Annotated in this window: 56 protein-coding genes and 1 tRNA gene (2 of these 57 running past the window's edge); 35 read left to right on the top strand and 22 right to left on the bottom strand. The window is 58.0% G+C overall.

Annotation, left to right across the window (positions count from 1 at the left end; translation table 11 throughout):
- Both AUC45_RS08430 and AUC45_RS08425 read right to left on the bottom strand, forming a co-directional pair.
- On the bottom strand, window positions 1–1,917 hold the 5' portion of the coding sequence (locus AUC45_RS08430; RefSeq protein ID WP_067601022.1) for a TonB-dependent receptor. 621 nt of this gene lie to the left of the window's left edge; 1,917 of the gene's 2,538 nt are visible here — the first part of the coding sequence; its start codon is at window positions 1,915–1,917; its stop codon lies off the left edge, out of view.
- A 228-nt stretch (window positions 1,918–2,145) separates the two neighbouring features.
- Entirely contained in the window at window positions 2,146–3,459 is a 1,314-nt protein-coding gene (locus AUC45_RS08425) for an SRPBCC family protein (protein WP_067601020.1), read from the bottom strand.
- 157 nt (window positions 3,460–3,616) lie between these two features.
- Here AUC45_RS08425 and AUC45_RS08420 point away from each other — a divergent pair, with 157 nt between their 5' ends.
- A complete protein-coding gene (locus AUC45_RS08420) occupies window positions 3,617–4,372 on the top strand; it encodes an SDR family oxidoreductase (RefSeq protein ID WP_255356293.1) in 756 nt (251 codons plus the stop codon).
- Window positions 4,344–5,663: an MFS transporter gene (locus tag AUC45_RS08415; protein ID WP_067601018.1), complete on the top strand. Its 1,320-nt coding sequence runs from the start codon at window positions 4,344–4,346 to the stop codon at window positions 5,661–5,663. Before AUC45_RS08420 ends, AUC45_RS08415 begins: the two co-directional genes overlap by 29 nt.
- A 9-nt stretch (window positions 5,664–5,672) precedes the next feature.
- Here AUC45_RS08415 and AUC45_RS08410 read toward each other — a convergent pair whose 3' ends face one another.
- Both AUC45_RS08410 and AUC45_RS08405 read right to left on the bottom strand, forming a co-directional pair.
- On the bottom strand, window positions 5,673–6,437 hold the full coding sequence (locus AUC45_RS08410; protein ID WP_067601016.1) for an SDR family NAD(P)-dependent oxidoreductase: 765 nt from the start codon (window positions 6,435–6,437) through the stop codon (window positions 5,673–5,675).
- On the bottom strand, window positions 6,437–7,084 hold the full coding sequence (locus AUC45_RS08405) for a glutathione S-transferase family protein (RefSeq protein WP_233998613.1): 648 nt from the start codon (window positions 7,082–7,084) through the stop codon (window positions 6,437–6,439). The genes AUC45_RS08410 and AUC45_RS08405 overlap by 1 nt, the downstream gene beginning before the upstream one ends.
- Window positions 7,085–7,210: 126 nt before the next feature.
- Here AUC45_RS08405 and AUC45_RS08400 point away from each other — a divergent pair, with 126 nt between their 5' ends.
- From AUC45_RS08400 to AUC45_RS08390, 3 genes are read left to right on the top strand one after another with little or no spacing between them, the layout of a single operon-like run.
- The gene (locus AUC45_RS08400; protein ID WP_067601010.1) at window positions 7,211–8,383 is read left to right on the top strand and encodes an acyl-CoA dehydrogenase family protein; all 1,173 of its coding nucleotides are present in this window, start codon (window positions 7,211–7,213) and stop codon (window positions 8,381–8,383) included.
- Between the two features lie 32 nt (window positions 8,384–8,415).
- Window positions 8,416–8,985 carry a PH domain-containing protein gene (locus AUC45_RS08395; RefSeq protein WP_082701043.1) on the top strand — a complete coding sequence of 190 codons (570 nt, stop codon included), beginning with the start codon at window positions 8,416–8,418 and terminating at the stop codon, window positions 8,983–8,985.
- Window positions 8,982–10,562 (top strand): PH domain-containing protein, encoded by a 1,581-nt coding sequence (locus AUC45_RS08390; protein ID WP_082701042.1) that lies wholly within the window; start codon window positions 8,982–8,984, stop codon window positions 10,560–10,562. The genes AUC45_RS08395 and AUC45_RS08390 overlap by 4 nt, the downstream gene beginning before the upstream one ends.
- A 98-nt stretch (window positions 10,563–10,660) precedes the next feature.
- Here AUC45_RS08390 and AUC45_RS08385 read toward each other — a convergent pair whose 3' ends face one another.
- Window positions 10,661–10,990, bottom strand: a complete 330-nt coding sequence (locus tag AUC45_RS08385; protein ID WP_067601007.1) for a GNAT family N-acetyltransferase — start codon at window positions 10,988–10,990, stop codon at window positions 10,661–10,663.
- A gap of 50 nt (window positions 10,991–11,040) precedes the next feature.
- On the opposite strand from AUC45_RS08385, the gene AUC45_RS08380 reads away from it, so the two are divergent.
- Together AUC45_RS08380 and AUC45_RS08375 are read left to right on the top strand one after the other, a co-directional pair.
- A complete protein-coding gene (locus AUC45_RS08380) occupies window positions 11,041–12,060 on the top strand; it encodes a low specificity L-threonine aldolase (RefSeq protein WP_067601004.1) in 1,020 nt (339 codons plus the stop codon).
- On the top strand, window positions 12,057–12,977 hold the full coding sequence (locus AUC45_RS08375; protein ID WP_067601001.1) for a DMT family transporter: 921 nt from the start codon (window positions 12,057–12,059) through the stop codon (window positions 12,975–12,977). The genes AUC45_RS08380 and AUC45_RS08375 overlap by 4 nt, the downstream gene beginning before the upstream one ends.
- Here AUC45_RS08375 and AUC45_RS08370 read toward each other — a convergent pair.
- Complete coding sequence (locus AUC45_RS08370; RefSeq protein WP_067600998.1) at window positions 12,948–13,766, bottom strand: NAD-dependent epimerase/dehydratase family protein; 819 nt, start codon at window positions 13,764–13,766, stop codon at window positions 12,948–12,950. The genes AUC45_RS08375 and AUC45_RS08370 overlap by 30 nt on opposite strands.
- 53 nt (window positions 13,767–13,819) lie before the next feature.
- Here AUC45_RS08370 and pepN point away from each other — a divergent pair, with 53 nt between their 5' ends.
- The 8 genes from pepN to AUC45_RS08330 all read left to right on the top strand — a co-directional run bounded on the left by pepN (window position 13,820) and on the right by AUC45_RS08330 (window position 23,621).
- Window positions 13,820–16,510 (top strand): aminopeptidase N, encoded by a 2,691-nt coding sequence (gene pepN / locus AUC45_RS08365; protein WP_067600995.1) that lies wholly within the window; start codon window positions 13,820–13,822, stop codon window positions 16,508–16,510.
- Window positions 16,503–17,255, top strand: coding sequence for a peptidoglycan editing factor PgeF (pgeF, locus tag AUC45_RS08360; RefSeq protein ID WP_067600992.1), 753 nt, complete (start codon window positions 16,503–16,505; stop codon window positions 17,253–17,255). The genes pepN and pgeF overlap by 8 nt, the downstream gene beginning before the upstream one ends.
- Before the next feature lie 230 nt (window positions 17,256–17,485).
- Window positions 17,486–18,070, top strand: coding sequence for a ubiquinol-cytochrome c reductase iron-sulfur subunit (petA, locus tag AUC45_RS08355; RefSeq protein WP_082701041.1), 585 nt, complete (start codon window positions 17,486–17,488; stop codon window positions 18,068–18,070).
- 55 nt (window positions 18,071–18,125) lie between these two features.
- Entirely contained in the window at window positions 18,126–19,496 is a 1,371-nt protein-coding gene (locus AUC45_RS08350) for a cytochrome b/b6 (protein ID WP_067600989.1), read from the top strand.
- A gap of 62 nt (window positions 19,497–19,558) precedes the next feature.
- Entirely contained in the window at window positions 19,559–20,413 is an 855-nt protein-coding gene (locus AUC45_RS08345) for a cytochrome c1 (RefSeq protein WP_067600986.1), read from the top strand.
- Between the two features lie 113 nt (window positions 20,414–20,526).
- Entirely contained in the window at window positions 20,527–21,078 is a 552-nt protein-coding gene (locus AUC45_RS08340) for an adenine phosphoribosyltransferase (protein WP_067600983.1), read from the top strand.
- Window positions 21,079–21,110: 32 nt separating this feature from the next.
- Window positions 21,111–22,988 (top strand): sodium:proton antiporter, encoded by a 1,878-nt coding sequence (locus AUC45_RS08335; RefSeq protein WP_067600979.1) that lies wholly within the window; start codon window positions 21,111–21,113, stop codon window positions 22,986–22,988.
- A 33-nt stretch (window positions 22,989–23,021) separates the two neighbouring features.
- Window positions 23,022–23,621, top strand: coding sequence for an OmpA family protein (locus tag AUC45_RS08330; RefSeq protein WP_067600976.1), 600 nt, complete (start codon window positions 23,022–23,024; stop codon window positions 23,619–23,621).
- Here AUC45_RS08330 and AUC45_RS08325 read toward each other — a convergent pair.
- From AUC45_RS08325 to panC, 5 genes are all read right to left on the bottom strand, one after another.
- Window positions 23,601–24,338, bottom strand: a complete 738-nt coding sequence (locus tag AUC45_RS08325; protein WP_067603677.1) for a 3'(2'),5'-bisphosphate nucleotidase CysQ — start codon at window positions 24,336–24,338, stop codon at window positions 23,601–23,603. The genes AUC45_RS08330 and AUC45_RS08325 overlap by 21 nt on opposite strands.
- Before the next feature lie 29 nt (window positions 24,339–24,367).
- Window positions 24,368–26,302: a sulfate adenylyltransferase subunit CysN gene (gene cysN, locus AUC45_RS08320; protein ID WP_067600973.1), complete on the bottom strand. Its 1,935-nt coding sequence runs from the start codon at window positions 26,300–26,302 to the stop codon at window positions 24,368–24,370.
- Complete coding sequence (gene cysD / locus AUC45_RS08315) at window positions 26,302–27,204, bottom strand: sulfate adenylyltransferase subunit CysD (protein WP_067600971.1); 903 nt, start codon at window positions 27,202–27,204, stop codon at window positions 26,302–26,304. The genes cysN and cysD overlap by 1 nt, the downstream gene beginning before the upstream one ends.
- A gap of 115 nt (window positions 27,205–27,319) precedes the next feature.
- A tRNA-Gly gene (locus AUC45_RS08310) sits at window positions 27,320–27,393 on the bottom strand.
- A 105-nt stretch (window positions 27,394–27,498) separates the two neighbouring features.
- Complete coding sequence (panC, locus tag AUC45_RS08305; protein ID WP_067600969.1) at window positions 27,499–28,353, bottom strand: pantoate--beta-alanine ligase; 855 nt, start codon at window positions 28,351–28,353, stop codon at window positions 27,499–27,501.
- A 101-nt stretch (window positions 28,354–28,454) separates the two neighbouring features.
- Here panC and AUC45_RS08300 point away from each other — a divergent pair, with 101 nt between their 5' ends.
- From AUC45_RS08300 to AUC45_RS08270, 7 genes are all read left to right on the top strand, one after another.
- Entirely contained in the window at window positions 28,455–29,285 is an 831-nt protein-coding gene (locus AUC45_RS08300; protein ID WP_067600966.1) for a division plane positioning ATPase MipZ, read from the top strand.
- Window positions 29,286–29,289: 4 nt separating this feature from the next.
- The gene (locus AUC45_RS08295) at window positions 29,290–29,634 is read left to right on the top strand and encodes a J domain-containing protein (protein WP_067600963.1); all 345 of its coding nucleotides are present in this window, start codon (window positions 29,290–29,292) and stop codon (window positions 29,632–29,634) included.
- A gap of 109 nt (window positions 29,635–29,743) precedes the next feature.
- Window positions 29,744–31,159, top strand: a complete 1,416-nt coding sequence (pgmG, locus tag AUC45_RS08290) for a phosphoglucomutase/phosphomannomutase PgmG (protein ID WP_067600960.1) — start codon at window positions 29,744–29,746, stop codon at window positions 31,157–31,159.
- Window positions 31,149–31,793: a hypothetical protein gene (locus tag AUC45_RS15735; protein WP_067600957.1), complete on the top strand. Its 645-nt coding sequence runs from the start codon at window positions 31,149–31,151 to the stop codon at window positions 31,791–31,793. The genes pgmG and AUC45_RS15735 overlap by 11 nt, the downstream gene beginning before the upstream one ends.
- Before the next feature lie 64 nt (window positions 31,794–31,857).
- On the top strand, window positions 31,858–32,724 hold the full coding sequence (locus tag AUC45_RS08280) for a DUF2059 domain-containing protein (RefSeq protein WP_067600954.1): 867 nt from the start codon (window positions 31,858–31,860) through the stop codon (window positions 32,722–32,724).
- A 34-nt stretch (window positions 32,725–32,758) separates the two neighbouring features.
- Window positions 32,759–35,260, top strand: a complete 2,502-nt coding sequence (locus AUC45_RS08275) for a ligase-associated DNA damage response DEXH box helicase (protein WP_067600951.1) — start codon at window positions 32,759–32,761, stop codon at window positions 35,258–35,260.
- A 3-nt stretch (window positions 35,261–35,263) separates the two neighbouring features.
- On the top strand, window positions 35,264–36,046 hold the full coding sequence (locus AUC45_RS08270; protein ID WP_067600948.1) for an aminoglycoside adenylyltransferase domain-containing protein: 783 nt from the start codon (window positions 35,264–35,266) through the stop codon (window positions 36,044–36,046).
- A gap of 6 nt (window positions 36,047–36,052) precedes the next feature.
- Here AUC45_RS08270 and AUC45_RS08265 read toward each other — a convergent pair whose 3' ends face one another.
- From AUC45_RS08265 to AUC45_RS08245, 5 genes are all read right to left on the bottom strand, one after another.
- On the bottom strand, window positions 36,053–36,484 hold the full coding sequence (locus tag AUC45_RS08265; protein WP_067600945.1) for a biopolymer transporter ExbD: 432 nt from the start codon (window positions 36,482–36,484) through the stop codon (window positions 36,053–36,055).
- 410 nt (window positions 36,485–36,894) lie between these two features.
- Complete coding sequence (locus AUC45_RS08260; protein WP_067600943.1) at window positions 36,895–37,332, bottom strand: biopolymer transporter ExbD; 438 nt, start codon at window positions 37,330–37,332, stop codon at window positions 36,895–36,897.
- Between the two features lie 38 nt (window positions 37,333–37,370).
- Window positions 37,371–37,901 (bottom strand): biopolymer transporter ExbD, encoded by a 531-nt coding sequence (locus tag AUC45_RS08255; protein WP_197409531.1) that lies wholly within the window; start codon window positions 37,899–37,901, stop codon window positions 37,371–37,373.
- 120 nt (window positions 37,902–38,021) lie between these two features.
- Entirely contained in the window at window positions 38,022–38,819 is a 798-nt protein-coding gene (locus AUC45_RS08250) for a MotA/TolQ/ExbB proton channel family protein (RefSeq protein ID WP_067600940.1), read from the bottom strand.
- Window positions 38,820–38,891: 72 nt separating this feature from the next.
- Window positions 38,892–39,566 (bottom strand): energy transducer TonB, encoded by a 675-nt coding sequence (locus AUC45_RS08245; RefSeq protein ID WP_067600937.1) that lies wholly within the window; start codon window positions 39,564–39,566, stop codon window positions 38,892–38,894.
- A 418-nt stretch (window positions 39,567–39,984) separates the two neighbouring features.
- On the opposite strand from AUC45_RS08245, the gene AUC45_RS08240 reads away from it, so the two are divergent.
- Both AUC45_RS08240 and AUC45_RS08235 read left to right on the top strand, forming a co-directional pair.
- Window positions 39,985–40,875 (top strand): hypothetical protein, encoded by an 891-nt coding sequence (locus AUC45_RS08240; RefSeq protein ID WP_067603673.1) that lies wholly within the window; start codon window positions 39,985–39,987, stop codon window positions 40,873–40,875.
- A 155-nt stretch (window positions 40,876–41,030) separates the two neighbouring features.
- Entirely contained in the window at window positions 41,031–42,350 is a 1,320-nt protein-coding gene (locus AUC45_RS08235; protein WP_067600934.1) for a homoserine dehydrogenase, read from the top strand.
- A gap of 64 nt (window positions 42,351–42,414) precedes the next feature.
- On the opposite strand, the gene AUC45_RS08230 is transcribed toward AUC45_RS08235, so the two are convergent.
- Together AUC45_RS08230 and AUC45_RS08225 are read right to left on the bottom strand one after the other, a co-directional pair.
- The gene (locus tag AUC45_RS08230; protein ID WP_067600931.1) at window positions 42,415–43,134 is read right to left on the bottom strand and encodes a hypothetical protein; all 720 of its coding nucleotides are present in this window, start codon (window positions 43,132–43,134) and stop codon (window positions 42,415–42,417) included.
- A gap of 208 nt (window positions 43,135–43,342) precedes the next feature.
- Entirely contained in the window at window positions 43,343–44,071 is a 729-nt protein-coding gene (locus AUC45_RS08225) for a hypothetical protein (RefSeq protein ID WP_067600928.1), read from the bottom strand.
- Between AUC45_RS08225 and glpX the strand changes: the two genes are divergently transcribed.
- The 4 genes from glpX (at window position 44,070) to AUC45_RS08205 (ending at window position 46,880) form a co-directional block, all read left to right on the top strand.
- Window positions 44,070–45,098, top strand: coding sequence for a class II fructose-bisphosphatase (glpX, locus tag AUC45_RS08220; RefSeq protein WP_067600925.1), 1,029 nt, complete (start codon window positions 44,070–44,072; stop codon window positions 45,096–45,098). The two genes, AUC45_RS08225 and glpX, sit on opposite strands and share 2 nt — an antisense overlap.
- Before the next feature lie 19 nt (window positions 45,099–45,117).
- Complete coding sequence (locus tag AUC45_RS08215; protein WP_067600923.1) at window positions 45,118–45,642, top strand: hypothetical protein; 525 nt, start codon at window positions 45,118–45,120, stop codon at window positions 45,640–45,642.
- 82 nt (window positions 45,643–45,724) lie between these two features.
- A complete protein-coding gene (locus tag AUC45_RS08210; protein WP_067600921.1) occupies window positions 45,725–46,387 on the top strand; it encodes a hypothetical protein in 663 nt (220 codons plus the stop codon).
- 25 nt (window positions 46,388–46,412) lie between these two features.
- Complete coding sequence (locus AUC45_RS08205) at window positions 46,413–46,880, top strand: hypothetical protein (RefSeq protein ID WP_067600919.1); 468 nt, start codon at window positions 46,413–46,415, stop codon at window positions 46,878–46,880.
- A gap of 1 nt (window position 46,881) precedes the next feature.
- Here the strand turns inward: AUC45_RS08205 and AUC45_RS08200 are convergent, their stop codons facing one another.
- The 4 genes from AUC45_RS08200 to AUC45_RS08185 form a co-directional block, all read right to left on the bottom strand.
- Entirely contained in the window at window positions 46,882–47,268 is a 387-nt protein-coding gene (locus AUC45_RS08200; RefSeq protein ID WP_233998602.1) for a ribose-phosphate pyrophosphokinase, read from the bottom strand.
- Window positions 47,261–48,541, bottom strand: coding sequence for a hypothetical protein (locus tag AUC45_RS08195; RefSeq protein ID WP_067600917.1), 1,281 nt, complete (start codon window positions 48,539–48,541; stop codon window positions 47,261–47,263). Before AUC45_RS08195 ends, AUC45_RS08200 begins: the two co-directional genes overlap by 8 nt.
- A gap of 44 nt (window positions 48,542–48,585) precedes the next feature.
- Entirely contained in the window at window positions 48,586–49,521 is a 936-nt protein-coding gene (locus AUC45_RS08190; protein ID WP_067600915.1) for a ribose-phosphate pyrophosphokinase, read from the bottom strand.
- 145 nt (window positions 49,522–49,666) lie between these two features.
- Window positions 49,667–50,599 (bottom strand): helix-turn-helix domain-containing protein, encoded by a 933-nt coding sequence (locus tag AUC45_RS08185; protein ID WP_082701038.1) that lies wholly within the window; start codon window positions 50,597–50,599, stop codon window positions 49,667–49,669.
- 181 nt (window positions 50,600–50,780) lie between these two features.
- Between AUC45_RS08185 and AUC45_RS08180 the strand changes: the two genes are divergently transcribed.
- From AUC45_RS08180 to pheT, 7 genes are all read left to right on the top strand, one after another.
- Entirely contained in the window at window positions 50,781–51,650 is an 870-nt protein-coding gene (locus tag AUC45_RS08180; protein WP_082701037.1) for an inositol monophosphatase family protein, read from the top strand.
- Between the two features lie 17 nt (window positions 51,651–51,667).
- Window positions 51,668–52,444, top strand: coding sequence for a preprotein translocase subunit SecD (secD, locus tag AUC45_RS08175; RefSeq protein ID WP_067600911.1), 777 nt, complete (start codon window positions 51,668–51,670; stop codon window positions 52,442–52,444).
- 147 nt (window positions 52,445–52,591) lie between these two features.
- The gene (gene rpmI, locus AUC45_RS08170) at window positions 52,592–52,795 is read left to right on the top strand and encodes a 50S ribosomal protein L35 (RefSeq protein ID WP_067603670.1); all 204 of its coding nucleotides are present in this window, start codon (window positions 52,592–52,594) and stop codon (window positions 52,793–52,795) included.
- A gap of 24 nt (window positions 52,796–52,819) precedes the next feature.
- Window positions 52,820–53,179: a 50S ribosomal protein L20 gene (gene rplT, locus AUC45_RS08165; protein ID WP_067600909.1), complete on the top strand. Its 360-nt coding sequence runs from the start codon at window positions 52,820–52,822 to the stop codon at window positions 53,177–53,179.
- Between the two features lie 189 nt (window positions 53,180–53,368).
- Window positions 53,369–54,286, top strand: coding sequence for an AraC family transcriptional regulator (locus AUC45_RS08160; protein WP_067603668.1), 918 nt, complete (start codon window positions 53,369–53,371; stop codon window positions 54,284–54,286).
- A 184-nt stretch (window positions 54,287–54,470) separates the two neighbouring features.
- Window positions 54,471–55,571, top strand: coding sequence for a phenylalanine--tRNA ligase subunit alpha (gene pheS, locus AUC45_RS08155; RefSeq protein WP_067603666.1), 1,101 nt, complete (start codon window positions 54,471–54,473; stop codon window positions 55,569–55,571).
- Window positions 55,568–56,583, top strand: partial view of a phenylalanine--tRNA ligase subunit beta gene (gene pheT, locus AUC45_RS08150; protein ID WP_067600907.1) — the beginning only. 1,390 nt of this gene lie beyond the right edge of the window; the window shows 1,016 of its 2,406 coding nt (coding positions 1–1,016); the start codon lies at window positions 55,568–55,570; its stop codon lies off the right edge, out of view. Before pheS ends, pheT begins: the two co-directional genes overlap by 4 nt.

Here is a 56,583-nt window from a genome sequence, read left to right as displayed (position 1 = left end):
CGTGAATGTGCGGTCGGCCCATTGCGATTTAATGCCGATCTCGCCGCCTTCTGTCGTCTCTGAATCGAAGATCAGCGAGCTAAAATCGCCGGAAAGCGCTGCAACGCTCAGGCTGTTAGAAGGCAGAGCGGAGTTATCAATGCCGCCCGATTTGAAGCCGGTTTTGTACGAAGCAAACAGATTAATGTCGTCCGTTGCTTGGTACCGCAGTGTGACTTCTGGCGAGAAGTTATCATCGGTGAAGTCAATGGGCCCCGAGAAAAAGCCCGGCGACACAAAGCCTGGCCCTTGCAGGAAGGTATGGAGGTAAGGGACGGAGATAAAGGATGTCTTTGTCTCGTCAGTGTAGCGAATGCCGCCCGATAGTTCGAGATCGTCGGTGAGGTTCACAATCGCGGAACCAAAGAACGACAGCGCTTCCGTTTTTGTCGTCTGGATTTTGTCCCAGTCATAGGTGAAGCCGGTTACAGGATCGGGAGCGATCAGCGAGATGTTGACCCCTTGCTGCGCGGTGTCGAACACGAACGTGCGATCTTCGTAGAATGCGCCGAGCATGAAGTTGAACGGCCCATCGAAATCAGACGTGATCCGCAATTCCTGCGTGTACTGCTCCAATGTGTTGCGCGGATCGGAACAGCCCGTTCCTTGCGCGGAACCCGGCGTGTTCGTTGCGGCCAGCGCAGGTGCGTTGGCGGCGAGGAACGTCGGATCCATGATGGCATTGCCAATCGGCGAGAATGCCGGACCGATGCCGACATAGCCGTAGCAATCGAAATCGACTGCATCGAGATCGACGAAACCGGTCGTCGACGTCAAAGTCAGGCTATCGCTGAGGGCGAAATTGAAGAGCAAGCGCCCAAACCAAAGCTCGGTTTCAGCAAATGGGACGCCATTGCGGCCTGCGGCAGCAGATGGTGTCGGCACACCCGATGCCAGCGCGGGTGCGGCGTCGGGAAGGAAGTATTTTCCATCGAAGGCGTTGCAATCATTGCCTGCGGGAATAGCGACGACGCCTTGTAGCAGGAAGATCGGATCAGCCACGCCATTCGCGCCGCAGAAGATGTCCGAATGCTGGATCGCGCCATCACCCTCGTTCTTCACATATTGCACTTTGAGGTTGGCATCGAAGCGATCATCAGGCTCCCAATCGAGCGTTACGCGGCCAACAAAGTTCGATTGTCCGCGGAAACGACCATTGGCAGCAGGTGTCCCGTCCTGCAGCTCTACAAATTCATCGATGTCGTTCCATTGTGCCGCCACGCGAACACCGACAGTGTCGGATATCGGACCTGAGATATACCCGTTGACGGTATAGCCCTGCTCTTCGAATTCATACTGCGCGCGCGCACCAACTTCCCAATCGGGGGTCGGATCGGCTGATCGGATCGCAAAGACACCTGCCGATGCGGACTTACCAAAGAACAGCGATTGCGGGCCTTTGAGAACGTCAATCTGCTGGGTGTCGAAGAAGCCGGCCTGGACGAGCCGCATGGTGGAGACCTGCACACCGTCGAAATCAAAGGCGACGGCGCTGTCGAATGCGGCAGAGATATTTGAGGAACCGACACCGCGAAGGGATAGCTGGCCGCCCGAACCAGACCCGCCAACCTGGACGTTCAGCGTGGGCACGCGGCTGACGACGTCAGCGACCTGATCAACGCCGTATTTTTCCAGTACTTCGCCGCCGATCGCGGTCACGGTTACCGGGACTTCCTGAAGGCTTTCGTTCTGGCGGCGAGCCTGAACGATGATCACGTTATCATCTTCTTCCGCAGAGACCTGTTCGAATTCGGCATCCTGAGCGAACGCTGCCTGTGGCAAAGCTGCCAGCACCGATACGGCAGCCCCTCCCAGAAGAATCCGGCGAGCCGAACGTCCCATACCGCCAGAGGCATTGCGGGCGTGAAGTGTGATCATGATTCTCTCTCCCTTGCGAGCTGGCTTATGTCGCCAGTCCATTCCCCAGCCTGCGGCGTAATCTGGACGCTCGTTAGGCTCATTAAAGGTTGTATGGGGGAGCCTCTCGCCGCTCATCTAGCAAAAGCGCTAGGCAGAGTTGCAAAATGCGTCATTTTGGTCACAGACAGTGGCAGAAAGTCTGATTCCGTAGCGTCATCTTACGTAAACGGAAGGTGCATTCTGATGCTATTCGGCTGCTTCTCGCGCCCCGGTCAGCTGATCGCGCACCTCTTCGCGGCGCGGATCGTTAGGCCATACCCAGTCTTCACCAATCACCTGCTCGACGCGCAAATCTTGGGGCACATTGTCGATACCAATCATTTTGTCGCAGCTTTGGTGGAAGGAATAGATCCGCGCTTCCTGATAGGACAACGGCACGGATCGAAACGCAGAGCTTTGCATGGATTGCTGGATCGCTTCGCCAAATTGCGTGTCTTCAAGGATAATGGGGCTCATATCGCGCCCTTTTGGTTTGGTTGCGTCAGGAACGGTCCACAGATCAGGCGCCGGTCCATCTCCCCAGTCGAGCGCCATCGTAACAAGTTCAAGCCGGGTCGTTGTCAGCGATGTAGGCCAGAAGACAAGTGGTGGGACGAAATAGTTCGACAGGGGCGAGACCCAATTGGGAAACAGAGTGTAGCTCTGCGTGCAGGTGCGCCCCAACTCGCCGACGGTTTCAATCTCCTGCCATTCGGGCGGACTATCGACCGCGCGGACATGCTCTCGGTCCGTATCATTTGGCGCGGGCGCGAGCATCCTCGCGTGCCCGTTCGGGTACATCGTGTTGTAATTGCGCTTGGCATCTACCAGCGGCGCAACGGTTTCGGGATGGATGAAGGGCACATGGTATACCTCCATGTTCGCCTCCATCGCGACTTTCCAATTGCAGTTGAGATCGAAGGAATAGCGCGCTGCGAGGCGCACTTTGTCGAATGCAAATTCGTCCCATTCATCGAGCAGCGGACCAAGCCATCGATCAAGCGGCATTGCGTCATCATCGAAATTCACAAAAATGATATTGCCCAGCATCTCGCAGCGTACCGGGATGAGCCCGCGGCAGCTCATATCGAAATCCTCGGCGAAATCCTGGCGCTCTGGCACCCCGACAAGCGAGCCGTCCGTTTTGTAAGTCCAGTTGTGATAGCCGCACATCAGGCGCGGTGATTTGCCCTTGTCTTGCGTGACAACCGGCGCGCCGCGGTGGCGGCAGGTGTTGTAAAACGCGCGCACCGCGCCATCCATTCCGTGCACCAGAATGATCGGATCGCCCGCATTGTGCCAGCGCATGTAGCAGCCGGGTTCGGGTATCTCGTCAATATGGCCTGCAAACAGCCAGCTCTTGCGAAAGATGTGCTCCTGTTCGAGCGCGTAGTACTTGTCGCTGGTATAGCGCGCAGCGGGCATATCGGGGAGCTTCGGAAATGCCTTGGGCGGGCCGGTGCGTTGGCCTTCCCATTCCATCAGAGCCTTGAGGCGTGCGACTTCGGCAGCATCGATCATCAGTGTTCTCCCATGATGACAATACTGAGCGCGCGTCCTCACGCACCTCACACTTTTCCCATCGCTTTAGTGAGTGGCGCGTCCTTTCGCTTTGCCTAGTTTGGTGTCCAAACAAGCTTTTGGGAGAGAGCACTTGGCAGGAAGGGTTGAGGGACGCGTGGCCTTAGTAACGGGCGGCGCGATGGGTCTTGGTAAAGCGGATTGCGAGCGATTGGCCGCGGAAGGCGCGAAAGTCATCGTGACAGACCGTGAGGCTGAATTGGCACACAAAGTGGCCGACAGTATTGGCGGCGATGCGATGGCGCTTGACGTCACCAGTGAGCAGCAATGGATCGATGTCATGCAAGCCGTGAAGGAGCGGCATGGCGGGCTTGATATCCTCGTCAACAATGCGGGCAATGTCATTTTCGAGAACATCGAGGATTGCTCGCTCGATCATTTCAAATTGCACCTCGATATCCATGTGAACGGCACGTTCCTGGGTTGCAAATACGCGCTGCCGCTCATGAAGCATCGGCACAAAAAGAATGGCGGGGGCGGCTCGTCAATCATCAACATGGCCTCGACCGCAGCGCTGATGGGCTATCCGATGATCCCTGCCTATACCGCTGCCAAAGGTGCGATTTCATCGATGACCCGCTCGATTGCCATGCACTGCCAGGATGAAGGATACGGCATTCGCTGCAACGCGCTTGCCCCCGGAGGCATTGAGACACCAATGGTAATGGAAGTGTCAGGACGCGCGGGCGAGGCGCCGATGGAAATTCCATCTGGCCCGCTGCCTGCAGATGCGCTTGGTCACCCCAACGATATCGCCGGATGCGTGCTGTTTCTCGCGAGCGATGATGCGCGGTTCTTGAACGGCCTGACAATCCCGGTGGACAATGGCCTCGACGCCCGACCCCATCACTAAAGATCCTGCGCAAGGTCAAAAGGCTGAGGGCTCGTACCGCTGGTATGTGCTTGCGCTGCTGACAGTCGTCAGCCTGTTCAGCATCGCAGACCGGCTCGTATTCTCGATCCTGATCGAGGATATCAAGGCCGATTTCGACCTCACCGATTTGCAACTCGGCCTGCTCGGCGGTTTGGCCTTTACCGCGACATATGTCGTGGCAGGCTTTCCCGCTGCGCGATTGGCCGATCGATCAGTGCGCAAGAATATCGTAGCGGCGGCGATTTCATTCTGGAGCTTGATGACCGCACTTTGCGGCATGGCGACGGGGTTCTGGACGCTGTTTTTGGCTCGAACCGGCGTGGGCGTGGGTGAGGGATGTTCCGGACCTGCTTCGCAGAGCCTTGTCGCTGATTATTTCCGGCGCGAAGAGCTTGCCAAAGCGATGGGTTTCCTCACTCTCGGCGCGACGCTGGGCACGGCCACCGGATTGATCGCTGGCGGAATGCTGGCCGAAGCGTTCGGCTGGCGTTGGGCTTTTATCCTGATGGGATTGCCCGGACTGCTCATCGGCGCGATCATGTATTTCACTGTGCGAGAGCCGCAGCGCGGACGATATGCGGCTGCGAACGCGACAGTCACCCAAGAGGGACTATCGAAAACGATCCGCACAATTCTCTCCAACCGGGTGTTCGTCGGCCTTGCCGCTGGATGGGCGCTGCAGATCGTCATCGGATATGCACTTGCCGTCTGGATGGCTCCGGTGATGATCCGCAGCTTCGAATTTTCTACCGGAGATATCGGGCTATATCTCGGCCTCACATTTGCAATGGGAGGGATACCGGGACCGATCCTTGGCGGATATATCACCGAATGGCTGACGCGGCGGGACGAACGCTGGCGCGCCTGGTTTCCGGGCTTGGTCAGCCTGCTGTGTCTGGTCCCGTTGGCCTTCGCGCTGACTTCGGATGATTTCTGGGTTTTCCTCGCGTGGTTCGCCTTTGCCTATTCGATCTATGTCGCGAGCCAGGCACCCATTCTGTCGGGCATTCAGGCCGCGGTCGAACCGGCCAATCGCGGATTTGCGGTGGCAACGGCGCTGTTCTTTAACAACCTTATCGGTCAGGCCATCGGCCTCGCATTGATTGGCGGGATCAGCGATGGGTTGGTGGACACTTACGGCACCTCCAGTCTCGCTGTCTCGATGTTCTTGGTCAGCGCTGTTGCAGGCGTATTGGCCATGATCGCATTTGCCTGGACCGCACGGCAGATGAAATCGTCAGGCTATCTGGAGCGGATGCAGTCAGCCTAAAAGCTCGGTCTAAAATCCGGGATGGATCGACAAGGCACCGCCATCCACCAGCATTTCCGCCCCCGTCATAAACGGGCATTCATCGCTGGCGAGAAAGGCAATCGCTGCCGCTGTTTCCGCCGGATCACCCAGCCGATTGAGCGGCGATGTCGCCGCCACGGCAGCTTTCAGGCCCGGCATGTGCTCTTCTGCAGCGTTCAGGATACCTGTCTCGGTCGCGCCCGGGATCACGGTGTTGCAGCGAATGTTGTAGCCATTTTGCGCGCAATGCGTGGCGATGCTTTTGGAAAGCACTCGTACCGCGCCTTTGCTTGAACAATAGGCGACATCTCCGGGAAGCGCGGCCATGGCGGAGGTCGACGCGATATTGATGATGGCTCCTGATGATCCGCCGGGATTGTTCTTCATCGCAGCAATTGCCGCGCGGCAACCCGCCATCGTGCCCTTGATATTGACGTCGTAGGTTCGGTCCCAAATCTCGTCGGTCACATCCTCTATCGAATGCTGCGAAACGATCCCGGCATTGTTGACGAGGATATCGAGCCTGCCCCCTTCGCCCGTCGCGGCAGCCACCACATCGGCCCAAAAAGCCGTATCGCCGACATCCTGCACCATGAAGCGCGCACCTGCCGCATCACAAACCGCGGCGCCATCGGCATTTACATCGGTTCCCAGCACCTTCGCCCCATTTGCGGCAAGGCGCTTTACCGTTGCCGCGCCAATTCCGCTTGCGCAGCCCGTAACGATGGCGACCTTGCCTGAAAGGTCAGGCATTATTCTGCCTGTTTCCAAACCGCAGCGCTGGGCCGTGCATTATGCGTCTCAATAAACCGTGCAAGATTGTCCGTTCCCTCGGGCAGCTTCCACCCGACTGTGAACCCGAAATTGGCAAAGCAGAACACGATGAGATCGGCAAAGGTGAAGCGGCCAAGCGCAAAGTGATTGCTGTCCCCAAGCACTTTATCAAACATCCGCCATTTCTCATCCGACATGGTCGAAAGCTCTGCACCCGCCGCCTCGCTGACAACGGTCATGCGTGGTTCGAACATTGGCCGACCGCCGGTCGCGCGAAAGCCCATCGTCATCGGTACAACGACCTCCTGATCAAACAAACGCGCCCATTTGCGCACTTCCGCGCGCTCTTTTGCGGTTTCGCCAAACATGTTGGGGCTGGGATGCTCCTCTTCGATAAATTCGCAAATCGGCCAGCTTTCGGTGAGGCAAGTGCCGTCATCCAGTTCAAGCGTCGGGATCGTGCCGAGCGGATTTTTCGCCATATAGTCAGCGCTCTGACGGTTCTCGCCCGTGATGATGTCGTAGTGGACGCGGTGAAAGTCTTTGCCTTCCTCCAGACCCTTTTCGATCATGAACATGCGCACCAATCGCGGATTGGGACCCAAACTTGAATGGAGTGTCGTCATCATCTCTCTCCTGGCTTCCTGGCCTTTAATACTGCTTTGCCTTTGACCCTATGCGTTTGGCACTTGCCCGTCGCCCTCACAAATGCGCTAGGGGACGGGAAAAGCCCTGCCTGAAAGAGATGAGCGATGGATTTCCAACTGACTGATGACCAGCGCGAGCTGAAAGAAACCGCACGCAAATTTGCGCGAAGCGAACTGACCGAGCTTGCCCGCGATATGGAAGTGAAGGACTATCCGGTCCCGCACGACATGCTGAAAACCTATGGCGAGATGGGCTTTCTGGGCGTGAACTTGCCGACAGAATATGGCGGGCTGGGCCTTGGCCATCTCGAAGCCTTGCTGGTGCTGGAAGAGTTTGCGCAAGTCTCTAACGCGGTTGCGTTTCCTGTGTTCGAAGCGCTCACCGGCCCAGTGCGGACGATCGACCGCTTTGGCTCCCCCGAAATGAAAGCGCGCGTGCTTCCCGAAGTGATCAAAGGCGAGAAGATCGTCGCTGTCTCCATGTCGGAGCCAGACGCGGGAACGGCTTTGACCGATCTCACCACGAAGGCCGAACCTGACGGCAACGGTTTTGTGGTCAACGGCTATAAGCGCTGGACAAGTGGGGGCGGCCATTCCGATTATTACGTCACTTATGCGCGGTTCTCCGATGATCCCGGCGCAAAGGGCATTGGCGCGATCCTGCTCGAACGGGATATGGAAGGGATGCAATTTGGCAAACGCGAAGAGCTGATGGGTTTTCGCGGCATCCCCACCGCCGATTTCGCGATTGATAATGTCAAAGTGCCTGGCGAAAATGTGATCATCGGCGCGGGCGGTTTCGGCAAGTTGATGAGCGCTTTTGGCCTTGAGCGCTGCGGGAATGCGACGCAGTCCCTTGGTGTTGCGGCGGGCGCGCTGGAACAGGCGCTTGAATACACGCAGGAGCGCAAGGCTTTCGGTAAACCCATCGTCGATTTTCAGGCGGTGCAACTAAAGCTCGCCGATATGGCAATGAAAGTGGACGCAGCCCGCCTTTTGATCCATCGCGCGGCGATCAATGCTTCGGCGCAGGAAGATGGCCTCCCCACCGTCTATGAAAGCAGCCTTGCCAAATGCTTTGCCAATGAGATTGTCCGCGATGTTGCAGCGCTCGGCATGCAGGTTATGGGCGGCTATGGCTATCACACCGAATACGGCATGGAACAGCGCCTGCGCGATGCATACGCCTGGGGGATCGCGGGCGGCGCGATTGATGTTCAGAAAACCAATATTGCGAGCGCCATGATCGGACGGCGGTTTAACCAGCGAGCGTCTTGATCTGCGCTGCTGACTTACCCAAGTTAGCACATATGGAAACAACTATCCCTTCGCAGTCTCCTGAGCCACTTTCGGCTGGATTGGGCTCTGACAAGCCTGCTTCGCCTTCTGTGATCGGGGAGGTGAATGATGAGACCGAGCTGACCAAGCTCGATCCCAATTATGTTCCCGCTCTGCGGCTGACTGCGATGGTGTCTTCGGTGCCGCTGTTGTTCGGTGCGCTTATGGCTGAGGCGGTTTTTGTGCCGGAGCTTGGAATACCTTCAGGCATTGTCGGCCTTGTGGTTCTGATCGCCTGCGCCTTTTGGATCATCCGCATCCCTACACGCCGTTATGCAGCGCGCGGGTATCAGATCAGCGTAGACAGGCTGCGCGTCGTGCGCGGGATCCTGTGGCATTCGGATACAATTGTCCCGTTTGGCAGGGTTCAGCATATCGATGTCGATCAGGGCCCGATTGAGCGGTTCTTCAACATCGCGACGCTAACGGTGCACACGGCTGGCAGTCATAACGCTTCGGTGCAATTGCCCGGCCTCAATCACGAACTTGCTAAGGACATGCGCGAAGAAATCCGCGCTCATATCAAACGGGAAAGCCTGTGAGCGCTTCTGTTTCGGTCCCGGTGAGGGCCAAGCCTGCCGCGCAGGAAAACGTGCCCGAACCGCAACGCACAGCACCTCTCGGCGTGGTGGTCGGCGGGCTATCAGCGGTGCGCAATGCTATCTTTCCCGCTCTTGCAGCGGCTTTTGGAACCCGCACAGATTATGGGTTTATGATCGGCGCAGTTATTGGCGCGATCATTATCGTTCTTGGCGGCGTGATGAGCTATCTGCGCTGGCGCAAGCTCACCTACACAATCGGTGAAGCAGACATCCGCGTTGAAAGCGGCATATTGAGCCGGGCTGCGCGTTCCGTCCCGTATGAGCGGATACAGGATGTGAGCCTTGAACAACCGTTCTTCCCGCGACTGTTCGGCCTTGCCGCAGTGAAATTTGAAACCGGCGCTGGCGGGGCAGATGATCTGGCGCTCGCTTACCTGAAGCTAGAGGATGGCGAGGCTCTGCGCGAGCTTGTGCGCGAACGCCGCGATGCGCCTGTGAGCGCAGATGCAGAGGATGCCGGTGCATCTGCACCATCTGTCAAAACCGAAGAAGAGGCCGAAACTCTCTTCGCAATGGGGCCAGGCAGACTATTCACGTTCGGTCTGTTCGAATTCTCGCTCGCCGCCTTCGCGGTGGTTTTGGGCCTGTTTCAGTACGCTGATAACTTCCTCGGTGTCGATATCTGGGAAGTCGAATACTGGCGCGCTTTGGCAGAGGAGCAGGGCGGCTGGATCATGAACCTTGGCGCGAATGCGCAGGCTATCGCCGCCGTATTGGGCATCATTACGGTCATTTTTGTCGGTTCATTGACGGGCCTCTTCCGCACGTTCAGCCGCGAATGGGGATACCTTTTGGAGCGCAATTCACGCGGGTTTCGGCGGCGGCGCGGCCTTTTTTCGAAAACCGATGTGGTGATGCCTGTCCACCGCGTTCAGGGTGTGACAATCGGCACGCGCTGGTTTCGCTTTCGGTTTGGCTGGCACAATCTCAAATTCATCAGTCTGGCCCAAGATGCAGGCGCAGCGAGCCATGTGGTCGCCCCGTTTGCAAAGCTCCACGAGATCGAACCCATTGCTGAGGTCGCCGGCTTTCATATGCCCGCCGAAAACGCCGAATGGCACAGAGCGACCCGCGCTTTTCGCACCGACAGCATGATCTGGGATGCCGGCTTTTTCGTGATCGCGGCTGTGGTGGCCGGAATTGCCACGAGCCTGAACGCGCCGGAATGGACGGCGCTTGCCGTGGCCATACCATTGGCGCTCGCCGTCCTATCAGCAGCGCTGACGGCGCTCGCATGGCGGTTCAAGCGGCACACTCTCGATGAAAGTCAGGTAATGGTGATGAGCGGAGTTCTCGCTCCCAAAAGCCAGTTCGCCAAACGGGTAAAGCTCCATTCGGCCGAAGTGTCGCAAGGCCCCGTCGCGCGGCTACGCGGCTATGCGACTCTGTATTTGGGATTGGCAGGTGGCGAGCTTTCCATCCCCGGAATTCCCGTTGAGCGCGCAAGAGAAGTGCGGAGGAAGGTTCTCGAGACTATTTCCGAGACCGATTTTTCGGAGCTTGAAGCTGTTCGCTAGGCCCGAGCCACCCGCTCCCTCCGCCCTTCCACCCGGATTTTCACACCGGAGTATGATCCGGGTGGAAGGGCGGAGGGAGCGGGCGGCTCGGCATACTTTCAAGCCCGAAGATCTGCCCAATCCGGGTTTTCGTCAAACTTCTTCGCGACATACCAGCATTGCGGAACGATCAGGAAATTCTGTCTTCGAGCATCGGCGATCAGTCGTTCAACCAATTGAGCTGCCACGCCGCGCCCGCCAATGGCATCGGGCACGATCGTGTGGGTTGCGACGCGAATATCGCTGGTGACGCCATCTTGCGGCACACCGTCAACCGGCTCCCATTCCAGCGTCCCTTGCGCATCGTCGCCTTCGACGTGCGCGACATACTTGCCGCCTTGCCCTTGAGCGTGATGCGTGATGGTGACGGCGGTTTCCGGCTTGATCATGAAAGTTCCCTTCTTGCCTTCAATGCGAGCGGGTCTATGGGCGTTCCATAATGAGTGATGCAAAACCCTTCCTCTCCGACAACGCTGCCCCTGTCCATCCTGCCGTGTGGGGGGCCATGCGGAACGCTGATAGCGCCGACAATCCCTATGATGGTGATGCGCTGTCGGCAGAGCTTGATGCGCGGTTTACCGATCTGTTCGGGCGTGAATGCGCGGGGCTTTGGGTGGCAACGGGCACAGCGGCGAATTGCCTGGCACTGGGCACTATGGTGCAACCCCATGGCGCGGTGGTCTGCCATGAAGAGGCGCATATCGAAGTCGACGAAGGCGGTGCGCCCGGCTTTTATCTCCACGGCGCAAAGCTGATGCTGGCAAGTGGTGAAGGCGCTTTGCTCACGCCAGACGGCATTGCAGCTCTCATCGATCCCATCCGCGACGACGTGCATCAGGTGCAGCCGCACGCGATCTCGATTACGCAGGCGAGCGAATATGGCCGGACTTACACGCCCGATGAGCTTGCAGCGCTTGGGACGTTTGCAAAAGAGCGCAGGCTCGGCCTGCACATGGACGGCGCTCGCTTTGCCAATTCAGCAGCGTTTCTTGGAGGCGAGGCTGCGGCGGCTGCTCAGAAAGCGAGCGGCCCGGTCGATAGCCTCGCATTTGGTTTCATCAAGAATGGCGGGATGAGCGCAGAGGCCGTGATCCTGTTCGATAAAGAGCAGGCCGCCCAAGTTCGCTATCGCCGCAAGCGTGCCGGACACCTGCAATGCAAGGGCCGCTATCTTGCCGCGCAAATTCTGGCGATGCTCGACGGCGATTTGTGGCTTCACAATGCGCGCCACGCCAATGCGGCAGCGGCCGAGATTGCCGATGCATGTGGCGACCGCCTGATGCACCCGGCCCAAGCCAATGAGCTGTTCGTGCACTTGAGCGAAGTTGAACGCGAAGCGCTGCGTGCGCAAGATTTTGCCTTCTACGATTGGGGCGCAGACGCGGCGCGCTTTGTCACCGCCTGGGACACCCGCGATGAGGATGCGACCGCATTGGCCAAGGCAATAGCCAATCTATGAGCGCCACTTCAGCAGCGCTCCTTACCCCGCGCGTTATCATCCCATTTCTGCTGACGGGCACCATCTGGGGCTCCACCTGGCTGGTGATCACCGGCCAGATTGATGGCGTGCCCGCCGCATGGTCGGTGTTCTATCGATTTGCGCTCGCGACACCTGCGCTGTTTCTGGTCGCATTCTTGATGAAGCGCCGACTGAAGCTCACCCGGCCTGAGCACATGCTCGCAGCCCTTGTCGGCATCTTTCAATTCAGCGGCAATTTTCTCTTCGTCTATCACGCAGAACTCTACGTGACGTCCGGCATTGTTGCGATGATGTTCGGCTTGCTGATGGTGCCCAATGCCCTGTTTGCGAGGATTTTTTTGGGCGAGAGAATGCAGGGCGGATTTGCTGCCGGTAGCGCGGTTGCGATTGTCGGGGTCTCGCTTCTCCTCGCGCATGAATGGCTGAGCAATCCTGAGGCAGGCGTTGTCGGTGGCAATCCGGGGCTTGGTATTGCGCTTGCCATGCTCGGCATCGTGGCGGCCTCCGTCGCGAACGTGATCCAGGCCAATCCGACAGGGCGGGGTGTGCCGATGGTAAGCCTGCTCGCCTGGGCGATGCTTTATGGGACGGTGTTTGACCTTGGCTTTGCCCTTCTCACCGCGGGGCCTCCGCCTATGCCCACTTCGCATGCCTACTGGGGCGGGATCGTCTATCTCGCGCTGATCGGTTCAGTTGTTACGTTCCCGCTGCACTATAATCTCGTGCGAGAGATTGGTGCTGGTCGCACGGCATATAATTCGATCCTAACGATCTCGGTCGCCATGGCGCTTTCGACACTGTTTGAGGGGTATCAATGGACTTGGCTGACCGCGGGCGGAATGGTGCTCGCGGTTGTAGGAATGATCCTAGCGCTCAGAGCCAAACAGGCTCGTTAACCCTTCAACGTATGTCGGGTATTGCGGCTGCCATCCAAGCACGCGTTTGGCCTTGCCGTTCGCGACGCGGCGGTTTTCCATGTAAAACCCGCGCGCCATTTCAGAGAGATTGGCCTCCTCAAGCGCCTCCATTGGCGGCGGCTCAAGCCCGAGCAATTGGCAGGCGTATTCGGTCACCGCATTGCCGCTCGCCGGTAGATCATCGCCGAGATTGTATGCGCCAGCAGGCGCATCCTGTGTGAGCGCGGTCACCACGCCGCTGACAATATCATCGACATGCACTCGGCTAAACACTTGTCCGGGTAGATCAATACGCCGCGCTTTTCCCTCGCGCACCCGGTCAAGCGCGCTGCGACCGGGGCCATAAATGCCGGGAAGGCGAAAAACGCGCGCGTCCATCTCCGTCCATGCCGCGTCTGCCTCGGCGCGCGCATTGCGGCGCCCCTCGCTGGTTTGCGCGATAGTGGGTGTTGCCTCATCAACCCAAGAGCCCTCTTGATCACCATAGACCCCGGTCGAGGAGAGGTAGAAAAGCGCCCGGCCTTTCAATTCATCGCCGTAGGCATCCAGAACGGAATCGCTGCCAGTTTCCCGATTGGGCGGGACGGATGACAGAATGTGCGTCGCCTGATCCAGCGCGCAAAGCACGGCGTCTCGATCCTCGAAATCAAGATTGCCTGCACTGCCTGTCGCATCGACGCTCCAGGCCCCTTGGCTGGATGGCTGCTCCACCGCCGCCTTGATCCGTTTCGCCGTGTAGCCGAGCCCGAATATCAACAAATGTGCCATGCGGCATGCTGTGGCGCTGGACGTGCGCGCAAATCAACCTAAATCTCTAGCCCATGGATATCGCGACAACCCCGACAAACCCTGAAGGCAACCCCGAACTCGCCGATGCAGCGACAATGCCGAAAGAACCGCCCGTCATTCGGCGAGAGGATTACAAACCCTATCCATGGTTGCTTCCTGAAACGCGGCTCCATTTCGATCTGGGGGTCGAGGCGACGACGGTAGCAGCGACGCTCAAAGTGGAGCGCAACCCGGATGCCGAGCCAAGTGGCGAATTGTTTTTGAACGGCGACAGCCTGAAAGCGGACAGCGTACGTGTGGATGGCGAGGCATCTGATGACTGGCGTATGGAAGGCGCCGATCTGATCGTGTCCCTGCCCGGCGCTAAGCACACGGTGGAAATCACCACCACGATCCAGCCTGACAAGAACACCGCCCTTATGGGTCTCTACGCCTCAAACGGTATGCTTTGCACCCAGTGCGAGGCTGAAGGGTTCAGGCGGATCACGTTCTTCCCCGATAGGCCCGACGTGCTCTCAACCTACAGCGTTCGGATGCAGGGGGCGAAAGACCAATTCCCGATCCTTCTGTGCAATGGCAACAAGACAGAGACAGGCGATTTGGAAGATGGCCGACACTTTGCCGAATGGCATGATCCATGGCCCAAGCCGTCATACCTTTTCGCGCTGGTCGCAGGCGATTTGGTCGCGCATTCGGGGCCTTTCACAACCCAATCGGGCCGCGAGGTTGAATGCAATATCTGGGTCCGCGCAGAAGACATTGACCGCACGGATCATGCGCTCAAATCGCTCCACCAATCGATGAAGTGGGACGAAGAGACGTTCGGGCGCGAATACGATCTCGACCTCTATAACATCGTCGCGGTTTCCGATTTCAACATGGGCGCGATGGAGAACAAGGGCCTCAACGTCTTCAACACGAAGTACGTCCTCGCCGATCCCGATACTGCGACCGACGATGATTTTGACGCTGTCGAAGGCGTGATTGCGCATGAGTATTTTCACAATTGGTCAGGCAATCGCATCACCTGCCGCGACTGGTTTCAACTGTCCTTGAAAGAGGGCTTTACCGTCCTTCGCGATCAGCTTTTCAGTCAGGATATGCGAGGCGAAGCTGTGAAACGGATTGAGGATGTGCGCATCCTGCGCGCCGCGCAATTCCCCGAAGATGCAGGGCCCTTGGCGCATCCCATCCGGCCTGACAGTTACCGCGAAATCTCGAATTTCTACACCGCTACCGTCTACAACAAGGGCGCTGAAGTCATCCGCATGATGCGCAGCATGGCGGGGGAAGAACGTTTCCGCAAAGGCACCGACCTCTATTTCGATCGCCACGATGGCGAAGCGGCGACGTGTGAAGATTTCATCTCGGCCATCGAAGAAGGCGCCGAACTGCAACTTGCGCAGTTTCGCAGGTGGTATCGCCAGGCGGGAACGCCGCGTATCTCCGTAAGCCAGCAAAACACCGCGCGCGGTTTCACATTGACGCTCAGCCAGACGATCCCGGATACGCCGGGCCAGACGAACAAGGGCCCGATGCCGATCCCGCTGCGGATCGCCGTGCATTGCGGCGAAACGGGCAGTCTTGGCGAAGAGCAATTAATTGTGCTCAAGGAAGCTGAAGAGACGTTTGAGCTCCCTCTCACAGGCCCTGATCCGATCGTATCGATCAATCGCGGCTTTACCGCACCCGTCATCATTGAGCGCGCCATGTCGCGAGAGGCGCTCGCCTTCCTCGCCGCGCGCGATAACGATCCGTTCGCCCGATACGAAGCAATGCAGGAATTGAGCGTCGGCCATCTGGTCGCGGCGGCATCGGGCGAGCTTGATGAAGAAGAGCGTGCGACCGGCAAACGCGTGATCGCAGACGCCTTCCGTGCAATCATAGCCGATGAAGAGCTTGATGATGCGATGCGCGGCGAATTGATGATCCTGCCAAGCGAGACTTATCTATTCGAAGCGATGGCATCCTCGTCGCCCGCTGGCCCACCCTCGGGCGAGCGCAAAGCTGATCCTGGCGCGATCCATGCCGAGCGCGAACAGTTGAAGACCACGCTCGGCACCGTCCTGAAGCGCGAGCTTGAAGGGCTTTACGCCCGCGCTGAGGCTGTTCCCTTCGATGATCCGGCAGGGCGCGGCGCGCGCAAGGTCAAGGCACAGGCGCTCGCACTGCTCGCAGCGAGTGATCCTGAAAAAGCGGCGGGGATGGCCGCACGACAATTCGATAGCGCCGGCAACATGACCGATCGTCAGGGCGCGATGATGGTGCTTGCCGGTCTGAAAGCCCCGGAACGCGAGGAGCGTCTTGCTGCGTTCTATGACCGTTTTAAAGGCAATGACCTCGTCATCGACAAATGGTTCACCCTGCAAGCGCTTTCTCTGCATGATGACGTGATCAATCAGGTAAAGGCGCTCGCCGAGCATCCTGATTTCACAATGAACAATCCCAACCGCGTGCGCTCTTTGTATATGGCGTTTGCGGGCAATCCAAAGGGTTTCCACGATGCAAGCGGCGAGGGGTACCGCATGATTGCTGATGTGATCCTCGCGCTCGATCCGATCAATCCGCAGACGGCGGCGCGGTTTGTGTCCCCGCTTGGCAAATGGCGGCGGATCGAGCCGGGCCGGGCTGCGCTGATGAAGGCGGAGCTTGAGCGGATTGCCAAAGCGGACAACCTATCGCGCGACACGTTTGAACAAGTCTCGCGCTCGCTTGATGGCTGATTTCGATATTGAGCGCAGCGATGTGCTGGGTGATGTGCCGCACGGCTTTTTCGGCTCGATACGCGGCGCTCATCAGTTTGGGTATGGCGGACCGGGTGATCCGGCGCTTATCGCTGACCTAAGAACGCGAGCGGCACAAGCCATCGCGAAAGGTTCGACGGTGGTCATGCCGCATCAGGTCCACTCGCCAGATGTGATTGCGGTTACAGATGCGTGGGAGGATACACCCGAAGGTCGCCCTGTCGCCGACGCTGTGGTCACAGCAGAGCCCGGTCTCGCAATTGGCGTTGTGACAGCCGATTGCGCGCCCATCCTTTTCGCCGATCGAGAATCGGGAATTGTCGGCGCGGCGCATGCCGGATGGCGCGGCGCGCATGGCGGCGTTTTGGAAAACACCATTGCCGCGATGGAAAAACTGGGGGCAAACCGAAGCCGGATTGCAGCTGCAATCGGCCCGACAATTGCGCAGTCGAGCTATGAAGTAGACGCTCCTTTTCGTGAGCAATTCGGAGCCGATGACGAGCCGCATTTTGCCTCAGCGCCAGATAGAAATGGCACCCCGCGTTGGCACTTCGATTTGCCGGGCTATGTCATTGCGACGCTTCAAAAATCCGGGATTGAAAAGATTCATGACACCGCGCGGGATACTTTTGCGAACTCCGAGCGTTATCATTCCTACAGAAGAGCATCATTTGCCGCCGAGCCGGGATATGGTCGCCAAATCAGCCTGATTGCCATTGGCTGACATTGCGGACTTGTCTTGCGCGAAAGCGAACAGGCGATGTTCAAAACAATGTTGGACTTTTTGACAGACTTGGTTATCCGCCCAGCGCAAATTCACTGATACCGAGTTTCATCGGTTGGTGCGCAAAGCACGGGATAACATCACGACGCGCCTGATGGCGTGAAAAAGAATAACTTTTACGCGCGCTGGCCAAATGGTCTGTGCGCCCAAACGATTAGGGTGTTGATACAATGGCTGACGCAAGCGGTGTTGCTACTGCTCCTGACAGTTCAGAAACTGCAGACAACTCGGAAGAGGGCGTACGTCGCCGCGACTGGATCCACATTGCTGCCATCAGCACTGCCGGTGTCGGTGGTGCCGCAGTGGTGTTCCCTCTGGTTGCACAAATGGCGCCAACTGCGGACGTTCTCGCCGCATCGACCACGTTGGTGGACGTTTCATCGGTTGAGCCCGGTCAGGCAATCAAGGATGTATTCCGCGGTCAGCCCCTGTTCGTAAAGCGCCTGACGCCTGAGGAAATCGCTGCTGCGAAAGCGGATGACGGCGCCAACATGCGCGATCCCGCCACCCTGGAAGAGCGGTTGGGTGAGGGCAACGAAGATATTTTGATCACTCTCGGCGTCTGCACTCACCTTGGCTGTGTGCCGCTTGGTGCTGGCGAGGGCGAGAACAAGGGCGAATTTAACGGCTATTTCTGTCCATGCCACGGCTCGCACTATGATGTTGCTGGCCGCATCCGCAAAGGCCCCGCGCCGACCAACCTCGCCGTTCCCGAATATTCCTTCCAATCCGACACTGTCATCCGTGTCGGCTGATTGTACGTATATTGAACACGCTATTCTGCGACGAATTGTAAGTTGAGAGATTGACATGAGTTTCGCCTGGGCAAAACAGTACGAACCGAAAACCGCCTTCACACAGTGGATGGACGAAAAACTGCCGCTTCCACGCATGATTTATAATGCGGTGGGTGCAGGCTATCCGGTGCCGCGCAATCTCAACTATATGTGGAATTTCGGCGTCCTTGCCGGTTTCTTCCTTATGGTTCAGATCGTGACCGGCGTCATTCTGGCGATGCACTATGCATCGAACACCGAAGTGGCATTCGCGCAAGTTGAGCACATCATGCGCAACGTGAACTGGGGCTGGGCACTGCGTTACGCGCACGCCAACGGCGCCAGCTTCTTCTTTATCGTCATCTATCTCCACATTTTCCGTGGTCTTTATTATTCGTCCTACAAGGCCCCGCGCGAGATGATCTGGCTGCTGGGCGTGGTCATCTTCCTGTTGATGATGGCGACCGCGTTTATGGGCTACGTTCTGCCCTGGGGTCAGATGAGCTTCTGGGGTGCGAAAGTGATCACCGGCCTGTTTGGCGCTATCCCGCTTGTGGGTGAGCCGCTACAAGTCTGGCTCGTTGGTGGCTATGCGCCGAACGATTCAACCCTCAATCGCTTCTTCTCACTCCACTTCCTGCTGCCCTTTGTGATTGCCGGCGTTGTGATCCTGCACATCTGGGCACTGCACATTCCCGGATCGTCAAACCCGACGGGCGTTGAAGTGAAGAAGGAAAGCGACACCGTGCCGTTCCACCCGTATTATACGGCGAAGGATGGCTGGTTCCTGGGCCTCGTCCTCATCGTGTTCTCGCTGTTCGTGTTCTTTGCACCGAACGTGCTGGGCCACCCGGACAACTACATTGAGGCTAACCCGCTTTCGACACCTGCGAACATCGTTCCTGAATGGTACTTCCTGCCATTCTACGCGATCCTGCGTGCGTTCACCGGCGATCTCACCATTCCGTTCACCGGTATCGTGCTGATCGAAGCTAAACTGCTCGGCGTGATCGCAATGTTCGGATCGATCCTGGTGTGGTTCATCCTGCCATGGCTCGATAAGAGCCCGGTGCGTTCAGGCTCGTATCGTCCGCTGTTCCAGAAGTTCTTCTGGGTGCTCGTTGTCACCATGCTCGTGCTCACCTATTGTGGCGGTGCACCGGCGGCAGAACCCTATGTTCTGATCAGCCAGATCGCGACTTTCTATTACTTCCTGCACTTCCTTGTGATCCTGCCGATCATCAGTCAGATCGAAGTTCCAAAGCCGCTGCCGTTCTCAATCACGGAAGCTGTGCTGGGTTCGGATGACAAGCACGGCGGTTCGTCGGGCGGCGGGGAAAATCCCGGCAAAGTCGTGAAGCCTCTTCCCGAGGATCCTGACGGTTCGCTTCAGCCTGCTGAGTAAGAATAACTCAGCGTCGATAGCAAACCTGCATTTTTGACCTGATAGATAGAAAGAGTTCGGTCATGACTATCCGCCTTGGAGGCATCATTTTCGGTCTGGTCCTGTGCGGCATCCTCGTGCTGTGGTCCATGGTGCCTGGCATCTTCAATTATGCCACGCCGGAGAAACCCGACTATTACGCGTTCCAGGAAGAGAACATCCAGCCTGCAGGCGGGTTCGCTTTCGATGGTCCGCTGGGTAAGTGGGACTATGCGCAATTGCAGCGCGGCTATCAGGTCTACAAAGAAGTTTGCTCGGCATGTCACAGCATGAAGTACGTTGCGTTCCGCAACCTCGAGCAGCTCGGTTACACTGAAGCCGAAGTCCGCGCTGAAGCGGCAACCTGGAGCGTACCTGGTATCGATCCGACCACCGGTGAAGAAACCACGCGCCCCGGTGAACCGACCGATCAATTCCCTTCACCCTATCCAAACGAAGTCGCCGCTCGTATTGCCAACAACAATGCGCTCCCGCCTGATCTCTCGCTGATCACCAAGGCGCGCAAGGATGGTGTGAACTACGTTTATTCGCTCATGCTCGGCTATAACGAGCCCGATCCAGAAGACGTTGCGAAGTCTCCTGATTTTGAGACGCCAAGCGGCCTCTATTTCAACGAGTACTTCTACAACATCAACATCGCGATGCCGCCGCAGCTTTATCCTGATCTCATCACCTATGCGGATGGAACAGAAGCGACGCCAGAGCAGATGGCTGCAGATATCGCGGCATTCCTGACCTGGACGGCTGAACCTTCGCTGGTGCAGCGCAAGCAAACCGGCTGGTTCGTGATCGGCTTCCTGGCTTTTGCTACCTTCCTTGCCTTCATGTCCTACAAGCAAATTTGGGCTGGCAAAAAAGGCAAGAAGAAAAAGGCTTAAGGCCCAATCAGGCTTTATCAATTCATGTTAGGCGCCCCATCGTCCCCTTGCGGATGGTGGGGCGCTCTGCTTTGTGGGCGGCTTGAACCCGTGTCGCATTCTGAAAGGCCGCTATGAGCGCTGGCAAGCTATCTCCCGATGATCTCAAAGCGCTCATCCGAACGGTGCCTGATTTTCCCAAGCCGGGCATCCAGTTTCGCGATATCACGACCTTGATCGGCCACGGGGAGGGATTGCCTGCAACGATCAATCTCCTGTCAGAGCGCGCTGAGGCTGCAGGGGCCCAGAAGATTGCAGGCATGGAGGCGCGCGGTTTCATATTCGGCGCCGCCGTTGCTGCAAATCTGGGCGTTGGGTTCGTTCCAGTGCGCAAACCGGGAAAACTGCCTGTCGAAACCATTGGTGTGGACTATGCCTTGGAATACGGGACAGACCGCCTCGAAATGGATCCCTCGTCCATAAGCCAGGGCGAAACAGTCGTTATGGTTGATGATCTGATTGCGACCGGGGGCACGGCGCTTGCAGCGGCAAAACTTTTGCGGAGCGCCGGGGCAGCGCTCCAGCATGCGGTGTTTGTAATCGATCTTCCCGACTTGGGCGGTGCTGCCAAACTGCGTGCAGATGGTCTCTCGGTTGATATCCTGATGGAGTTCGAGGGCGAATGACCTCGAAGTCCCTTCGGACAGGTTCGACCTAGATGGAGTCGCAAGCACTCGTCATAGCCACCGTTGGCGCGCTGGGCATTGGTGCCCAATGGGTCGCGTGGCGCACGGGCTATCCCGCAATCGTGCTCATGCTTGCGGCAGGATTTCTCGCGGGGCCTGTTACCGGCCTGCTCGACCCAGAGCTTGCCTTTGGAGACGTGCTGGAACCGATGATCAGCGTCGGCGTCGCGCTGATCTTGTTCGAAGGCGGGCTTAGTCTTGATCTAAGGGAATTGAGACACTCGGGCAGCGCGGTGTGGCGATTGGCAACCATCGGCGTGCTCGTCGGATGGGCCTTGGGCGCGGCCGCAGGATATTACATTGCCGGCCTAGTCTGGCCCGTTGCGGTGCTGTTTGGCGGTATTCTGATCGTAACAGGGCCGACCGTCGTGATCCCGCTGCTGAGACAATCGAACATCCAGACACGGCCCAATTCGATCCTCAAATGGGAAGGTATCGTCAACGATCCAATTGGCGCGCTTTGCGCTGTTATCGCGTATGAGTTTTTCCGGCGGCGTCAGGATTTTCCAAACGCGTCCATAATCGAAGTCGTCCCGCCGCTGATCATCGCGGCCATCCTTGCAGGGCTTGTCGGTTATGCCGCAGCGCGTCTTGTCGTGTTCCTGTTTCCGCGAGGGGCGATCCCGGAATACCTCAAAGTGCCGGTGCTATTCACTCTGGTGATCGCCGTCTTCGTCGCGACAAACGCGATTGAGCATGAGGCAGGCCTTGTCGCTGTCACCGTCATGGGCGTGACATTGGCCAATCGCGATGTCGCCAGCATTCGCAGCATTCACCCCTTTAAGGAAAATGTCGCAGTGCTCCTCGTCTCGGGCATTTTCATCCTACTCGCCTCCTCGCTCAAATGGGACGAACTTGCCTATCTCGACCCGCGCGAGGACGTAGGGCAAAGGCTCATCGCATTTTTGCTCGCGCTGTTGTTCCTCGTGCGCCCTGCAACTGTGCTTATCTCACTGATCGGCACCAATGTGCCATGGAATGAGCGTCTGTTTGTCGCCTGGATCGCGCCGCGTGGCATTGTCCTTGTTGCCATATCCGGCCTGTTCGCGCTGAGGCTTGGCGATCTCGGCATTGAAGGCGGCCAATTGCTTACCGCATTGAGCTTTGCCGTGGTTGTCATAACCGTGGTTGCGCATGGCTTTACGATCGAAGCTGTGGCGCGGTGGCTGGGGGTCAAAGGCACATCGCGTCCCGGCCTGCTGATCGTTGGCTCTACCCCGTGGACGATTGCGCTCGCCAAGGAAATGAAAGCACTGAAGACGCCCGTCATGGTGGTCGATTCTTCATGGCAGAGCCTCGGTGCTGCCCGCCGCGAAGGGCTGCCCTTTTATCATGGCGAAATCCTCAACGAGGCGACCGAGCACAACCTTGATCTTACCCCTTTCCAGGTACTCGTCGCTGCGACTGATAACGAGGCGTACAACGCGCTTGTCTGCAATGAATTCGCGCACGAGATCGGCCGCGACAGCGTCTATCAATTGGGCGAAAGCGCCGACGAAGAAGATCGCACCGCCTTGCCTGAAAGCATCAGAGGGCGCGCGCTTTTTGAAAGCGGATTTGGGGTCAATGATGTGAACGAGCGCCAGCTTCAAGGCTGGGTGTTCCGCAAGACGAAACTGTCCGACGAATTTGATTTTGAGCAGGCGCAGGAAAAGCTGCCCGATGCGGCCAATATGCTGCTGCTTATTCGCGCCAGCGGCACGCTGCGATTCTTCACCCACGCCGCGCGGCCAGAACCGCGCGCAGGTGACATAATCATCTCCTTTTCACCGCCGCAATTAAAGACCCCCGAAGACAAGTCTTCGGAAAAGTCAGCCAAGCGGGCTTCTCCTGGCCCGCAAACCGCGTAAATCCCCGCCAGTTACAAGGACGCCGCTTCACCCATGTTCAAGCCTGCCTCTGCTCTTTTTGGTCTCTCAGCCCTGCTGCTGCTTGCCGCGTGCAATCAGAGCCCTGAGCGTGGGACCACCGAGCCTGAAGGGGATGCGGCTAGCGAGGGTGAAGAAACAGGCGGCGTTTCAATCCTGCGTCCAGAAGTTGCCCCGCCCGAAGCCGAGGAAGAAACCCTGGAGACTCTCGAGGCGACAATTGGTTTTCCAGACGGCGGTGACGAATTGGATGCCGATGCAGTCGCTGAGCTCGAAAAAGTGCTCGCCTCCCCGCAGATGAAGCGCGGCGGGCCTATTGTTCTGCGCACGCACAGCGATTCCTCCGGCACTGACGCCATGAACGAGGATGCATCGCAAGCGCGCGGACTTGCGGTTGCCGGTTGGCTGATCGGTCAAGGGGTGAACGAAGAGCGGATTGATGTGATCGTCTTCGGAGAACAAAACCCAGCGCAGCCCAATGCGCTTCCTGATGGTTCACCCAATGAGGCCGGGCGCAAGGCCAACCGTAGGGTTGAGATTGAGATCCCCGTGGTCCCCGAAGTGATTGATGTCGATCTCGATAAGATCGGCAATTCAACCGAGACCGGCGACTAGCTCCAGCACCTTGTCCGCATATTCGGGCCGACAAATCAGCAGGTCAGGCAGGTACACGTCCTGCCGGTTATACCGGATCGGTGATCCATCGATGCGGCTGCAATGAAGGCCATAAGCCTGCGCCACAGCGACAGGCGCGCAGCTGTCCCATTCGTATTGGCCGCCAGAATGGAGATAAATCTCCGCTTCGCCGCGCACCACCGCCATGGCTTTGGCGCCTGCACTGCCCATGCCTACCAGTTCGCCGCCCATGGCTTCGCTGACAGCGACGGCTTCTTTTGCAGGGCGCGTGCGGCTGACAAGGAAGCGCGGCGCATCGGCGGCTGGCTTCAAGTCGCTCACCTGATCAGTGCGAAGGACAGTGCCGCCATCAAGCCCAGGAAGCGCAACCGCACCGGTGTGTGCAACACCGTCAATCGAAAGGCCGATATGCACCGCCCAATCGCTCCGCTGCTCGCCATATTCGCGGGTGCCGTCGACCGGATCGACAATCCAGACACGGCTCATCGAGCAGCGTGCGGTGTCGTCCTTTTCCTCTTCGGACAGCAGCCCATCATCGGGCCGTGCTGACCGGATGGCATGGCACAGGAATTCGTTCGCGGTCGCATCGCCCGCTTTGCCAAGAGCCTTGCCCTCGAACATGCCAGAAGAGCGAACATCGAGAAGGATGCGCCCCGCCACTTCGGCAAGATGCGCCGCGAGTTCGGCGTCGGTCATTGTTTTCGGGTCGATCATTGCAGTGTCCGTCATTTGAGCGGCATGATCTGCTTGATGATGTATTCCGCCGCCTCAACCGGTGTCATATCCACCGTGTTGACGTGAATTTCGGCGTTCTCCGGCGCTTCGTAGGGGCTGTCGATCCCGGTGAAGTTCTTGAGCTCACCCGAGCGCGCCTTTTTATAAAGGCCCTTCACATCGCGCTTTTCAGCGATTTCGAGCGGGGTATCGACGAAGATCTCGATAAACTCGCCCTCGCCCATCATCTCGCGCACCATGCGGCGCTCTGCCCGGAACGGTGAGATAAACGCGGTGAGCACGATCAGGCCCGCATCTGTCATCAGCTTGGCGACCTCACCAATGCGGCGGATGTTCTCAATCCGGTCGGTCTCGGTAAAGCCCAGATCCTTGTTAAGGCCGTGCCGCACATTGTCTCCATCGAGGAGGAAGGTGTGGCGGTTCATCAGCGCGAGCTGTTTTTCAACCTCGTTGGCGATTGTCGATTTGCCCGAACCGGAAAGCCCGGTGAACCACAGCACGCGCGGTGTCTGGTTCTTCATCAAAGCGTGCTCTTCACGGCTCGTAGACGTCGGCTGCCAATGCACGTTTTGCGCGCGGCGCAGGCTGAAATCAATCATCCCCGCGCCGACAGTGGCGTTGGTGAATTTATCGATCAGGATAAACCCGCCAAGCTGGCGCGAGCTATCATAGGGCTCAAAGACAATCGGCTTGTCAGTCGCAAATTCGCACACGCCGATAGAGTTCAGCTCCAGCGTTTTCGCCGCCAGATGATCGAAGGTGTTGACGTCAACCTCGTGCTTGGGCGGTTGGACGGTGGCGGTGACCATCTGGCTTCCGATCTTCATCCAGTATCCGCGCCCCGGCTTCATTGCGGTTTCGTCCATCCAAACAATGGTGGCCGAGAATTGATCGGAGGCCTCGGGCGGATCATCGGCAGCGGCAATCACGTCGCCGCGGCTGCAATCAACTTCGTCATTAAGCGTGATGGTCACCGATTGGCCTGCAACTGCCTCGTCAAGCTGACCATCGAAAGTCTCGATCGATTTGACAGTACTGGTCTTACCCGCAGGGACAATGCGAACGCTGTCGCCTGGGTGGATCGTGCCGCTTGAGATCAGGCCGGCAAATCCGCGGAAATCGAGATTGGGGCGGTTCACCCATTGCACCGGCATACGGAAAGACCGCTCTTGCGCGGCCTCGTTGGCGAGCTCGACGGTCTCGAGATGATCAATCAGCGAGGGGCCCTGATACCAGGGAGTGTTGCCTGAAGGAGCCGCTGTGATGTTGTCGCCCTTGAATCCCGAAATCGGGATCGCGGTGAAGTCCTCAATGCCGACTTCCTTTGCGAACGCAGCATAATCCGCGACGATCTGATCAAAAGTGCCCTCGTCATAATCGACAAGGTCCATCTTGTTCACCGCCAGCACCAGGTGCTTGATGCCGAGAAGATGTGTCAGATACGAATGCCGCCGCGTCTGCACGAGCACGCCTTTGCGCGCATCGACCAGAATGACGGCAAGATCGGCAGTCGATGCCCCGGTGACCATGTTACGCGTGTATTGTTCATGCCCCGGCGTATCGGCGACGATGAATTTGCGTTTCTCGGTCGTAAAGAAGCGATAGGCGACATCGATGGTGATGCCCTGTTCGCGCTCGGCTGCAAGGCCATCGACCAGCAGCGCAAAGTCAATCTCCTCGCCCTGCGTGCCCACTTTTTTGCTGTCGGTTTCAAGGGCTGCCAGCTGATCTTCAAAGATCATTTTGGAATCGTAGAGGAGGCGCCCGATCAGTGTCGATTTGCCATCGTCCACGCTGCCGCAAGTGATGAAGCGCAGCAGGCTCTTGTGCTGATGCTGATCGAGATAGGCGTCGATATCCTCGGCGATCAGCGAATCGACCTGGAAACTGGATTCGGCTGCGGTTGGGGTGGTTTGATCGTTCATCAGAAATACCCCTCTTGTTTCTTGTCTTCCATCGATGCGGACTGCCCCTTGTCGATTGCGCGGCCCTGACGTTCTGAACCGGTGGCAAGCAGCATTTCCTGAATGATCAGGTTCATGTCGGTTGCATCGCTTTCGGTTGCCCCGGTCAGCGGATAACAACCAAGCGTGCGGAAGCGCACCGAACGTTCCACAACTTCTTCGCCATCTTCGAAGCGGAAGCGATCATCATCGACCACGAGGATAAGTCCATCGCGTGTCACAGTGGGCCGCTTTTGGCTGAGATAGAGCGGGACGATATCGATCTTTTCGAGCGCGATGTACTGCCAGATATCAAGCTCGGTCCAATTCGAGATCGGGAAGACGCGGATGCTTTCATCCTTGCTCTTCTTCGCGTTGTAGAGGTTCCACAGTTCGGGCCGCTGGTTCTTGGGATCCCAGCGATGTGACGCTGTGCGGAAGGAGAACACACGCTCTTTCGCGCGCGCCTTTTCCTCATCACGCCTGCCGCCACCAAATGCCGCGTCAAAACCATGCGCGGTCAATGCGCGCTTCAAAGGATCGGTGAGCTGCGCCTGCGAATAGAGCGCACTGCCGGTGTCAAACGGATTGATACCCTGTTCTTCGGCCTCTTCGTTCTGCGCAACGATGAGTTCCAGCCCGTATTCCTTCACCGTCTTGTCGCGGTGATCGAGCAAAGCCTGAAAGTCCCAGCCGGATGCGACATGAAGCATCGGGAAGGGCGGCGGCGAGGGATAGAAGGCCTTGCGCGCCAGATGCAGCATGACCGAGGAATCCTTGCCGACCGAATAGAGCATGACCGGCTTTTCTGCTTCGGCCACGACTTCACGGAAAATATGAATGCTCTCGGCTTCGAGCCGTTCAAGGTGTGTGAGTGTTCGCATATTGGTGCAGCTAGACGTTGCAGTGCACAATACAAGTCCGCTTTTCGGGCAAGCCCGCAAGGCCCAAATAGAGCACGGCGCATCTCAAAAGGGGTGTTGCAAGCCCGAAGAGCGGTGGAGCGGGTAGGGGGAATCGAACCCCCCTAGCCAGCTTGGAAGGCTGGAGCATTACCACTATGCTATACCCGCCCGCTTCAAGCGTCCTTGTTCCAGGCCGGGGCGCATTGGCATTATTTCTTGGCAGGCGTCAATAATTAGTTGGTGCGGACGGCGCTTGGTAACTCCGCAAAAACCTCAACCAACACCCATATTGTCGATCAAACGCGTGCCGCCGATTCGTGCTGCGACCAGCAGTCGGGCGGGGGCATTGCTCATTTCGGTGAGGGGAGCGAGCGACTTGGCATCGGCGAACACGGCATAGTCGATGCTTGAAAAGCCCGCTTCGATCAGAGCGCTTTCGAGGTTGGAAAGGGTGGTCTTGACGTCAGAACCGGCTTCGATCGCTGCAATGGCCTCCTTCATGGCGCGCGGCAGAGTCGCGGCGGCGTCGCGATGCTCTTTTGACAAATATCGGTTGCGGCTGGACATCGCCAATCCATCAGGCTCGCGCACGGTCGGCACGCCAATAATCTGATGCGCACGGGGATGCGTAAGATCGAGATCACGCGCCATCGTGCGAATGACCGCTAGCTGCTGGAAATCCTTCTCCCCAAAGAATGCCATATCGGGCTGCACCTGGTTGAAGAGTTTGCACACCACCGTCGCGACACCATCGAAATGTCCCGGCCTGTCTGCCCCGCACAGCCCATCGGATACCCCGCTTACCGAAATGCTCGAAGCGAAGCCTTCTGGATACATCGCCTCCACATCGGGAGCCCACAAAAGCGCGCAGCCCTCGCCTTCCAGCATATCCGCATCAGCTTCCAACTGACGAGGGTAGGCGTCCAGATCCTCGTTCGGGCCGAATTGCGTGGGGTTCACAAAGATTGATGCGACCACATGATCGCAAGCCTCTCTCGCCCTGCGAACCAGCGTCAAATGCCCCTCATGCAAGGCGCCCATGGTGGGCACCAGTGCTACGCTCGCACCTCCATCACGCAGTTTTCCAAGGATTGTTCTCAACACATCCAGATTATGTGCAGTTTGCATGGCGGCCCTCCCTTGGATAAATTCGGCTTCGCTTCTAACCGAGCGCTGCCTGTCCTCACAAGCGGGCGAAACCAAACGATCCTGAGCGGAGATATCTCACAATGAACAACACCGGGTCCGCTCCCACGAAAACCGCCCATCGCATTGTTTTTGCAAACGAAAAGGGTGGTACGGGAAAATCAACGACAGCTGTGCATATCGCCGTGGCGCTGGCCTATAAGGACGCGCGGGTAACGATGCTGGATCTCGATCCACGTCAGCGCACCACGTTCCGCTATCTCGAAAATCGCGTTGGCACGATGGAAAAGCGCGGAATTGATCTGCCAACGCCTGCTGCCGAAGTGTTTAGCGGAGACACTCCGGAGGCTTTGCTCAAGACGATTGCAAGGCTCGAAAAAGACACCGATTTCCTGATTGTCGACAATCCCGGCCGCGATGATCCCTTTGCGCGCGCCGCGGTGGAGAATGCCGATACCTTGGTGACGCCGCTCAATGACAGCTTTGTTGATTTTGACCTTATCGGCCAGGTCGATGGCGAGACCTTCAAGGTGAAAAAGCTCTCCTTTTTTGCAGAGCTCATCTGGGAAGCGCGGATGAAGCGGAGCAAGGTCACTCTGGAAGCGAAACGCCCTGAAATGGACTGGATTGTTGTGCGCAACCGCACCGGCCACGTCGAAGCGCGCAACCAGGCAAGGCTTGAGCGCGCTCTTAAAGAAATGTCGCAGCGTGTGGGTTTTCGCGTGTCGAAGGGGCTGTCTGAACGCGTGATCTACCGCGAGCTGTTCCCATCGGGTCTGACCCTGCTCGACAAGGAGCATCTGGGAGGGCTCGGCACCAGCCATTTGATTGCGCGGCAGGAATTGCGCTCGCTCTTGCAGAACCTCAACCTTCCCGATTTTGCTCGCAGCTCTGAGCAAATGGAGCTAGCGTAACTGCATGCTGAAATTCGCAATTCTGCTTGGGGTCGCGGTGATTGTTTACCGCTATGCGCTAGGCCAATGGCCGTGGGCAGGGCTGTTTGCCAAGCCCACACGGTCACAGGCGGTGTTCAACGCGCGAAAGCTGCTGGGGGTTGAGCAAGGCGCCAGCCGAGAGGATATCAAGGCCGCGCATAAACGGCTGGTTTCAATGGTCCATCCCGACAAGGGCGGCAGCAATGCGCAGGTCCACGAAGCCAATGATGCGCGCGATTTGCTGCTTGCCGAATTGCCTGATCAGGGGGCTAAGGTGGCAACAGATGTTGACGCCGATAGAGAAGAGGACACCGGTCAACACGATTGACACACATGGTGTCCATAAGGGGTCGCGCATTGGCGCTGGTAAAGCTGAAAGATCAGCGCGCTAAGCCGCATCGCAATCATATTATTCGTAAGACAGGACGACCCATTTCATGAGCCATCAATTCGACGCCACCGTGCTGCGGGAATACGATATTCGCGGGATTATCGGCGAAACACTGGGCGCTGACGACGCGCGCGCAATTGGCCGCAGTTTCGGCACTTTGCTGAGCCGGGCTGGCGGCAAGACTGTTGCGGTTGGCTATGATGGACGCACCTCTTCCCCCATGCTTGAAGAAGCTCTGGTCGAAGGGCTTACGGCAAGCGGATGCGATGTAGTGCGGATCGGCATGGGTGCGACCCCGATGTTGTATTACGCCGAAGCGTCATCCGAAGAGGTGCATGGCGGCATTCAGATAACAGGCAGCCACAATCCCCCCAATTACAACGGCTTCAAAATGGTCTTTCAGGGAAGACCGTTTTTCGGGGCCGACATTCAGAAACTGGGGGCCATCGCCGCCGCCGGAGACTGGACCTCTGGGGCCGGCGCCGTTTCTGAGCGCAGCATCTTGGGCGAGTATGTCGAGCGCATGCTCGAAGGTCTCAGCGGAATAGACACCGCCGCTTTGGAAAGTCTCAAAGTCGGCTGGGACGCGGGCAACGGGGCGGCTGGCCCCGCTCTCGAAGCTCTCGCTGCCAAGCTCCCCGGGGAGCATCATCTCTTGTTTACTGAAGTTGACGGACATTTCCCTAATCACCACCCTGATCCAACGGTGGAAGAGAACCTGGCCGATCTTCGCGCTCTGGTCGCGGAGAAGAACCTCGATTTCGGAGTTGCTTTTGACGGCGATGGCGATCGGATCGGCGCGATTGACGGCACAGGCCGGGTGATCTGGGGCGATCAATTGCTGATGATCTATGCTGAAGACGTGCTGAAATCACATGCGGGCTCCACCATTATCGCTGATGTCAAAGCATCGCGCGCGCTGTTCGATCACGTCGCCGCGCATGGCGGGGAGCCTTTGATGTGGAAGACAGGCCATTCCCTTATTAAATCCAAAATGAAGGAAACTGGTTCCCCGCTTGCAGGGGAAATGTCGGGCCACATCTTCTTTGCCGATACTTATTATGGATTTGACGATGCCTTGTATGCAGGCGTGCGTTTACTTGCGGCATCGGCGCGGCTTGGCAAATCGGTGACCGAATTGCGCGGCGCTATCCCCGATATGCTCAACACGCCTGAAATGCGGTTCCAGGTGGATGAGGCGCGCAAATTCCCTGCGATCGCTGAGGTGACAGAACGTTTGACCACCAATCCCGGCCCCGACGTGCAGGAAGTCAACGCGACTGACGGCGTGCGCGTCAATACAGCCGATGGCTGGTGGCTGCTGCGCGCATCGAACACGCAGGATGTCCTCGTTGCGCGCGCGGAAAGTGATAGCGAGGAAGGCCTTGAGCGATTGATGGCGCAGATTGATGAGCAATTGGCGCTGTCCGGCCTCGAACGCGGGGAAAGCGTTGGGCACTAAACCCTCTTACGGGCGGGGACCGGGTGATTGGCCATGGTCCGCGCTCGGCATTTCAAAGACGACTGACAAGGGCGCGATCCACGCCGCATATGCTGAAAAACGCGCGGAGCTCGACAGTGAGACGATGCGCATATCGGCCTTCGCCGAACTAACCGAGGCGCGCGAGAAGGCGCTGTTTCTGGCGTCCGAAATCCAGCGCGAACTGGAACGCAAAGGTCTTGTGGTGGAAGAGGAAGCCGCCCCCGACGAGGCAATTGACACGCCGATTCCTCAAGTCGAGATCCCGCCAGAGCCAGAGCCAGAGCCAGAGCCAGAGCCAGAGCCAGAGCCAGAGCCAGAATGGGAGCATGGCGGCGGCTATCAACCGAGCTTCGATCCTCAACAAAACCACGCCGATGGCATGTCCGGGCTTGATCCCGACCCCGATGAAGAATGGTCCCCTGCAGGCGGATATATCCCGGACGTCGAACGGCCAGTCAGCGCGCGGGACGAAGCCCCTGTGGATTGGGGCAATGATGCTGCTCAAAAGGCGGGTGAAAGCATCAAGGCATTCACCGAGCGTTATCCGTTTGAGAAATACGGTGCCTGGTACGTGATCGCAGGCTTGATGCTTGTGGCATATTGCAGCGCATAATGCTGGCGAATGCCATCACAATCGGGCATATCTCGCCTTAAGATTATCGAAGACAGGACCTCACATGAAACGCACCATTCTCGCCGCCGCATCAGGCTTTGCGCTCGCCCTTTCGGCCATCCCGGCCGCCGCGCAGGAAAGCGAACCCAGCGCCGATGAAATGGAGCAAATGATGGCGGGGCTTTCCGAAGCCTTTCCAACTGAACCGCTAACCGCCGATCAGGAAGCGCGCCTGCCCCAGGCCACGCGCATTGTTGGACTCATGATCCCTGAAGGCAGCATGGCCGAAATGATGGGAACCATGTTCGATGATCTGCTCGGCCCCCTTTCAGATGCCGCTGGCGGTGCGGCAGTCTCAGCCATCGCAGAAGGCACGGGTCTCACCACGTTCGAACTTGATCTGGAGAAGGAGCAGGCCGCCGAGCTTGCTTTGCTGTTTGATCCTGCATGGGAAGAGCGCCGCGCCCGCGAGTCCAAACTCCTCCCCGAGATGATGGGTGAAGTCATGTCCGCGATGGAGCCTTCGATGCGCAAGGCCATGTCAGAACTCTATGCGATCAATTTCAATGACACGGAACTAGCTGAGATCGAGGCGTTCTTCCTCACCGACACCGGCGCAAGTTTCGCGCGCAAGAGCTTCACCATGTCGAGCGATCCACGCATTATCGGTGCGAGCATGGAGGTGATGCCGCAAATGATGGAGACCTTCATGGGAATGGAAACGCGCATCGCTGAAGCAACCGCTGATCTTCCCGAAAAGCGCGCTTTCGCCGATCTTTCCGCTGAGGAAAAAGCAAAGGTTGCCGAAGCCACCGGTTACTCGGTCGAGGAGATCGAAGGGAGCTCCAGCGCTACCGAAGCGGCGTGGGATGAAGACTACGATTACGAGGAAGAGGCAGTCGAGACCGAAGAAGCCGACGAGAACAATTGATCGGCTTGCGAGCTAGGCAGCGCGGCCCCATCTGATGGGCGTGACAGCTTCCGCCTCGCCCACTCCTGAAATCCCAGCCGCCATCCAGAACTGGTTCGATGCGCGGGGGTGGCGCGTGCGTCGGCATCAGACAGAGATGCTGGCCAAAGCGCGCAGCGGACGCGATGCTCTGCTTGTTGCCGATACCGGTGCGGGCAAGACGCTCGCCGGGTTTCTGCCGACTTTGTGCGATTTCGCCCCCACCGACGGTGAGGCCCTGCCCGAAGACGGATTGCACACGCTTTATGTCTCGCCATTGAAAGCGCTCGCGCACGATGTGAAGCGCAATCTCCTCACGCCCATCGAGGAGATTGGCCTTCCCATCCGGGTCGAGACACGCAGCGGTGATACCTCGTCGGATCGCAAGAAGCGCCAGCGCTCAAAGCCGCCGCACGTGCTGCTGACAACGCCCGAAAGCCTCTCGCTGCTGCTGTCCTATCCTGAAAGCCTCGAGCTTTTTCGGACTTGCAAGCGGGTGGTGATTGATGAGGTCCACGCTTTCGCCACGGGCAAGCGAGGCGATCTGTTGGCGCTGGCGCTGGCGCGGCTGCAAAAGCTCGCACCCGATATGCAGCGCGTGGCTTTGTCGGCGACGCTTGCAAACCCATTGAGCTTTCAGGAATGGCTCTCTCCCCAAGTCCCCGATAGCACGGGCGAAATCCGCAGCGCTGATCTGGTGCTGGGCGAGAAGGGCGCCGAGCCTGATTTGCAGATTCTGCTTCCCGTCGAAGAACGCGTTCCCTGGGGCGGACATGCGGGGCGCTGGGCGGTTGATCAGCTCTACGAAGCCATCGGCAAGAATCGCACGACCCTGGTCTTTACCAACACCCGCTTTCTCGCTGAGTTCATCTTTCAGTGCCTGTGGGACGTGAACGAGGATAATCTCCCCATCGGCGTCCACCACGGCAGCCTGTCCAAGGAAGCGCGGCGCAAGGTCGAAGACGCGATGGCCGCTGGTGAATTGCGCGCGCTCGTGTGCACGGCCAGCCTCGATCTCGGCATCGACTGGGGCGATATCGATCTGGTGGTGCAAATGGGCGCTCCCAAAGGATCATCGCGTTTGCTGCAAAGGATCGGGCGCGCTGGCCACCGGCTCGACACCGCCAGTCAGGCCGTGCTTGTCCCCGGCAACCGCTTTGAATTTCTCGAGGCCATGGCCGCAAAGGACGCGGTCGATGAAGGTCAGCGCGATGGCGAAGATTTCCGCGCCGGCGGCCTCGATGTGCTCGCCCAGCACGTGATGGCATGTGCGTGCGCAGCGCCTTTTCACGAGGATGATCTGCTCGCCGAAATCCGTTCTTCGGTTAGCTATGCGTGGGTGGATGAAACGGTGCTCGCGCGCGTCCTCTCCTTTGTCGAAAATGGCGGGTATGCGCTCAAAGCCTATGACAAATTCAAAAGGATCGTGCGCGACAAACAGGGGGTGTGGCGGCTCGCGCATCCCAATCAGGCGCAGCGCCACCGGATGAATGCCGGGATCATCGTTGATAGCGAGATGCTGCAGGTCCGCTTCAAGAACGGGCGCTCGCTCGGCAAGGTGGAAGAGCGCTTTGCCGCGCAGCTATCGGCTGGCGACACCTTCTTTTTCGCCGGGATGAGCCTGGAGGTGGAAAGCGTCAAGGATATGGACGTGATCGTGCGCGCGGCCAAAAAATCGGCGACCATCCCGTCTTATGGCGGCCTGCGTTTGCCGCTCACCACCCATCTGGCCGAACGGGTGCAGGAAATGCTCGATGACCGCGCAGGCTGGAACCGCTTTCCCGATGATGTGCGCGAATGGCTCGAAGTGCAGGATTATCGCAGCCGCCTGCCAAAACCGGGCGAATTGCTGGTTGAAAGCTTCCCGCATGGCGACAAGCATTACAGTGCCTATTACACGTTCGAAGGGTGGAACGCGAACCAGTCATTGGGCATGCTGATAACGCGCCGGATGGAGAGCCTTGGCCTGATGCCGGGCGGGTTTGTCGCGAATGATTACACGCTTGCCGTCTGGGGGCTGAAGCCGGTGGAGGACCCCGCGCCGCTGCTTTCGCCTGATATCCTGACGCACGAATTCGTCGATTGGGTCACCGAAAGCCATTTGCTGCGCCGCGCTTTTCGCGAAGTGGCGGTGATCAGCGGCCTTGTCGAACGACAGCATCCGGGCAAGCGCAAGACGGGCAAGCAAGTGACGTTTTCGACTGACCTCATCTACGACGTGCTCAAGAAATACGAACCCGATCACGTCCTGTTGGAAGCGGCATGGGCCGATGCCCGCGCGCGGATGACCGATGTAGGGCGGCTCGCCGATTTGCTGGAACGATCGACAAGCGAATTGGTGCATGTCGAGCTAGACCGGGTTTCTCCTCTCGCCGTGCCAGTGATGACCATGATCGGGCGCGAAGCCGTGCCGCAGGGCGCTGTCGATGATGAACTGCTGATCGAAGCGGAAAGCCTTGTGGGCGAAGCGATGCGGATCGGCCCCGAGGACGAGGCGCGGGCGCTGGAGGGGAATTAGGTCATGGATGCCCTTCATGACGTGTTCCCGGAGCAATCGCCTGTTCCATCGTACCTTGAGAAGGTGGAGTTGATCCACCGTGAGGTCTTGGGGCGTGACCTGATTGCGCTCTATCTACATGGTTCTGTCGTCCAAGACGATTTCCATCCGGGTTCAAGCGACCTTGATATCCTGGGAGTCGTCGTCTCCGCAATCAATGCAACCAAGCGCAAGCAATTGGTGGAGAGGCTGAGCCACACTTTTCTACCCGTGCCCGCCTTGGGACTTGAGCTCATCTTGTGCACGGCCGAAGCGGTGCGCACGCCGGTCGCCACGATGCCATTCGAGTTCGCGCTATCGACTGGAATGGAATGGGGGGTGCAAGTTGAAACTCGAGGGGCGGCAAGCGACATCCTCATCAATATCCAGCTTTGCCGCGAGGCCGCGCTTGCTCTCCATGGCGACCCGGCTTCAGAGGTTTTTGGACCGGTTCCTTGTCCTCCTTTGCGAAGAGCGCTGATTGGTGAACTGGATTGGCACCTTAAGGATTTGCTCACTGCGAAACCTGGGAAAGCAACCGCTAACGCCATCCTTAATTCGGCAAGATCTGTTCATGCGGCGAATACGGGCGAGATCATTTCCAAGAGCGAAGGCGGCAGATTGTGGCTTGCGAATTGTCCAGAAGATACCGTTGTCGCAGGCGCCCTTTCCTATCGTGAAGGGCTGACTCAAACTGCGCCTGATACGGAAGCAGCCAGCCTGTTTGTTGAGAAAGTTCGCGCGATGATCAGCGCGGCCCTCGGGTGACGGCGCCTACTCGCCCAGATTGAACTCACGGTACTTCTCATTGCCGACAAAGCCGAACTTCGTGACACCCGATTGCTTTACCAAGTTGAGCACTTTGACCGATCTGTCATAGCTCGCCTGCGCTTCGGGTTCGTATTGCAATTCCGGCTCGGGCGTCATTTGGGTGGTTGCATCGAGCAGAGCTGCGAGTTCTTTCATGTTCACCTCTTTGCCGTTCCAGCGCAAAGCATCCCTGTTGGTGATGACGATCTTGTTCTTGATCGGATCGGGAGCGGGAATGACGACATCGTCCCCACCGATGTTCATTTCGACCGAATGGGTGGCGATGGGGATCGTGATAATGAACATGATGAGCAGCACCAGAAGCACATCGATAAGCGGCGTCATGTTCATGGCGCTCATGGGATCTTGCTCATTGCTTTGCTGGGTAACAGCCATGGGTCATCTCCTCTCAAATTAAGAGACTATAGCAAAAGCAATAGGTTGCCTAACGCGTACCTTATTATTGCGAACCCGCATCCGCGGGTTCGTCCTCGGTGCTATTTCAAACCCGGGCTTCGTCCGGGTTTGAGCACCTGCGGGCGGGCGGTCGCCCTATGGCTCGGCTTCGCCTCGCGATTACTCCAAACCATCGGCCTTGCGCCCCAAGGCCTGGTGCCCAAGCACGGGCCGTAGGCCCGCAAGCCCGACCGGGCGCCCGCAGCGACGCGACCTTTAGGTCGCATGAGCGAGGATTTCGCAGCGCGGATGCGGGTTCGCAAAACAAACATTCCCCACAAACAAAAACGCCGCCAGTTTCCCGGCGGCGTTTTCATGTTTCAGCAATTGCTGTGCAGACCTAATCTGGCTCAGTCAGCTCCGCTGAATTCGCGGTACTTCTCGTTTCCGACAAAGCCGAACTTGGTGACGCCTGACGCTTTGATGATGTTCAAAACGCGGACCGACTTGTCGTAGCTCGCCAGCGCCTCGGGCTCATATTGCAGCTCGGGTTCGGGCTGCATGGTGAGCGTCTGCTGCAAAATGCCAACCAGATCGTTTTCGGTGATCGGATCGCCATTCCAGAAGATCTGATCTTCGGGCGTGATGAGCAGCTTGTTTTTTACTGGCTCGATAATCACCGGTGGCGGGTTCGGGTTTGGCTGCGGCAGATCGATATCGACCGAGTGCGTTGCCACCGGAATGGTGATGATGAACATGATCAGCAGAACGAGCAGAACGTCGATCAGCGGCGTCATGTTCATGTCGAGCATCGGTTCGCCGTCGAGTTGGCCTCCGGACATACCCATGTCAGTTACTCCTTAGATTCGTAAATGCGAGCGAGCGATCAGTTCGGATCGACGGGGTTGGAGATGAACCCAACCGTTGGATATCCGGCAGCCTGCACGTTGTAGATGGCGCCAGCGACGCATTTCCACGGGGCTTCCTCGTCGGCACGGATGTGCACCTGCGGGATCGCCTCTGGGTCTTCCATGATGGCATCAACGCCGCCTGCGCGCTGAACGATATCATCGAGGCGTTTGAACGCGCGATCATAGAGTTCCTGGCTGCTCACCGGAGTGATGTTGTTGAAATAAACCCGGCATTCGCCCGTGCGAGTTGCGCCCTGGAAACCAGTGTCGACCGTTCTCGCCGTGTTACCGGCTGCGTCCGTCGTGGAGACCGTCAAAAGCAGGTTTTCAACCTTGTCTTTCGATTCTTCCGAACGGAACACCGGAACGTTGAGTTCCTCAATCGTCTGAATCGCAACCGGAACCGCGATGAGGAAGATGATCAGAAGCACCAACATCACGTCCACCAGCGGCGTGGTGTTGATGTCGGACATCGGGGTTTCCCCGCCTCCCATCGAAATCGCCATTGTCTTATCCTACCCTAATTGAAAGCGGTGCATATTTGCCTGCGTATCGGCCCAAATTTGGCCGGGAAAGCCGGAGCGTGCCACGTCAAAAGACGGTGCACGCCCCAGCTCACCAAAGGCTTATTTTTTCATCGACGCTGTTGCGCCGCCAGCGGTGGTTGCTGGCTTGGCAGGTGCCGTCTTGTTTGGTGCTTTTGCAGGTGCTGCGCCGAGAGTTGGCTTAATCGCACCGTTCGAGCCGATGTAGGCAACGATGTCGTTCGAAAATTCGACCATCATTGCGGCAATGCGGCGGTTGCGCGACTGCAGCCAGTTAAAGGCAAGCACGGCAGGCACAGCCACGAGCAGACCGATCGCGGTCATGATCAGAGCTTCACCAACAGGACCTGCAACCTTGTCGATCGATGCAGAACCGGCGATGCCGATGTTAATGAGAGCGCGGTAGATACCGATCACCGTACCGAGCAGACCGATAAACGGAGCGGTAGCACCAACCGATGCGAGGAAGGAAAGACCGCCTGCAAGGCTCTGATTGATGGTGTCTTGCGAGTGGGCGAGTTCTTCTTCGATGAAGTGGATCTCGTTGCCTGCACCTTCCATTTTGGCGTGGTGATCCTGAGCGGTCACCGCGTCATCAGCGAGCTGGCGCCATGCGCTGTTCTTTTCCAGCTTGGTTGCGCCTTCGCGAAGGCTGCTCGCACGCCAGTAGGTGGCTTTCGATTTCTTGTACTGGTTCATCACCTTGTTCTGTTCGAACAGTTTCGAGAACAGGATGTAGAAAGAGCCGATGCTCATGATGACCATGACGGCAAGGATGGACCAAGCGACCGGACCGCCCTCTTCCATGGCTTCCATGAAACCAAATTTGTTTTCCGGCGCTTCACCGGCGGCTGTGGCTGCGAGATAATAAAGGTTCATTGCGAATAGTCCTTATTGAAAAGTGTCCCCGTGGCCCGCGCCTCAACACGAAAGGCGCAGGTCAGATTTACATTAGTTCAGTCGGTAGGTGATCCGGGTGGAATAGCTGCCCGTGGTCGGGTTGCCTGCATCATCAAGCGCGGGGTTAAACCGCGAATAACGCTGCATACCGCGACATGCGGCTTGATCGAGAACGCTCGATCCGCTCGACGAAGTCACGTTACAACTGGTGGCCCGTCCATTGGCGCCAACAGTCACGCGAACGCCGACAGTTCCTTCGACTTCTTCACGCAGTGCACGCGATGGATAATCGTTGGAAATCCGACTTGCCCAGCGGCGCTCGTTCTTGGTCGTCGCACCACGCGCCTGTGAAGGCGGTGCTGGCGGCGGCGCAGGAGGTGCTGCGGGCGCTGGTGGTGGAATGATCCGTGCCGGCGGAGCTGGCGGCGGAATCGTATCTTGAACCTGAATGTCCGGCGGCGCAGGCGAAATATTAATCGGCGGCGGCGGCGCTACAGGTGGTGGCGGCGCTGTATCCGGCACTTCTTCAGGCGGTGGCGGCTCCTCTTCAGGTGGCGGCGGTTCTTCCTCGGTAACATCGACGGTCGTGACGCGTTCAATTTCTTTCTTCACGGCGTCAACGGCCAGGCCAATAACCATTGCCAGGCCTATCCCCGCCACGATGGCAATCGAGATGATGAGTGAGGTAGCTTTGCTACCCGTCATTCCTTGATCAACGTAGGCCATCCGGCTGTTTACTCTCCATTCAAACGTCGGTGTTATGCCGACACGTCTATCACATCAGCCTGACATAGGTTCAGTCCGAATCAGATATCTCCGTTTCGGACCGTCTCAGATCAGACCGCCGATGTGAAACTCAAATTTCTGGCCTCCCAGACCGGTTCGGCTGACTTGCGACCCAAATCAACCTGCCCCGGTTTGCCGTGTAGGCGCCAGAACGCTCTACCCAGCTTGCTTCGCATGTGCTTTGTCCCCAAATCGCTTGCGAACAATTCGCGCTTTAACGGTCATCCCTTAGTCAATCAAACGCTTTGTGGGTTCAGCCTTGATTCACTGTCCCAGCATTGGAACAGGTAATCGAAAACTGTGGACTGATGGAAAGCTCAAAATGAAAGCGTCCAAGATGGATATTAACGCAATTTTAATGAATAATTTCAGAGCACTGGCAAAGACCGGATTGGGTGTGCTGGCTCTTGCCCTTTTGCCGCAGCCAGCTTTCGCGCAATCTTCTCAAACGGCTGGATCAGAAAATTTTCGCAATCCGGCAGAGCAGGCAACCTATGCCGATCTCGCGACTTTGGCAGAAGCGAGCGAGATGATCGTGCGGGCCGAGATTCGCCGACAGACCACAGTTGCGCCCGAAAGATCGCCCGGTCTCGCCCCCGGTTTTGTACGTCTATATATAGAGGCACGCACGCAGGCGCTGATCGCGGGCCAGCGCGCCCTGGGCGAATCGCTTGTCTATCTGGTCGATGTACCGCTCACCGAAAAAGGCAAAGTGCCCAAGCTGAAAAAGCAGGTTGTCATCCTGTTCGCGCGCAAATCGCCATCGGGTTCGACCCGCAAGGCGACAGCTGTGCAGCTTGTGGGACAATACGGACAGCTCAATTACACGCCCGAATTGGAGGCGCGTTTGCGCCCCATCCTTTCCGATTTTGCAGCGCGCAATGTACCCCCGCGCATAACGGGGATCAGCGATGCTTTGGCAGTGCCGGGCAATCTGACGGGCGAATCGGAGACACAGATTTTCCTCGCAACCGCCGATGGCTCTCCCGTTTCGATGAGCATCCTGCGCCGTCCCGGTCAGCAACCCGCCTGGGGTGTATCGTGGGGCGAAATCATCGATTCGTCCGCGCGCCCGCCAGAACCGCTATCGCTCGGCTGGTATCGCCTCGCCTGCGCGCTTCCCTCCAGCCTGCCATCAAGCGCCAACCTCGCGCGCGATGCCAATGCAAGGCGTCTGGCGGCGAGTGATTATGCGTTCGTGATGGAGCAGCTGGGTCCATGCGAGCGCCGCATCACCGATGCCACGTGAGCTACATTGAAAGATTGCGTCCTTGCACGCCTGTTGACTGAAACTTTGTTATAGGTATGCGGGCGTCTGCTTGGGTGGGCGGTTCGGGCAAAAACGTTGCCTGAACCACCAATCCGCATCCTGCATCCATCACCACACTCGCGGAGCTTCTCCCCTTGTCCGATAACACTGCACAAAGCCCTCTTCGCATCGCCATCGCTGGTCTTGGCACTGTGGGCGCGGGCGTCATTCGCTTGCTTGCGACCAACGGCGATCTGATCGCGGCGCGCGCCGGCCGGGGGATTGAGGTCGTGGCTGTCTCCGCGCGGGATCGCGGAAAGGATCGCGGCGTCGATATAAGCGGCTTTGCCTGGGAAGATGATATGTCAGCGCTCGCCGCGCGCGATGATTTGGACGTGGTGGTTGAGCTTGTCGGCGGGTCCGATGGGCCAGCGCTCGCGCTCAGCCGGGCTGCGCTTGAAGGCGGCAAAGGCCTTGTCACCGCAAACAAGGCGATGATCGCGCATCACGGCCTTGCGCTAGCTGATACGGCTGAAAAACTCGGCGCGCCGCTCAAATTCGAGGCGGCTGTCGCGGGCGGTATTCCCGTCGTCAAAGGCCTTCGCGAAGGCACCGCCGCCAACGCGCTCACCAAGGTTTATGGCATCCTCAACGGGACGTGCAATTACATACTGTCCGAAATGGAAGCGACTGGCGCCGACTTTGCCGAAGTGCTGGGTGAGGCGCAGAGGCTGGGTTATGCCGAGGCCGATCCCACCTTCGATATCGAAGGCGTCGATGCCGCGCACAAGATTGCGATTATCGCCGGCATTGGATTTGGTGCGCAGCTCGATTTCGACAATGTCCGCACCACCGGCATCACCGCTGTGCGCGCCGCCGATATTGCGCAAGCTGATGCGCTGGGCTTTGTCATTCGGCTGATTGCAGAGGCGGATTTGAGCCATGACGGCGGTAAGACGAGCCTGCTGCAACGCGTGCGTCCATGCCTTGTTGCGAAGGATCACCCGCTAAGCGCAGTTGATGGACCCACCAATGCAGTGGTGGCCGAAGGCAATTTCTCGGGCCGCCTGCTGTTCCAGGGAGCAGGCGCAGGCGATGGGCCGACCGCAAGCGCCGTGGTTGCCGATCTTATAGATATAGCACGCGGAGATATCGGCGCGCCGTTTGCGATGCCGGCAAGCGAGCTAAGCGCTTATCCGCCTGCCGAACCCGGCCACAGGATGGAGCGAACCTATTTGCGCTTTACCGTGAACGACCGCCCCGGCGTGCTTGCCGAACTCACCGCCGCGATGCGCGATGGCGATGTGTCGATTGAAAGCCTGATCCAACAGGGCCGCAAACGCGATGGCGGCGAAGTGCTGGTGGCGCTCGTCACTCATGAGGGGCCAGAGGCGAATGTAAGGCGAGCGCTGGACCTGCTCGAAGGCTCGGACAGCCTGACCGGAGAGCCGCTGGTGCTGCCGATTTTGGCTTAGTCGCTGCGAGGCTGCATCCGTCGCGGGGCGCACTTCTTCGCAAGTTGAACGAGCACGTTACGGTTTATTGACCGATTTCCGTGCTGAAATAGGTAGCCGAAAGCTGAGCAACTAAAGCGTCTGTCGTGAGATCCTGCGATCCCGTTGACGACCCATCAAACCATGTAGCTTCGTATTCGCGCAGCCACGCCAAGCGCTTCTCAATCCCCGTCGTCACCGGATCATCGGTTACCTGCACGGTGATCCGCTTCAGCGTCAAACCTTCGCCAAAAGTTGCAGCGAGATCGAGCGGGTCCACTTTTTCGACGCTGGTTGGATCGTCCAGATCTCCAAATGTCACCAGCATGGGATACATATGGCGTCTTCTGGGACCCGCACGCTCGTATAGCGGCAAATCGTACTCGCCCTGCATCCGAAGGATCGCCCGGACCTTTTGCTTGGCAGCACCATCGCCGCGATAGGTTGGTGTCAACTGAGCCATCACATTGGAAGCCCAATTGGGCTGTGTTTCGGACCGCAGCAGAGCGAACATTGTGCGGCCGTGGGGCAATTCCACCGCCACAGCTTCCCCGCGAGCGCGCATGGTCATGCGTCCGGGTGAGATAATAGCGTTCTTGCTGGCAACGCGCGTCGAGACTTCGATCACGCTGGAGCCGGTTTTGAGACCCTCAGGAGTTTCGACTTCAACGGTTAGGCGATAGCGATACTCGGGCAAGCTGCCTTCAGAGCACCCCGCAAGCAGCACTGCTGCAACCAAAGTCAAAATTCCAGCAATCATCCGCATATCGGCGCGCCCTCCTGCCGCGTGGACCTGTGCAATCGCATGATTTGGTTGCGGTTTGGTATCCTTGGGACGCCTCTTACTGTCCACCCCAATGTCATCCCCGCGAAGGCGGGGATCCATGGAGGGGCCGTACACCTAGCAGTCTGGATTTCCGCCCTTCGGCAATGCTCAGGAGATCCTTTCACAGGAATGACAACAAGGCGAGCGCCTAAGGCTTCTTCTCATACTTCGGCGGCGGCAGGCCTAGAGCTTCGCGGCGTTTGCGGATTTCTTCTTCGGAGAGTTCTTCATCTTGGCCAAGCGGGGGAAGGCCCCGCGCGATCCTGTCTGCGTCTGATCCAGCGGGCGCTTGCGGCAGCGCTTCGACGTCGATCAGGATGGCTGCCTCGGGTGGGCAGGGCGGGATGAGGCATGCGCCCGAAACCGTTGCCGGACCTCTGAAAATGCCGCCGCCTGACACATCAAGCGAGGTGTTCTCCCCCTTGAACGCGGTCTCTTCAGCATAGCGTTTGCGCGCTGCAGAGCGGCTGCCGCTGGCGTAATTGTCGCCCTTTTCGCCCAGCTGGCGGCATACGATAATCTCGCCACTGATCGTGCCGGCATCTGCCTGATCCTCGCAAGCCTTCGTCTCAACCGGATTGACCTCGCCGCGCGGCACGGTGATCAGGATGTCGATGGGGTCTGGACGCTGGGGCGCATCGACAGGCTCGCTTTCGGATGCATCCTCAGGCTCATCCGTCACAGCCTCTTGATTCACAGCCCCGTCATCTTGCGCGGCCAAGGGAACCGCACTGCCAAGCAGCACCGCGCCCATCATTGTCCGAAAGGGTAAAGCGCGGGTATTCTGGAGAACGGCCTTTGCATTGCTCGACAAGTCCGTCTCCTTGACGTTAGACGCTTTCGCAATTGCAAAGCTTTTAAGGACTGAATTTCGCATGAACACCGCCCCTACCACGGACATTCTGGCCGAAAAAGAACCCGATAGCGAAAACGCGATAGAGCGTGTTCTGGTCCTCGAAATGGTGCGCGTCACCGAGGCAGCGGCGGTCGCTGCAGCGCAATTGATCGGGCGCGGCGATGAAAAGGCGGCCGATGCGGCCGCGGTGGAAGCTATGCGACGCGCTTTCGATAACCTCTACATGGATGGCACAGTCGTCATCGGCGAGGGTGAACGCGACGAAGCGCCCATGCTGTTTATCGGCGAAAAGGTCGGCATGGGTAAGGGGCCCAAGATCGACATCGCGCTCGACCCGCTCGAAGGGACCACCATCACGGCGAAGGCTGGCCCCAACGCGCTCGCCGTTCTGGCAGCAGCGGAAGAGGGCGATCTGCTGAACGCGCCTGATGTCTATATGGATAAGCTGGCCGTCGGGCCGGGCCTTCCAGCCGACGTCATCGATCTTGCCAAATCCCCGACCGAAAACGTGCAGGCGGTTGCAGCGGCGAAAGGCAAGGATCCAGCCGATATCAATGTCTGCGTGCTTGATCGTCCGCGCCATGCTGATCTAATTGCAGAGCTGCGCTCAATCGGCTGCGGCGTCTTCCTCATCGGCGATGGCGATGTGGCTGGCGTGATCGCGGTGACCGATCAGGATACGGCGATCGATATGTATATGGGTCAGGGCGGCGCACCAGAAGGCGTGTTGGCAGCAGCCGCATTGCGCTGCGTCGGCGGGCAGTTCAACGGGCGTCTTGTCTTCCGCAATGACGATGAAAAAGCGCGCGCTGCCAAATGGGGGATCGAGGATCTCGATCGCATATACAAGCTGCATGACTTGGCAAAAGGCGATTGTATCTTTGCCGCGACCGGCGTGACCGATGGCTCCTTGCTCGAAGGCGTTAAGACGAAGCGCACTGCGACCGGCGCAAAGATCATGTACACCGAAAGCGTCGTCATGCGCGCATCGTCCGGCACCGTGCGCTGGATCAAGGGCCAGCACCGGATCGAGCCGCATCGCACCTGATTGTCGGGATCGGAGCGGCATGACCGAAAGCTTCGAAACCATGCTTACCGGCGGCCATCCCAATTCTCTTGGCCGCACCATTGAAGTGGTCGAGATCGTACTCGGTGACCCGGCGCGGTTTGATGAGCTTTACCGATGCTATCGCAGCGATGATGAGGTTGTGCGTCTGCGCGTCTCGAATGCGATGCGGCGCGTTGAGGCGGAAAAGCATGATCTGCTGGTGCCGTATATTGATCGCTTCATTGAAGAGATTGGCGCGCTCGATCAGCCTTCGGCGCAATGGACACTTGCCAAATTGTTCGAAGCGCTTGAACCCGATATGTCTGCGCCTCAACGCGCGGGCGCACTGGCGATCATGAAACGCAATCTGGCCGAGCATGATGATTGGATCGTGCTCAACAACTCGATGGAAGCTCTCGCAAATTGGTCCCGCGGTGATCCAGAGTTGAAGGAGTGGCTGCGCCCCCATCTGGAACGGCTTTCAAAGGATTCTCGTAAGTCTGTGTTGAAACGCGCTGCAAAACTCCTTGCCCGCCTGGGGTAAGCGCTGCTCATCAACGGTTCATTGGCTATGGCATTAGACATACGCTGAGACTTGGCCCTTGCGGAATAGGAGCTTTTGAACCTTGCGCCCATTTCTGGCTCTTCTGCTTATCGCCGCCTCGCCAGCGTCCGCGCAGGAGCGCGTTGCAGATCCGGTGAGCCAAGATGATGTGCGGGTGAAGCTTGAAGGGCTTGGTTCGGGCGATCCCGCGCTGGAGGCGGCCAAGAACACCGTGTTCGATTGCGAGGATGGCTGCCTCACACCCACAGAAGCCGTCGCTTTGGCGTTTGCCGCTGGAGAGAATGAGACGCGTTCGGGGCGCTTCCTGCTCGATATCAGAGGAGGGGGTCAGAGCCTGCAGGGATATCTCGGTGAGCTTTTCTTCGTGAACTCTCATCCCGATTATGCCGAATTTGGGACGCTTACGATCGCGTTTGAGGGGCGGGTTCTAAACGCCCTTTTGCGCCGCGCGCGCACCTGCGGCGGGACGCTCGTCAATGGCGAGATCACGGTTGAGGGATGCCGCCAGAATGGCATCACCGATGTCAATATGTTCACAATGATGCAGCGTCTCCACAAACGCCGGATCGTCGTCGAAGGGGACATCCGCCTGCAATGGATCGATTCGCGCTTTGGCCTGCGCCCACGAAAAGCGAACAAGCGCGGCGAATACGAGCCCGGGTATTATCAGCCATGGGTTTGGGTGGAGGATGCCGATCAGGTGAGCTTCGTTTACGAGGATTGATCAAGCCAACAATCAGGGGTGTTTCATGCGTAATCCAAGAATTGTCGTTTCCGCTGCCTTGCTGGCGCTTTTGGCCGCACCCGCATCGGCGCAGTCCAGCATTGAAGGTTGGCTGAACGGGTTTGCTATGGAACTTGGCAAGACCCGCGCCAATTACACAGCCGTCGCGCAAAATGTGCGTTGTTGCGAGGATTCAAAGAAGAAGGTCGATGACGCGTTCGATTCCGCAAGCGCGTCTCTTGCGCGGGCGATGGATGGCGCGCGCAGAAAATCCGGAACCGTTTGTTCGCGTCTCGATCTTTTGTCGATGCGTGTAGGTTTTGCCGGCTTGTGGGTCGGCGTGCTCGGGCTCGAAACCGAGGATGGGAAGAACAAGGGCGCTGCCTTGGCTCAGACAAGCGCACAGCTAAAGCGGATGTCCCAAGACCTAAGAGGCATGGACGGGTCGGTGAAGGCCTATCAGGCCCGCATCGGCTGTCCCAAACGTGGATAGACTAACGCTCGGCCCAGTAATCGAACGCGATGTTTTGATGCAGCGCGACATAACGCTTGGCATCCGACCCCTCCCAATCGAGCGGCCAGTCTCCGGGCATTTCATCCGCCAGATGGGATCGGTTGACGAACCAGCCCTGCCCCGGAAGTCCATCCGATTGGCGCACCACCAGCACCGCAAGCCCCGGCTCGCCCGCCAGCCGTCCCTCCTCGTCAATCCGGTCCATCGCCGCACATAAGCTGCGCATCTTGGGCCGGGTGAAGCTGTAGCCGAGCAGGTTCAGCATCTGACTGTAAGTAAGCGCATTGCGCGCCCGCGCGGCACCGATAAGGGTCTCGCGGATTTCGGCAGGATCGAACAATGAGCGCTTTTGTTCAGCGTCAGTCATCAGGGATATAGTGCGCTTTTTCACCGATGATGAGGAAGTCCTTGTCATAAAAGACGAAGCTTTCCTCTTCACGCGTACCATTCGCGTAGTCGAAAATGATGCGATAGCCATCGACCGTGTAGCGCCCTGTTTGCGCGCCTCTATCGACACTGGCGATGGCATAGGTGCCGAGGCTTGATGTGTTTCCTTCGAGCGAAAAGCTGCCATTGGGGGCAAGATCGAGAAAATCGACGCTGAGAGTGGTGGCAATGCCAACGCTTGTCCCGCTGACGGCTTTGAACCTTCCGGAAAGCGCTGCGCCTTTGGGGGCTGGGCCATACAGTTTGTCGGCAGCGATATCATCGGTGTCGCCATCATCGAAGGTGACGCGGTAGGTCTGGCCTGATTTGCTCCACCGGCCCTTATCGCGCGGTTCCAGCGCTGCCATTGCTGCTGCACCGTTTTTAAGGACAGCCTCAAGGCAATCCTCGCAGGCTCGCCCGTCTTTTAGAAGCACGGTTAACTTGTTCACCTGCTGCAGCGATCCGCCATACGGGCCGGGTATGAAAACGGCAGTGCTTTGATACCCCACGCCAAGTATCTGATCGCGCCCGGTGCCAAGCGAGGGTGCAGCGGTGCTCGCCTTGATCGGCGGGCTGGTTTGCACCGGATTAGCGCTCGAACCTGCGGCGGTGACAAAACCGCTCGGCCCCATCTGCACTTGCCTTACATCAAATCCCAGCATCTCGCTGTTTGTCTTGGCGAATGCGTCCATCCATTGATCAAGCGCTGGCTGGCCTTTCAGCCCTTCCGCAAGCGCATTTTGCAGGATGATGAGGTATAGCAGGCGATCGGCGGTTTCCTGTTTCTGCGCATCGGTCAGCCGGGCGAACTGCGCCTCGCTGGCTGAAGCGATCTGGTTTCTGATCCCGTCGATCTGCGCCTGCGTCGGATCATCCGTCTTGCCGCCATCGGCGAGCATAACCGCGTTGAAATAGGCGAGCGCCAAAACATCACCCAGATCGGCGCTGCTCATTGAATAGCCCGCCATATAAGGCTCAACCACATCTTGCGTGCGCAGCAGATTGCGAACGTCCTGTGCCAAACCGGCTATGTTTCGATCCGCCTTCGCAATTTCCGCCGTTGCCGCGTCCCAATTGGCCTGGCGCTGAGCGGGGTCGAGAGTGAACTCGAAGCTAGATGAGGTCTGCGCAAAGACAGGAGCAGCGATTGGCAAACATGCCGCAATCGGCACAAAGCCAGCAGCAAAAGCGATTGAGAAACGAACGGTCATCGAGCCCCCTTTTCGAAGGCCGAATCGCGTTGCCGATCAGCCCATTAGTCGAACAGACTACTCACACTGCTTTCATCCGCAATGCGCCGGATTGCTTCGCCAACAAGCGGCGCGATGGTGAGTGCGCGAATACGGTTGGATGCAAGCGCTGCTTCGGTCAGCTGGATCGAATCGGAAATAACAAGCTCTTCCAATTTCGAGCCATCAATCCGCGCCACCGCGCCGCCAGACAGCACGCCGTGGGTGATATAGGCAGCGACCGATTTCGCGCCGTTCTCAAGCAGCGCGTCAGCCGCATTGCAAAGCGTACCGCCTGAATCGACGATATCATCAATCAGGATGCAGTGCCTGCCCGCAACCTCGCCGATAATGTTCATGACTTCGCTTTCGCCGGGGCGATCGCGGCGTTTATCGACAATGGCGAGCGGCGCGTTGTCGAGCCGCTTTGCAAGCGCCCGCGCGCGCACAACCCCGCCCACATCGGGAGAGACGACCATCAGATCGCGCTCACCATAACGCGCCTGAATATCGGCAGCCATGACGGGCGCTGCATAAAGGTTGTCGGTCGGGATATCGAAGAACCCCTGGATCTGCCCTGCGTGAAGATCGACTGCGAGCACGCGATCAGCGCCGGCTTCGGTGATGAGATTGGCCACCAATTTTGCCGAGATTGGCGTGCGCGGTCCGGGTTTACGATCCTGCCGGGCATACCCGAAATAGGGGACTACTGCCGTGATCCGCTTCGCCGATGCACGTTTGCATGCATCGATGCAGATCAAGAGCTCCATCAAATTGTCATTGGCGGGATAGCCTGTTGGCTGGACCAGAAAGACATCTTCGCCGCGCACGTTTTCATGGATTTCGACAAAGATTTCTTCATCGGCAAATCGCCGCACACTCGCATCGGTCAACGGGATTTCGAGATAGGCCGCAATCGCGCGGGCCAGCGGCAGGTTTGAATTGCCGGACATGATTTTCATGGTGTGCGAATCCCCGTACCTTTGTGCGTTAAGGATCGACTAGCCCAGCGTCATGAAAACGCAACACGATAAGCGGGATTGTCCGCGTCTGTTTGCGCTGTTCGAAAAAGTTCACGCTGTACCGCGCTGACAAGCCGGCGCTTGGCTATTTTTGCCAGGGCCTTTTCTGGCCAGGCTTGATCCGATGCAGCTCTTCCAGCCGCCGGGCTGCGCGGGTTTCGAGATTGATCGTCAGCAGCAATCGCTCGCTTGAACGGAACGCTTGCGGGGTGATCCCGAAAAAGGCCTGAAATTCGCGGATCAGGTGCGATTGATCGAAATAGCGCAGGAGAAATTCCTCCTCTTCGCGTTCATCGGACAGCCCCAGCATTTGCGCTGCAAGGTCAAGCGCTCTTGCCCGCCTCAGCACGGTTTTGGGCGTGAGACCAAAATCGCGCCGCACCACGCGTTCCAATTGGCGCAGGCTGATATTGTGGCTTTCGGCAAAATCTCCGGGCGCGATATTGGGATCGGCAAAGCTTGCAAGTTCAAAAGCAGAGCTGATCGGATCGGGCGGAAGTGGATCGTGCTTGCGAACATATTCGCGCACCTTTTCTTCCAATTGCTGCGCCCATTCAATCGCTTCGCCATCGGGATCAAAGATGGGTTTGCCATCATCGCCCACCAGCTCGAATTTATCGACGCGCACGATGCGATCGACGATTTCGGCAGCGGTGATGCCGAACAATTGCCGTTTTGCTCCGGGGCGAAACCCGACATTTACGGTTGAAAGGGTGCCTTTGCACTGCACCGCCATGTGCCGCGAATGGGGGCCAAGCAGGATGGCTTCCTCGCCCACATTCACGGGGCCCTCGGCCGTATGCGCAATCCATTCGCCGCCCAGCAGCACACGCTGAAACGCAATATCGTTGCAGATGCCGCAGGTGAGCTCGAAGTCAGAAGGTGCGTCAACCTTGGCGACGACTATGCGCGCGATCCATGGATCAAGATCAGGTGCAGGCGCGCGATTGAAGGAAAGCGGCATGCCAGAGCGCGTCATGCCTGAACGCGGCTCAACCCCCGTTGGTTTTTTAGACATACCTCTGCGCGCCCTGATCTATTGGACTGACATCCCCTGTCAGTCACGACGCTCTTAACACAGCTTATTTCGAAATGATCCCAATTTTACATCTGTGTTAAGCACGAACTTGTGCTTGGCACACGAATTGGGGCGTGTAGTGAGCGGGCAGTTACTTGAAATCTACAGGCAGAATTGGCCGATGGCGCTTACCGATATTGAACTTGCTCAAAAACTTACCGATGCTGCTCGGGATGCAATTTTGCCTTTGTTTCGAGGGGATTGGGAAGCCGAAACAAAAGCCGATAATTCCGCCGTCACCGAAGCTGATCGCGCAGCCGAAGCAGCCATGCGCGCGATCATTGAAAAAGAGCGCCCCGATGACGGGATTATTGGTGAAGAATATGGCACCCGCAATGAAGGTGCGGGCCGGCAATGGGTACTCGATCCGATTGATGGAACGCAGAGCTTTGTTGCAGGCCGCGCGATTTTCGGGACGCTGATTGCGCTTAATCAGGAAGGCTGGCCCGTACTGGGCGTAATTGATCAGCCGGTTCAAAAAGAGCGCTGGATCGGACAGATTGGCGAGGGCACGACCTTGAATGGCAAGCCGGTGAAAGCCCGGCCCTGTCCGGCGGTTGAAGGCATGTCGCTTGCGACTACCAGCCCGCATTGCTTTGATGCGGAGCAATCCGATGCCTGGCTCAACCTGGTCGTCAATGCTTATCCCAAGCGGCCTTTCCCGATCTATGGCGGCGATTGCTACAATTACGCGATGCTCGCTAGCGGCCACGTTGATTGCGTCATGGAAGCCGGACTGAAAGTGCATGATTACGCCGCATTAGTGCCCGTGGTCGAAGGGGCTGGCGGGATCATGTCGGACTGGCAGGGCAACCCGCTTGATGCAGGGAGCGACGGGACTGTGATCGCGCTTGGCGATCCGGCGCGTTTGGAAGATGTTCTCGCGGCGATGGGATCGAGTGAATTGGCGCCCAACGTACGGCTGTCAAAAGACACTTCCATTTTGCCAAGCAGCGGCGGTTTTAAATTCCCGCCTATTGGTGACGAATAAGGACTGAGATTTCGGATATGCTCAAGATGCGCACGATTGTTCTGAGCCTGTCTCTTATCCTCAGCACCTTCGCGTTTTCCGCAAGCGGAGCGCTGGCTGATAACTCCACTCCAACTTACAGCTATGTTCTCGAACTCGACGAGGAGGCCATTGGCGAGATTTCTGACGATCCGTCGGCGCCGCAAACGGCTTTGAATTCGGCGATCAAAGTCATCCGCGCTCGGATTGATGCGACGGGTCAAAGCGCCGCCACGGTTGAAGCGAACGAGGACAGGCAGATCGTTATCTCAATTCCTTTCGAGCATGATCGGGACGAGCTGATGGATCTGCTGGGTATCGGGACGACACTGGAATTCGGCGTGGTCGGTGAGGAAATCCTGCCCGGTGATCCATTGCCGAGCGACCTTCCAGCTGGAACTCGCATCCTGCCCATGCCCGATGGGCTTCCATCGGCCAAAGTCCGCATCATCGATGGGCTTGATGGAAGCCGAATTGAGGAAGCGCGTGCGGGTTTCGATGCGCGATCGGATGAAGCCGTCGTCAACCTCTCCTTCGATGAGGAAGGCAAGCGCTTGTTCGGTGCATTCACGGCAGCGAATGTCGATAAGAAAATCGCAGTGATCCTGGACGGGAAGGTCATCACGGTCCCAATCGTGCGCGAACCGATACTGGGTGGGCATGTGCAGATATCGGGGGGCTTTACTTATGAAAGCGCCAATGAGCTCGCAATCATGCTGCGATCAGGATCCTTGCCGGTGCCGATCACGCTTGTCGAAGAGCGCGTGCTGAACTGATTAAGCACAATTCGTAAGTCGCCAAAACCCTTGCATCGCGCGCCAGAAATAGTATGTGGCGCGTCTTCACGACACGTAATTGCGAGTCCGGCCTGGCGACAAGGGCTGCCAGGGCTGGCCTGATGTGTCTCAATCAAGGAGATGAAAATGCCCAAGCTTAAGACCAAAAGCGGTGTGAAGAAGCGCTTCAAAATCACCGCATCCGGCAAAGTGAAGCACGGTGTTGCAGGCAAACGCCACCGTCTGATCAGCCACAATGCAAAGTATATCCGCCAGAACCGCGGCACCACGCTTGTCTCTGACGCTGATGCAAAGACAATCAAGAAATGGGCCCCATACGGGCTCGATTGATCGCGATTCCAAGGAGATAGAGATATGCCTCGCATTAAACGCGGCGTGACAACACGCGCCAAGCACAAGCGGATCCTCGATCAAGCCAAGGGCTATCACGGTCGTCGCAAAAACACCATTCGTATTGCACGCCAGGCCGTCGAAAAGGCTGGCCAGTACGCTTACCGTGATCGCAAGGTCAAAAAGCGCAGCTTCCGCGCGCTTTGGATCCAGCGCATCAACGCAGCGGTACGCGCCGAAGGGCTCACCTATTCGCAGTTCATGCACGGCGTGAAGCTTGCGGGGATCGAGCTTGACCGCAAAGTCATGGCCGATCTGGCGATGAACGAAGAAGCTGCTTTCAAAGCGATCATCGCGCAAGCGAAAGACGCGCTTCCCGCCTGATTGGCGTGAGGGCCAAAAGCTCAAAGAATTCAAACGGCGCTGCCTCTCGGGGCGGCGCCGTTTTTGTTAGGCGAGTGCGCGTTTTTGGCTAACTTGTAGATACGCGACGACAAACTTGTAAATTCCCGTCAATTCGCGCACTAAAGCCTTATGAACGAGGGGAATCACTCGGGCGCTGTCAAAAGCGCGATGTCCGCCACGCTCGGCGGCCAAAACGCTGCTGAACCGGACGATTACACCGTCCGCAGCCGCTTCTATCCCCCGCCTGCCGATTTCGACGGCTGCTTCACCACATTTTACCGGCTGATCCTTGATGTGAAGGGGTCAGGCACGGTCGTCGACTACCTCCAGCCGGAATGGGCAAATCTGCGCTATTTCTCCGGCGGCGATCTCAAAGCTGAATTGGGATCCACGCGCGTCGAAGCGCCGCCATTTGGCGCCACAGGGCCCAGCTCGCGCCCCTGCCGGTTTGAGCTTGGCACTTCGCAAGTCTGGGGCATCGGCATCCTGCCGATAGGCTGGGCGCGTTTCATGGACGTCGACGCCTATGATCGAATTAACATCGTCAGCAATGGCGCGACAGACCCTGTTTTTGCAAAGTTTGACTGCATGACAGACGTTTTGTGCAATCCCGAAATTGACGAAGAAGAGCAGTACGAAACCATCGTCACGAACATGCGTGCGCTAATGCGGCCGAACCGGGACGAGGCGAAGATCCTGCGCGTTCACAAGGCTCTCGTCGATGAAACGCTCGCCAGCGTTGCCGAATTGGCCGATGCAAGCGGAATGAGCGTTCGCACTCTGGAGCGCGTGTGCCGCCGCTATTTCGGATTTACGCCCAAGCTTTTGATGCGGCGCCAGCGTTTCATGCGCAGCCTCACAACATTCATGCTCCACGAGGGGCAAAGAGGTGGCCAGCGCTGGACGGAATCGATGGACGAACATTACCACGATCAGGCCCAGTTCACTCGCGAATTTCATGAATTTATGACCATGAATCCGAGCGAATATGCGAGCCTTGATCACCCCATCCTGTCAGCTTTTGTCGAGGCAAGGGCACGCGTTTGGGGATCTGCGGCACAGACCCTGGACAAGCCGGCCCGCTGATTGGCATGCCGCAAGGGGCAAAGCCCTTTGCAACTCCCCTTGAATACCGCTAGCGGGCGTCAGAAATAATAGCGCCACTGGACTTCCCCACGCCCTCTGCCCTTGCGCCTGGATCGTGACCCGGTGCGAAAATCCGGGTGGAAGAGGCGAGGAAAGGGGCAAGGCCCAGTGCCAAGGACAAATGATGACTGATCTTACATCACAGAAACAAACCGCGCTTGATGCGATAGCCAAGGCGGACACTCTCGATGCATTGGAAGCTGTGCGCTTGGATGCGCTCGGCAAAAAGGGCTGGGTCAGCCTTGCGCTCAAAACACTGGGCGGCATGTCACCCGAAGAACGCTCCGAAGCGGCGCCTGCGATTCAGGCCGTGCGCGCAGAGATTGCCGATGCGCTCGATGCGAAAAAGGGCGAGCTCGAAAGCGCCGCATTGGAAGCGCAATTGGCAGCTGAGACCATTGATCTCACTTTGCCCGCGCCCGAAAGCGCCAAAGGTTCAGTCCATCCTGTCAGCCAGGTGATGGACGAGCTTGCAGAGATTTTCGCCGATCTCGGCTTTGCCGTCGCGACCGGTCCTGAGATTGAGGATGATTGGCACAATTTCACCGCGCTCAACATGGATGAATCGCATCCTGCGCGCGCGATGCACGACACGTTCTATTTCCCGGACGCTGCGCCTGATGGCGGCCAGATGCTGCTGCGCACGCACACCTCGCCTGTCCAAATCCGCAGCTTAAAAGACCAAGGCGCGCCCATCCGCATCATTGCGCCGGGCCGTGTCTATCGCAGCGATAGCGATGCAACCCACACGCCCATGTTCCATCAGGTAGAAGGCCTTGTAATCGACAAGGACATTCACCTCGGCCACCTCAAATGGACGCTTGAGACTTTCTTCAAAGCTTTCTTCGAACGCGAAGACATCACTTTGCGCCTGCGCCCATCCTATTTCCCCTTCACCGAGCCATCGGTTGAAGTTGATGTCGGGTATTCGAACGAAGGAGACCGCCGCGTTGTGGGCGGAAATGGCGATGATGAAGGCCATGACTGGATGGAGCTTGGCGGTAGCGGCATGGTGAACCGCCGCGTGCTGGAATTCGCAGGCGTTGATCCGGATGAATATCAGGGCTTTGCCTTTGGCCTCGGCATTGATCGGATTGCCATGCTCAAATACGGCATGAACGATCTGCGCGCGTTCTTCGATGGCGATCCGCGCTGGCTTTCGCATTATGGGTTTGCTGCGGTTGACCAACCAGCGCTTTCCGCTGGCGTGGGAGCACGGGCATGAAATTCTCGACCACCTGGCTCAAAGACCATCTCGACACGGGCGCTTCGCTATCAGAGATCACCGATGCGTTGAACGCGATCGGCCTCGAAGTTGAAGGGGTGGAAGATCCATCCGAGACGCTGAAAGGCTTCAAGGTCGCGCATGTCTTGAGCGCGGAAAAGCACCCTGATGCGGACAAGCTGCAAGTCCTGAAAGTCGACACTGGCGAAGGCGATCCGCTGCAAGTCGTGTGCGGCGCGCCCAATGCGCGCGCGGGGATGAAGGGAGTGCTGGGCCTGCCCGGCGCGGTCGTTCCGTCAAATGGCATGGAACTGCGCAAGGCCGCCATTCGCGGCGTTGAGAGCACCGGCATGATGTGTTCCGCGCGCGAGCTTGAGCTCGGCGAAGACCATGATGGCATTATCGAATTGCCCGATGATGCGAGCGTCGGCCACAGCTTTGCCGATTATCAAGGCTCATCGCCGATTATCGATGTCGCCATCACGCCCAACCGCCCTGATTGCATGGGCGTTTACGGTATTGCCCGCGATCTGGCAGCCGCTGGCCTTGGCACATTGAAGCCCATCGCATTCCCCAAGTTTGATGCGTCCGGCGAATGCCCGGTCGAAATCCGCACAGATGATCCAGAAGGGTGCCCTGCATTCTATGGGCGGGTCATCAAAGGCGTCAAAAACGGCCCATCGCCCGATTGGCTCCAGCAACGGCTGAAGTCAGCGGGCCAGCGCCCGATTTCACTGCTAGTCGATCTGACGAACTATCTGATGCTCGCCTTTGGGCGCCCGGCGCACGTCTATGATCTGGCAAAGCTCTCAGGAGCCGTCGTCGCTCGGCGCGCCACAGCTGGCGAGCAAGTGCTGGCGCTCAATGAGAAAACCTACACGCTCGATGAAAGTATGGTGGTGATCGCGGACGATAACGAAGTCCACGATATTGCCGGCATTATGGGCGGTGAGAATTCGGGCGTTCAGGATGACACGAGCGACGTACTACTTGAGATCGCCTATTTCGATCC

The sequence above is a fragment of the Erythrobacter sp. YT30 genome (assembly GCF_001542875.1).
In the GTDB taxonomy this organism is placed as follows: Bacteria; Pseudomonadota; Alphaproteobacteria; order Sphingomonadales; family Sphingomonadaceae; genus Erythrobacter.
The sequence above is the reverse complement of the archived record's forward strand: the minus strand, read 5'-3'. Positions and strand labels throughout refer to the sequence as shown.

Coding starts and splice junctions, on each gene's coding strand:
- AUC45_RS08270 (WP_067600948.1), top strand. CDS start 35,264: ATGGATGCCCTTCATGACGTGTTCCCGGAGCAATCGCCTGTTCCATCG.
- AUC45_RS08380 (WP_067601004.1), top strand. CDS start 11,041: ATGAGTGATGCAAAACCCTTCCTCTCCGACAACGCTGCCCCTGTCCAT.
- AUC45_RS08335 (WP_067600979.1), top strand. CDS start 21,111: ATGGAGTCGCAAGCACTCGTCATAGCCACCGTTGGCGCGCTGGGCATT.
- AUC45_RS08225 (WP_067600928.1), bottom strand. CDS start 44,071: ATGCGAAATTCAGTCCTTAAAAGCTTTGCAATTGCGAAAGCGTCTAAC.
- AUC45_RS08375 (WP_067601001.1), top strand. CDS start 12,057: ATGAGCGCCACTTCAGCAGCGCTCCTTACCCCGCGCGTTATCATCCCA.
- pheS (WP_067603666.1), top strand. CDS start 54,471: ATGACTGATCTTACATCACAGAAACAAACCGCGCTTGATGCGATAGCC.
- AUC45_RS08195 (WP_067600917.1), bottom strand. CDS start 48,541: ATGACCGTTCGTTTCTCAATCGCTTTTGCTGCTGGCTTTGTGCCGATT.
- AUC45_RS08230 (WP_067600931.1), bottom strand. CDS start 43,134: ATGCGGATGATTGCTGGAATTTTGACTTTGGTTGCAGCAGTGCTGCTT.
- AUC45_RS08265 (WP_067600945.1), bottom strand. CDS start 36,484: ATGGCTGTTACCCAGCAAAGCAATGAGCAAGATCCCATGAGCGCCATG.
- AUC45_RS08250 (WP_067600940.1), bottom strand. CDS start 38,819: ATGAACCTTTATTATCTCGCAGCCACAGCCGCCGGTGAAGCGCCGGAA.
- glpX (WP_067600925.1), top strand. CDS start 44,070: ATGAACACCGCCCCTACCACGGACATTCTGGCCGAAAAAGAACCCGAT.
- AUC45_RS08325 (WP_067603677.1), bottom strand. CDS start 24,338: ATGACCGACGCCGAACTCGCGGCGCATCTTGCCGAAGTGGCGGGGCGC.
- AUC45_RS08240 (WP_067603673.1), top strand. CDS start 39,985: ATGAATAATTTCAGAGCACTGGCAAAGACCGGATTGGGTGTGCTGGCT.
- cysN (WP_067600973.1), bottom strand. CDS start 26,302: ATGAACGATCAAACCACCCCAACCGCAGCCGAATCCAGTTTCCAGGTC.
- AUC45_RS08425 (WP_067601020.1), bottom strand. CDS start 3,459: ATGATCGATGCTGCCGAAGTCGCACGCCTCAAGGCTCTGATGGAATGG.
- AUC45_RS08340 (WP_067600983.1), top strand. CDS start 20,527: ATGAGCGCTGGCAAGCTATCTCCCGATGATCTCAAAGCGCTCATCCGA.
- AUC45_RS08345 (WP_067600986.1), top strand. CDS start 19,559: ATGACTATCCGCCTTGGAGGCATCATTTTCGGTCTGGTCCTGTGCGGC.
- petA (WP_082701041.1), top strand. CDS start 17,486: ATGGCTGACGCAAGCGGTGTTGCTACTGCTCCTGACAGTTCAGAAACT.
- AUC45_RS08410 (WP_067601016.1), bottom strand. CDS start 6,437: ATGCCTGACCTTTCAGGCAAGGTCGCCATCGTTACGGGCTGCGCAAGC.
- AUC45_RS08255 (WP_197409531.1), bottom strand. CDS start 37,901: ATGGCGATTTCGATGGGAGGCGGGGAAACCCCGATGTCCGACATCAAC.
- AUC45_RS08300 (WP_067600966.1), top strand. CDS start 28,455: ATGAACAACACCGGGTCCGCTCCCACGAAAACCGCCCATCGCATTGTT.
- AUC45_RS08385 (WP_067601007.1), bottom strand. CDS start 10,990: ATGATCAAGCCGGAAACCGCCGTCACCATCACGCATCACGCTCAAGGG.
- pgmG (WP_067600960.1), top strand. CDS start 29,744: ATGAGCCATCAATTCGACGCCACCGTGCTGCGGGAATACGATATTCGC.
- secD (WP_067600911.1), top strand. CDS start 51,668: ATGCTCAAGATGCGCACGATTGTTCTGAGCCTGTCTCTTATCCTCAGC.
- AUC45_RS08205 (WP_067600919.1), top strand. CDS start 46,413: ATGCGTAATCCAAGAATTGTCGTTTCCGCTGCCTTGCTGGCGCTTTTG.
- AUC45_RS08200 (WP_233998602.1), bottom strand. CDS start 47,268: ATGACTGACGCTGAACAAAAGCGCTCATTGTTCGATCCTGCCGAAATC.
- AUC45_RS08400 (WP_067601010.1), top strand. CDS start 7,211: ATGGATTTCCAACTGACTGATGACCAGCGCGAGCTGAAAGAAACCGCA.
- AUC45_RS08395 (WP_082701043.1), top strand. CDS start 8,416: ATGGAAACAACTATCCCTTCGCAGTCTCCTGAGCCACTTTCGGCTGGA.
- AUC45_RS08260 (WP_067600943.1), bottom strand. CDS start 37,332: ATGGGTATGTCCGGAGGCCAACTCGACGGCGAACCGATGCTCGACATG.
- pepN (WP_067600995.1), top strand. CDS start 13,820: ATGGATATCGCGACAACCCCGACAAACCCTGAAGGCAACCCCGAACTC.
- AUC45_RS08350 (WP_067600989.1), top strand. CDS start 18,126: ATGAGTTTCGCCTGGGCAAAACAGTACGAACCGAAAACCGCCTTCACA.
- AUC45_RS08330 (WP_067600976.1), top strand. CDS start 23,022: ATGTTCAAGCCTGCCTCTGCTCTTTTTGGTCTCTCAGCCCTGCTGCTG.
- AUC45_RS08180 (WP_082701037.1), top strand. CDS start 50,781: ATGGCGCTTACCGATATTGAACTTGCTCAAAAACTTACCGATGCTGCT.
- AUC45_RS08370 (WP_067600998.1), bottom strand. CDS start 13,766: ATGGCACATTTGTTGATATTCGGGCTCGGCTACACGGCGAAACGGATC.
- panC (WP_067600969.1), bottom strand. CDS start 28,353: ATGCAAACTGCACATAATCTGGATGTGTTGAGAACAATCCTTGGAAAA.
- AUC45_RS08295 (WP_067600963.1), top strand. CDS start 29,290: ATGCTGAAATTCGCAATTCTGCTTGGGGTCGCGGTGATTGTTTACCGC.
- AUC45_RS08215 (WP_067600923.1), top strand. CDS start 45,118: ATGACCGAAAGCTTCGAAACCATGCTTACCGGCGGCCATCCCAATTCT.
- pgeF (WP_067600992.1), top strand. CDS start 16,503: ATGGCTGATTTCGATATTGAGCGCAGCGATGTGCTGGGTGATGTGCCG.
- rplT (WP_067600909.1), top strand. CDS start 52,820: ATGCCTCGCATTAAACGCGGCGTGACAACACGCGCCAAGCACAAGCGG.
- AUC45_RS08185 (WP_082701038.1), bottom strand. CDS start 50,599: ATGTCTAAAAAACCAACGGGGGTTGAGCCGCGTTCAGGCATGACGCGC.
- cysD (WP_067600971.1), bottom strand. CDS start 27,204: ATGCGAACACTCACACACCTTGAACGGCTCGAAGCCGAGAGCATTCAT.
- AUC45_RS08415 (WP_067601018.1), top strand. CDS start 4,344: ATGGCCTCGACGCCCGACCCCATCACTAAAGATCCTGCGCAAGGTCAA.
- AUC45_RS08190 (WP_067600915.1), bottom strand. CDS start 49,521: ATGAAAATCATGTCCGGCAATTCAAACCTGCCGCTGGCCCGCGCGATT.
- AUC45_RS08405 (WP_233998613.1), bottom strand. CDS start 7,084: ATGACGACACTCCATTCAAGTTTGGGTCCCAATCCGCGATTGGTGCGC.
- AUC45_RS08160 (WP_067603668.1), top strand. CDS start 53,369: ATGTCCGCCACGCTCGGCGGCCAAAACGCTGCTGAACCGGACGATTAC.
- rpmI (WP_067603670.1), top strand. CDS start 52,592: ATGCCCAAGCTTAAGACCAAAAGCGGTGTGAAGAAGCGCTTCAAAATC.
- AUC45_RS08245 (WP_067600937.1), bottom strand. CDS start 39,566: ATGGCCTACGTTGATCAAGGAATGACGGGTAGCAAAGCTACCTCACTC.
- AUC45_RS08280 (WP_067600954.1), top strand. CDS start 31,858: ATGAAACGCACCATTCTCGCCGCCGCATCAGGCTTTGCGCTCGCCCTT.
- AUC45_RS08275 (WP_067600951.1), top strand. CDS start 32,759: ATGGGCGTGACAGCTTCCGCCTCGCCCACTCCTGAAATCCCAGCCGCC.